This window comes from Terribacillus sp. FSL K6-0262 (assembly GCF_037977385.1).
Taxonomy (GTDB): domain Bacteria; phylum Bacillota; class Bacilli; order Bacillales; family Amphibacillaceae; genus Terribacillus.
Map to the genome: position 1 here is coordinate 634388 of NZ_CP150277.1, position 57671 is coordinate 692058.

49 protein-coding genes and 1 pseudogene (2 of these 50 running past the window's edge) are annotated in these 57671 nt (G+C 46.1%); 11 read left to right on the forward strand and 39 right to left on the reverse strand.

Annotated features, from left to right (window positions below; all coding sequences use genetic code 11):
- The 3 genes and pseudogenes from MHI54_RS03240 to MHI54_RS03250 all read right to left on the reverse strand — a co-directional run.
- Nucleotides 1-509 carry the 5' portion of a cysteine synthase family protein gene (locus MHI54_RS03240; protein WP_340082300.1) on the reverse strand. The gene continues 418 nt to the left of window position 1, outside the view, so 509 of the gene's 927 nt are visible here — the first part of the coding sequence; the start codon lies at nt 507-509; the stop codon falls past the left edge of the window.
- Nucleotides 510-518: 9 nt separating this feature from the next.
- Nucleotides 519-986, reverse strand: coding sequence for an S-ribosylhomocysteine lyase (locus MHI54_RS03245; RefSeq protein WP_340082301.1), 468 nt, complete (start codon nt 984-986; stop codon nt 519-521).
- Nucleotides 955-1639 (reverse strand): annotated as a pseudogene (locus tag MHI54_RS03250) (class I SAM-dependent methyltransferase). Before MHI54_RS03250 ends, MHI54_RS03245 begins: the two are co-directional and overlap by 32 nt.
- A 221-nt stretch (nt 1640-1860) precedes the next feature.
- On the opposite strand from MHI54_RS03250, the gene ltaE reads away from it, so the two are divergent.
- Nucleotides 1861-2892 (forward strand): low-specificity L-threonine aldolase, encoded by a 1032-nt coding sequence (ltaE, locus tag MHI54_RS03255; protein WP_095216465.1) that lies wholly within the window; start codon nt 1861-1863, stop codon nt 2890-2892.
- Nucleotides 2893-2923: 31 nt separating this feature from the next.
- On the opposite strand, the gene MHI54_RS03260 is transcribed toward ltaE, so the two are convergent.
- Entirely contained in the window at nt 2924-3523 is a 600-nt protein-coding gene (locus MHI54_RS03260; protein ID WP_095216464.1) for a YhcN/YlaJ family sporulation lipoprotein, read from the reverse strand.
- Between the two features lie 153 nt (nt 3524-3676).
- Between MHI54_RS03260 and MHI54_RS03265 the strand changes: the two genes are divergently transcribed.
- Entirely contained in the window at nt 3677-3913 is a 237-nt protein-coding gene (locus tag MHI54_RS03265) for a YhdB family protein (protein ID WP_095216463.1), read from the forward strand.
- Between the two features lie 33 nt (nt 3914-3946).
- Here MHI54_RS03265 and MHI54_RS03270 read toward each other — a convergent pair whose 3' ends face one another.
- The 5 genes from MHI54_RS03270 to MHI54_RS03290 all read right to left on the reverse strand — a co-directional run bounded on the left by MHI54_RS03270 (nt 3947) and on the right by MHI54_RS03290 (nt 11638).
- A complete protein-coding gene (locus tag MHI54_RS03270) occupies nt 3947-5509 on the reverse strand; it encodes a bifunctional GNAT family N-acetyltransferase/carbon-nitrogen hydrolase family protein (protein ID WP_095216462.1) in 1563 nt (520 codons plus the stop codon).
- Between the two features lie 94 nt (nt 5510-5603).
- Nucleotides 5604-6860, reverse strand: a complete 1257-nt coding sequence (locus MHI54_RS03275) for an anti-sigma factor domain-containing protein (RefSeq protein ID WP_340082302.1) — start codon at nt 6858-6860, stop codon at nt 5604-5606.
- On the reverse strand, nt 6860-7591 hold the full coding sequence (sigI, locus tag MHI54_RS03280) for an RNA polymerase sigma-I factor (RefSeq protein WP_340082303.1): 732 nt from the start codon (nt 7589-7591) through the stop codon (nt 6860-6862). Before sigI ends, MHI54_RS03275 begins: the two co-directional genes overlap by 1 nt.
- A gap of 265 nt (nt 7592-7856) precedes the next feature.
- Nucleotides 7857-9890, reverse strand: coding sequence for an ABC transporter ATP-binding protein (locus MHI54_RS03285; RefSeq protein ID WP_340082304.1), 2034 nt, complete (start codon nt 9888-9890; stop codon nt 7857-7859).
- Nucleotides 9887-11638: an ABC transporter ATP-binding protein gene (locus MHI54_RS03290; protein ID WP_095216458.1), complete on the reverse strand. Its 1752-nt coding sequence runs from the start codon at nt 11636-11638 to the stop codon at nt 9887-9889. The genes MHI54_RS03285 and MHI54_RS03290 overlap by 4 nt, the downstream gene beginning before the upstream one ends.
- A gap of 506 nt (nt 11639-12144) precedes the next feature.
- On the opposite strand from MHI54_RS03290, the gene MHI54_RS03295 reads away from it, so the two are divergent.
- Nucleotides 12145-12711 carry a carbonic anhydrase gene (locus MHI54_RS03295; RefSeq protein ID WP_095216457.1) on the forward strand — a complete coding sequence of 189 codons (567 nt, stop codon included), beginning with the start codon at nt 12145-12147 and terminating at the stop codon, nt 12709-12711.
- A 7-nt stretch (nt 12712-12718) separates the two neighbouring features.
- Here the strand turns inward: MHI54_RS03295 and MHI54_RS03300 are convergent, their stop codons facing one another.
- The 10 genes from MHI54_RS03300 to MHI54_RS03345 form a co-directional block, all read right to left on the reverse strand.
- Nucleotides 12719-13798 carry an undecaprenyldiphospho-muramoylpentapeptide beta-N-acetylglucosaminyltransferase gene (locus MHI54_RS03300; protein WP_340082305.1) on the reverse strand — a complete coding sequence of 360 codons (1080 nt, stop codon included), beginning with the start codon at nt 13796-13798 and terminating at the stop codon, nt 12719-12721.
- 209 nt (nt 13799-14007) lie between these two features.
- On the reverse strand, nt 14008-15171 hold the full coding sequence (yhbH, locus tag MHI54_RS03305) for a sporulation protein YhbH (protein WP_340082306.1): 1164 nt from the start codon (nt 15169-15171) through the stop codon (nt 14008-14010).
- Between the two features lie 82 nt (nt 15172-15253).
- Nucleotides 15254-16372 carry a Ger(x)C family spore germination protein gene (locus MHI54_RS03310; protein ID WP_340082307.1) on the reverse strand — a complete coding sequence of 373 codons (1119 nt, stop codon included), beginning with the start codon at nt 16370-16372 and terminating at the stop codon, nt 15254-15256.
- A complete protein-coding gene (locus MHI54_RS03315; RefSeq protein WP_340082308.1) occupies nt 16369-17478 on the reverse strand; it encodes an endospore germination permease in 1110 nt (369 codons plus the stop codon). Before MHI54_RS03315 ends, MHI54_RS03310 begins: the two co-directional genes overlap by 4 nt.
- Nucleotides 17465-18961 carry a spore germination protein gene (locus MHI54_RS03320; protein ID WP_340082309.1) on the reverse strand — a complete coding sequence of 499 codons (1497 nt, stop codon included), beginning with the start codon at nt 18959-18961 and terminating at the stop codon, nt 17465-17467. The genes MHI54_RS03315 and MHI54_RS03320 overlap by 14 nt, the downstream gene beginning before the upstream one ends.
- A gap of 207 nt (nt 18962-19168) precedes the next feature.
- Nucleotides 19169-19639 carry an IS200/IS605 family transposase gene (tnpA, locus tag MHI54_RS03325; RefSeq protein ID WP_093727170.1) on the reverse strand — a complete coding sequence of 157 codons (471 nt, stop codon included), beginning with the start codon at nt 19637-19639 and terminating at the stop codon, nt 19169-19171.
- Between the two features lie 176 nt (nt 19640-19815).
- Nucleotides 19816-21075, reverse strand: coding sequence for a 2-oxoglutarate dehydrogenase complex dihydrolipoyllysine-residue succinyltransferase (odhB, locus tag MHI54_RS03330; RefSeq protein ID WP_340082310.1), 1260 nt, complete (start codon nt 21073-21075; stop codon nt 19816-19818).
- The gene (locus tag MHI54_RS03335; RefSeq protein WP_095216451.1) at nt 21072-23960 is read right to left on the reverse strand and encodes a 2-oxoglutarate dehydrogenase E1 component; all 2889 of its coding nucleotides are present in this window, start codon (nt 23958-23960) and stop codon (nt 21072-21074) included. Before MHI54_RS03335 ends, odhB begins: the two co-directional genes overlap by 4 nt.
- A 265-nt stretch (nt 23961-24225) precedes the next feature.
- Entirely contained in the window at nt 24226-30039 is a 5814-nt protein-coding gene (locus MHI54_RS03340; protein ID WP_340082311.1) for a lamin tail domain-containing protein, read from the reverse strand.
- 167 nt (nt 30040-30206) lie between these two features.
- Complete coding sequence (locus tag MHI54_RS03345) at nt 30207-31097, reverse strand: LysR family transcriptional regulator (RefSeq protein ID WP_095216449.1); 891 nt, start codon at nt 31095-31097, stop codon at nt 30207-30209.
- Nucleotides 31098-31194: 97 nt separating this feature from the next.
- Here MHI54_RS03345 and MHI54_RS03350 point away from each other — a divergent pair, with 97 nt between their 5' ends.
- Nucleotides 31195-31965, forward strand: coding sequence for a sulfite exporter TauE/SafE family protein (locus tag MHI54_RS03350; protein ID WP_340082312.1), 771 nt, complete (start codon nt 31195-31197; stop codon nt 31963-31965).
- A 39-nt stretch (nt 31966-32004) separates the two neighbouring features.
- Here MHI54_RS03350 and MHI54_RS03355 read toward each other — a convergent pair whose 3' ends face one another.
- The 5 genes from MHI54_RS03355 to MHI54_RS03375 form a co-directional block, all read right to left on the reverse strand.
- Nucleotides 32005-33900, reverse strand: coding sequence for a PrkA family serine protein kinase (locus tag MHI54_RS03355; protein ID WP_095216524.1), 1896 nt, complete (start codon nt 33898-33900; stop codon nt 32005-32007).
- A gap of 96 nt (nt 33901-33996) precedes the next feature.
- The gene (locus MHI54_RS03360; protein ID WP_340082313.1) at nt 33997-35019 is read right to left on the reverse strand and encodes an HD domain-containing phosphohydrolase; all 1023 of its coding nucleotides are present in this window, start codon (nt 35017-35019) and stop codon (nt 33997-33999) included.
- A gap of 90 nt (nt 35020-35109) precedes the next feature.
- On the reverse strand, nt 35110-35439 hold the full coding sequence (locus MHI54_RS03365) for a helix-turn-helix transcriptional regulator (RefSeq protein WP_095216446.1): 330 nt from the start codon (nt 35437-35439) through the stop codon (nt 35110-35112).
- 155 nt (nt 35440-35594) lie between these two features.
- Nucleotides 35595-36068, reverse strand: coding sequence for a tRNA (cytidine(34)-2'-O)-methyltransferase (locus tag MHI54_RS03370; RefSeq protein ID WP_095217303.1), 474 nt, complete (start codon nt 36066-36068; stop codon nt 35595-35597).
- Nucleotides 36069-36123: 55 nt separating this feature from the next.
- On the reverse strand, nt 36124-36975 hold the full coding sequence (locus MHI54_RS03375) for an amidase domain-containing protein (protein ID WP_095217302.1): 852 nt from the start codon (nt 36973-36975) through the stop codon (nt 36124-36126).
- Between the two features lie 244 nt (nt 36976-37219).
- Here MHI54_RS03375 and nfsA point away from each other — a divergent pair, with 244 nt between their 5' ends.
- A complete protein-coding gene (nfsA, locus tag MHI54_RS03380; protein WP_095217301.1) occupies nt 37220-37969 on the forward strand; it encodes an oxygen-insensitive NADPH nitroreductase in 750 nt (249 codons plus the stop codon).
- A 146-nt stretch (nt 37970-38115) separates the two neighbouring features.
- On the opposite strand, the gene queG is transcribed toward nfsA, so the two are convergent.
- Nucleotides 38116-39264, reverse strand: coding sequence for a tRNA epoxyqueuosine(34) reductase QueG (gene queG, locus MHI54_RS03385; RefSeq protein ID WP_095217300.1), 1149 nt, complete (start codon nt 39262-39264; stop codon nt 38116-38118).
- 276 nt (nt 39265-39540) lie between these two features.
- Here queG and dat point away from each other — a divergent pair, with 276 nt between their 5' ends.
- Nucleotides 39541-40404 (forward strand): D-amino-acid transaminase, encoded by an 864-nt coding sequence (dat, locus tag MHI54_RS03390; RefSeq protein WP_340082314.1) that lies wholly within the window; start codon nt 39541-39543, stop codon nt 40402-40404.
- A 131-nt stretch (nt 40405-40535) separates the two neighbouring features.
- Here the strand turns inward: dat and MHI54_RS03395 are convergent, their stop codons facing one another.
- Nucleotides 40536-41177, reverse strand: coding sequence for a TVP38/TMEM64 family protein (locus MHI54_RS03395; RefSeq protein WP_158221595.1), 642 nt, complete (start codon nt 41175-41177; stop codon nt 40536-40538).
- Nucleotides 41178-41495: 318 nt separating this feature from the next.
- Between MHI54_RS03395 and murA the strand changes: the two genes are divergently transcribed.
- From murA to MHI54_RS03410, 3 genes are all read left to right on the forward strand, one after another.
- Nucleotides 41496-42776 carry a UDP-N-acetylglucosamine 1-carboxyvinyltransferase gene (murA, locus tag MHI54_RS03400; protein WP_095217297.1) on the forward strand — a complete coding sequence of 427 codons (1281 nt, stop codon included), beginning with the start codon at nt 41496-41498 and terminating at the stop codon, nt 42774-42776.
- Between the two features lie 90 nt (nt 42777-42866).
- Nucleotides 42867-43373, forward strand: a complete 507-nt coding sequence (locus tag MHI54_RS03405) for a metallophosphoesterase family protein (protein ID WP_198946074.1) — start codon at nt 42867-42869, stop codon at nt 43371-43373.
- Between the two features lie 6 nt (nt 43374-43379).
- Nucleotides 43380-44120, forward strand: coding sequence for an SDR family oxidoreductase (locus MHI54_RS03410; RefSeq protein ID WP_198946073.1), 741 nt, complete (start codon nt 43380-43382; stop codon nt 44118-44120).
- A 32-nt stretch (nt 44121-44152) separates the two neighbouring features.
- Here MHI54_RS03410 and gdh read toward each other — a convergent pair whose 3' ends face one another.
- Both gdh and MHI54_RS03420 read right to left on the reverse strand, forming a co-directional pair.
- The gene (gdh, locus tag MHI54_RS03415; RefSeq protein ID WP_095216792.1) at nt 44153-44938 is read right to left on the reverse strand and encodes a glucose 1-dehydrogenase; all 786 of its coding nucleotides are present in this window, start codon (nt 44936-44938) and stop codon (nt 44153-44155) included.
- A 16-nt stretch (nt 44939-44954) separates the two neighbouring features.
- On the reverse strand, nt 44955-45815 hold the full coding sequence (locus tag MHI54_RS03420; protein ID WP_095216793.1) for a GRP family sugar transporter: 861 nt from the start codon (nt 45813-45815) through the stop codon (nt 44955-44957).
- Between the two features lie 163 nt (nt 45816-45978).
- Between MHI54_RS03420 and MHI54_RS03425 the strand changes: the two genes are divergently transcribed.
- Entirely contained in the window at nt 45979-46914 is a 936-nt protein-coding gene (locus MHI54_RS03425; protein ID WP_340081424.1) for an IS30 family transposase, read from the forward strand.
- Between the two features lie 45 nt (nt 46915-46959).
- Here MHI54_RS03425 and cydC read toward each other — a convergent pair whose 3' ends face one another.
- From cydC to MHI54_RS03480, 11 genes are all read right to left on the reverse strand, one after another.
- Complete coding sequence (gene cydC, locus MHI54_RS03430) at nt 46960-48693, reverse strand: thiol reductant ABC exporter subunit CydC (protein ID WP_095216794.1); 1734 nt, start codon at nt 48691-48693, stop codon at nt 46960-46962.
- Nucleotides 48680-50401, reverse strand: coding sequence for a thiol reductant ABC exporter subunit CydD (gene cydD, locus MHI54_RS03435; protein WP_095216795.1), 1722 nt, complete (start codon nt 50399-50401; stop codon nt 48680-48682). The genes cydC and cydD overlap by 14 nt, the downstream gene beginning before the upstream one ends.
- Nucleotides 50401-51417 (reverse strand): cytochrome d ubiquinol oxidase subunit II, encoded by a 1017-nt coding sequence (gene cydB, locus MHI54_RS03440; RefSeq protein WP_095216796.1) that lies wholly within the window; start codon nt 51415-51417, stop codon nt 50401-50403. Before cydB ends, cydD begins: the two co-directional genes overlap by 1 nt.
- On the reverse strand, nt 51404-52804 hold the full coding sequence (locus MHI54_RS03445; RefSeq protein WP_095216797.1) for a cytochrome ubiquinol oxidase subunit I: 1401 nt from the start codon (nt 52802-52804) through the stop codon (nt 51404-51406). The genes cydB and MHI54_RS03445 overlap by 14 nt, the downstream gene beginning before the upstream one ends.
- Nucleotides 52805-53014: 210 nt before the next feature.
- Nucleotides 53015-53563: a hypothetical protein gene (locus MHI54_RS03450; protein ID WP_095216798.1), complete on the reverse strand. Its 549-nt coding sequence runs from the start codon at nt 53561-53563 to the stop codon at nt 53015-53017.
- A gap of 23 nt (nt 53564-53586) precedes the next feature.
- Nucleotides 53587-54057 carry a GNAT family N-acetyltransferase gene (locus MHI54_RS03455; RefSeq protein ID WP_095216799.1) on the reverse strand — a complete coding sequence of 157 codons (471 nt, stop codon included), beginning with the start codon at nt 54055-54057 and terminating at the stop codon, nt 53587-53589.
- A gap of 11 nt (nt 54058-54068) precedes the next feature.
- Nucleotides 54069-54251, reverse strand: coding sequence for a DUF4177 domain-containing protein (locus MHI54_RS03460; protein ID WP_095216800.1), 183 nt, complete (start codon nt 54249-54251; stop codon nt 54069-54071).
- A gap of 104 nt (nt 54252-54355) precedes the next feature.
- A complete protein-coding gene (locus MHI54_RS03465; RefSeq protein WP_158221570.1) occupies nt 54356-54526 on the reverse strand; it encodes a hypothetical protein in 171 nt (56 codons plus the stop codon).
- Nucleotides 54527-54597: 71 nt separating this feature from the next.
- The gene (locus MHI54_RS03470; protein ID WP_233135116.1) at nt 54598-55464 is read right to left on the reverse strand and encodes a GAF domain-containing protein; all 867 of its coding nucleotides are present in this window, start codon (nt 55462-55464) and stop codon (nt 54598-54600) included.
- A 129-nt stretch (nt 55465-55593) separates the two neighbouring features.
- Nucleotides 55594-55734 carry a hypothetical protein gene (locus MHI54_RS03475; protein WP_158221571.1) on the reverse strand — a complete coding sequence of 47 codons (141 nt, stop codon included), beginning with the start codon at nt 55732-55734 and terminating at the stop codon, nt 55594-55596.
- A 116-nt stretch (nt 55735-55850) separates the two neighbouring features.
- Nucleotides 55851-56849: an acryloyl-CoA reductase gene (locus tag MHI54_RS03480; protein ID WP_340082315.1), complete on the reverse strand. Its 999-nt coding sequence runs from the start codon at nt 56847-56849 to the stop codon at nt 55851-55853.
- A gap of 237 nt (nt 56850-57086) precedes the next feature.
- On the opposite strand from MHI54_RS03480, the gene MHI54_RS03485 reads away from it, so the two are divergent.
- Nucleotides 57087-57671, forward strand: the 5' portion of a protein-coding gene (locus MHI54_RS03485) for a YitT family protein (RefSeq protein WP_340082915.1). It continues 255 nt past the right edge of the window; the window shows 585 of its 840 coding nt (coding positions 1-585); the start codon lies at nt 57087-57089; the stop codon falls past the right edge of the window.

Consider the following 57671-nt stretch of genomic DNA (forward strand, 5'->3'; position numbering starts at 1 on the left):
ACATCCCCCTCAAGGTCGCGCCATATTTCCGGACCGAGTGTTTTATAATAAGTTTCTGGATTCGCCGGGTTGGCAAATTGCTGCGGGCAATAGCTGCCAGGAATTTCATCCAGCAGCTCTTTGGCCTTTTTGATTGCACCAGTCATCCCATCAGATGTCGGTGTATTGATCACTTTCGCTCCAAGCGCCCTCATCAGCTCTTGTTTTTCCTGGCTGAATTTCTCCGGAACACAAAAGATGACGGAAACATTCCTCTTCAAGGCTGCCAGCGCAATCCCAATACCGGTATTGCCTGCGGTCGGCTCGATGATCGTCCCATTTTCCTTGAGCTTACCTGAACGGAATGCATCATCGATCAAATTGACTCCCAGCCGATCCTTCACACTGCCTCCAGGATTATAAAACTCAAGCTTCGCAAATAAACGAACTCCCTCCGGCAGAGAAAAGTTCGTTATTTGCACAATCGGTGTATTCCCTATCAGTTCATGTACTGCATTATAAACAGCCATTTTCTCCCTCTATTCAGCGAAAACTTGACGCCATTCATCTTTTTTGGAAAGCATTTCCTTGGCAATCTCCTGTGCACCCTCAAGACTGTGGTTAGCTGCCCAGCCGCATTGCACCTCGTTGCATGCCGGTACTTCCTTCGCATCCAGCACATCTTGCAATGTCTTTTCCAAAGCCTCGAGAATCTCATCATAGCTGTCATTATTCAAGATGGATACATAAAATCCCGTCTGACATCCCATCGGACCGATATCAAGGATATTATCGATATGGTTGCGGATATTCTCAGCCATCAAATGCTCCAGGGAATGAAGTCCGGGCATTTCCATATGCTCTTTGTTCGGCTGCTTGAAACGGATATCATATTTGTACACTTTATCGCCATGTATGCCATCTGTGATACCGACTAACCGGACATACGGCGCAGCTACTTTCGTATGATCAAGATTAAAGCTTTCTACATTCATTTTCTTTGTCATGTTTGTTTCTCCCCTTATGCTTTTTCTGCCGTGATCAAGTAGACGAAGCGGTTCATTTGCTTAAATGTAACATGAAATCCTTGTGTTTGGAAAATGTTTCGAAGGACTTCCATCGTCGTATAATATTCGGTTGTCAAGTCGCGGACAAGCCTGTCATAGCCTTTATCCTTCTCTTCCTGGATCAGTCTGCTGCGTCCCTCTGCACTGGAGAAAACTGTATCGGCAAAGATGATTTTCCCTCCATCGGATAAAAGCTTTGCATAGGCGGAGACCGCCTGCTCCTTCTCCTCGTCCGTCAGATGATGGAAAGCCCATGTACTGACGATGGTATCAATCTCATGACCTGGATCCGGGAACGAGAGAAAATCGCCATCCACCAGCTTCAGCTGCGGGAATTTCCGGGATGCATGCTCTCGCATCTCCTTGGACGGTTCGATACCCGTTACATCCAGTCCTTTGGCTAACAGTTTCTCGGAGAGATTACCTGTTCCGACACCGAATTCCAATGTATATCCTTCTGCAGCATCGGCAACCGTCTGCAGGATTTCATTATATTTATCAAATACTTCTTTATATTGCGGATCCTGACCAGTAACCGTATCATCATACGTCTCTGCCCATTCATCGAACATATCGATAAATTCGCGGCCCATATCATCACCTCATGTATAATCCCATCAATATCCTAGTAAACGAATAAGAATTATGGAGTTTATGAATGAAGAATACCATAGTACCCTAGTTTATTCAATGAAAATATCCGATGTCAGTTATATTTTCCTTCATTCATGAATAAGCGGCAGCAGAACTATAAAAATAGTGGAAATGTTATAAATTCATACTATATAATAGGATGGAGAGAGGAGTGTTCGCCATGATCGATCTGCGTAGCGATACGGTCACCAAGCCATCTGAAGCGATGCGAAGGGCTGCTTTTGAAGCAGAAGTCGGAGATGATGTCTATGGAGAGGACCCAGCTGTAAATGAGTTAGAGGAAACGGTTGCCGATTTACTTGGAAAGGAAGCCGCATTATTCGTGCCAAGCGGTACTCAGGGGAATCAAATCGCAGTACTTTCTCATTGCAGCCCCGGTAATGAAATCATCTTGGAGGAAGAATCGCATATCTTCCTTTATGAAGGGGCTGCTACGTCCATTTTTGCTGGCGTGCAGACTCGCACATTGAAGGGAGAACGCGGTGCGATTTGTCCAGAGGATCTGGCCGCTGCCATCCGCAAAGACGATATCCATTTTCCCGAAACAGGCTTGATTTGCCTGGAGAATACGCATAACAAGGCTGGCGGAGCGGTCATCCCGATTGAGAACATGATGGTGATAGCCCAAATAGCCCGTGAACATCGGATTCCGATTCATATGGATGGTGCGCGATTATTCAATGCCTCCGTTGCTACCGGTATCAGTGTAGCGAAATACGCCCAATTGACGGATACCGTCCAGATTTGTCTTTCCAAAGGCTTGGGAGCTCCTGTAGGTTCTGTGCTTGCAGGGTCTGAAGCATTCATCGGCAAGGCACGCAAGTGGAGGAAGCGCCTGGGCGGCGGAATGCGTCAGGCCGGCATATTAGCGGCACCAGGTCTTGTCGCCTTGCGCGAGAATGTGGAACGTCTCGCAGATGACCATGATAACGCCAGGTTATTGGCCGAGGGCCTTGCAGAAATCGACGGAATCGAAATCCTGAACAAAGTGGAAACGAATATTGTATTGGCTGATGTCAGAGGTACCGGCATGACAGCAGATGAGTACGTGCAGCTGCTTAAGGAGCAGCAAGTACTGGCAAATGCATTCGATCCATACAGCGTACGTTTTGTCACACATTATGATGTCGGCAAGGGCGCAATCAAAAAGGCTTTGGCAGTTGCATCCTCACTTGCCAAGCAGCCAAATTGAAAAGAGGCTCCGTTCCAGGAGCCTCTTTTCATTATCTTTCGTTATTCGGGAAGACGCGATTCAGCATATTGCCGAATTCCAGGAAAAAGCCTTTCACTGGCTGTCCTTCATCAATTTTATTATTGTAATCCTCCGCCATTTCCAAGAAATCCGGATCAGCTGATACGTATACATTGTCGATGTCTTCATCGACTGATTTCACCGCTTTTTCCACATCGCGCTTCATCTGGTCTGTCACTTCATTATCATTGTTGTCGCCAGTCGTTGTGTTACCCATGCCATTATTGCCTGTGTTATCATCATCATTTTTCATATCAACCGCTACGAAAGCATTATTATCCGTTGTAAATACATAAGCATTATCAACGCCTTTTACTTCCTCCACTTTTTTCGCTGCATCATCTGCAACCTGATAACGCGGCTGCTGGTCATCGCCATTGTTTTGGCGATCATCTACATCCATCGTATTATCGGTATTGCGGTCCACCAGATTGTTATCGGTATTATTGTACCGTGTCGGTTCTATATTGCCGTCCCTGCCCATGCCAGTATCATTGTCATTGTCGTTTTGACACGCTGTAAGTGTGATGGCAGCAAGGGCAGCCATGCTGATCAATTTCCATTTTTTCATTGGTATTTCCTCCTTTGATTTGCCATTCTGCGCTTAGTATGTACGGTTTTTTCCACCCTATTCAAAACTGATGGAGAAGTGTTTATATCTGCCAGCAATGTTCTTACAGAATGGAGAAATACTAAGCGTACCCTGACAGGAGGGGATACCGCGATGAAAGTACAGGATTATGAAAAAGCATTGTTGTTTACAATCTGGGGCCAGTGGGACGATCTGCTAGTCCTTATGGTACGCACAAAGGATGATTTGCTTTCCAAGCGAATCGAGATTTTCCTGCACGCATTCCACTATCCCTCCGAACAACATGCTGTCGTGAAATCACACGAAGAACTGCTCCAATATATCGATCATGCCCTGGGCCATACAACTTTATATGCCTTGGATGTATAAAAGAAGACTCGAGCACACTGGCTCGAGTCTTCTTCAATGGTCCTCCGGCGTTTCACTTTCCAAATTCTTGAATCTCAATTCGAATAAATCTTTACGGCGATCATGCAGATGGCGAACAGTACCTGTTTTTCGCTGCCGCTGCAATATCTCTAAATCGACATCTCCGACAACGACCGTCTCGATATTCGGCGGGCACTCCCCGACAATGCCATCACGAGCGAATTCAAAATCGGAAGGTGTGAAAATACCGGACTGCGCATATTGAATATCCATATTCTCCACCTGCGTCAAGTTTCCTACCGTTCCTGCTATCACAGTATAAACCTGATTCTCCACAGCTCGGGCCTGTGCACAATACCTGACACGCAAATATCCCTGACGGTCATCTGTGCAGAATGGGACGAAAATGATATTCGCTCCTTGATCCACGGCATGACGGGCCAGCTCCGGGAATTCGATGTCATAACAAATCTGTATTGCAATGCGCCCGCAATCCGTATCGAAAACCTTCACCGTATCACCAGGCTGGATCCCCCACCACTTTTTCTCATTTGGTGTGACATGGATTTTGTATTGCTTCTCGATCGTTCCGTCACGACGGAATAGATAGGCGATATTATAAATATGCTCGTCCTCTTCCACAAAATGCGAACCGCCCACAATGTTGACATTGTAGCGAACGGCCAGATTTGTGAATAATTCGATATACTGCTCTGTGAATTCAGACAATTTCCGAACCGCTTTGGAAGGTACTTTTTCTTCGAGGAAACTCATGAGCTGCGTCGTGAAAATCTCCGGGAATACAGCAAAATCCGATCCGAAATCATAGGCAACGTCCACATAGTACTCCACTTGCCTCGCGAATTCCTCAAACGATTCAATTTGTTTCATCATGTATTGAATGACCGTGATCCGTACAGGATAGGCCGTTTTGAAATGCCGTTTCGACTTCGCATGATATTCGATATTATTCCATTCCATCAAGGTCGCAAAGGTTGCTGATTGCTTATCATCAGGCAAATAATCGCGGTTGATCCGCATGACACGGAAACCGTTCATCATTTGGAATGTCAGCACAGGATCATAGATGTTCTGCGCTTCCACTTCCTCCACATACTGACGCGGCGTTAGTTCATGGCTGTATTTATGATAATTCGGGATTCTTCCGCCGATGATGATGCTTTTCAAATTCATCTCAGCGGCCAATTCCTTCCGCGCTTCGTAAAGGCGCTTCCCGATTTTCATGCCCTGGTATTCCGGATGGACCATGACCTCGATGCCATACAAATTGAAACCCTCCGGATTATGGTTCGTGATATATCCTTCATCTGTAATGTCATCCCAAGTGTGACGATCATCATACTCGTCAAAATTGACAATCAAGCTGGAACAGCTGCCAATGATTTTACCATCCAATTCCACGCAGAACTGTCCCTCAGGAAATATATCGATATGACTTTTCAGGTGACTCTTCTTCCATGGCTCCATGCCAGGAAAACATAATTTCTGCATATCCAGGATTTGATCGATATCCGACTCGGTGATATTCCGTAAAACGACTTTTTTCTCAAACTGCGACAAATCTAATTCAGACATAGCAGCTATCCTCTCTATCGGAAAAGTTCTTTATTGTAATTACCCTTTCCATTGTGCAAGTAGTCCTATTATGAACAAAATCCATCCCGTGATTTCAGTTTTTTTCGGAAGAAGGCTGCTTTCCTTTATGATCTTCATTTTCATTTCTTCTGTCTTGATGTCCCGGAGGCGTGGATTTCTTATTTTTTTCCTGTTTTTCATGGCCGTTTGCTTTCTCTTTTTCTTTGCCGGGAGGTTTATTTCCGTTCCCATTATTTTCTTTTTGCTTCTTCATATTAGCATTATTTTGTTTATTATCTTGTCTTTTCTTTTCAGCAGCCTGTTTATCTTGTCTAACCGCTGAGTTCTCATCCGATTTCCCTTGCTTTTTTTCAGCTTTTCCGGCCTGTTTTTCCGTTTCTTTCGCTTGTTTCTTTTCTTCCTTCAATTGTTTTCTTGCTTCTTTCGACTGATCGGATTCCTTCGGCTCCCCGCCAGGTATATCAGCCAAATGAGCATCCGTATGTTCTCTCTCTTTCACGGATTGCTTCACGACAGCATAGGCAGAATTTGCATCCATCCCATCATCCGACCCTTTGGAAGTCTCATCCTGCTGCTCTGCTCCTTTTTCTTTCACATCTTCTTTATAAAAATCCTTTATAATGGCTGAATCCGATTGTGTAAGAGCTGAATCAGAAGAGGATGTATCTCCCTCCAGAATGGTCTGCGCCATGATTTCATTCATTGATTTATGCTCATCCTGAGCCGTCTGGCGCACTTTATCAGGCACCTGGAACGATGCGATATGTAATGTATTGTTGAATGAATTGACCGATCCCTCCAATATGCTGGTCAATTGCTTATCATCCTGTTTGGTATCTATGTAATTGACACCTATGATAATGCTTTCCGAGTCAGTTAAAAGACCTAAGTCACTCGATTTCCGCAAAATACTGGCTGCAACCTCTTCGACAGGCTCACCTGCCCAATCATCCAGAGAAGCAAGTACCGTTTTTGCCTCTTCATTCAAAGCCGCTGCAGAAATAACATCCATACGGTTATTGACCTTCAATTCAATGCTCGGATTGAAATCAAGGCTGACATAAGCATATGCTTTATTACCGCTGTACCAGGAATAAACCGGGAATAAGGCCAGCACAAAAACAAGCACCAATACGGCCACACGCATGAAATTCTTCATGGACGGTGTCCAATGTCTGATTCTTGTACGACGGACTAGTTCATGGGCACTGAATTCGACTTCTTGTCCGATCTCTGCCTGCTCTTTCACAACGATCTCCAAGAAATTCCCTTCGCTGGTCAGCACGATTGTGCTCCGGCGGCTTTGCTTGACGACGACTCCTCTTTTCACTAACTCACCCCCTTCATATAATCCTTCAGGTAAATATAATCCTCGCTAAGAATGATGAAGATGGCGAGAATATACTTCCTGTTCCTTTCCAATGTTTTCTTGCTCACAGATACCTTTTCGACTAGCTGTTTAATCGGGATTTTCTTCTTTCTATTCACATAATCCCGAAGCTCTCGATCCGCATGGAGAATCTTTGCTGCTTCGATTGCCGATTCCCTGGCATCGCGATGCTTTGGCGCGACTTGGATCAGCTCTTGGAACGACAGCTTATATTCCTTCAGTTTCTTATCATACTCCTCTATCTCAGCACGGCGATACCAAGTTTCTGTTTCCTGGACATAAGCTGTCTGGGCTGCTCGCACTTCACCTGGATTCTCACTTTCATCTTCATACAGCTCGTCCAAGGAAGCAGCAGGCTGGCGGATCCGCTCCCGCCTGATATAATCGATTGTCTTTCGCTTGATCACCAGCTTGGCAAATGAAAGGAAGGAACTCCCTTTATCATCCGCATAAGCAAGCATCGCTTCATTGAAAGCGGATAAACCGATACTGAATTCTTCATCCTTGGAAGGATCGATGAATCGCCGGCATACTTCGGACACGGATTTTGCAATGAAAGGCTGATAACTCTCGATCAGCTCATTTTGCAACTCGGTGTTTCCGGCCTGCACTTGTTTAATCTGTTCTTCTAATTTTCCGCGGTTAGGATCATTAGACTGGCGTAGATACAAGACCTATCACCTCCAGCCTTCTATATTTTTCGTAACATAATTGTAATTTTCGGGTGTAACACACTAAAATCATTTGTAAATTTCGTTTAAAATCAATTGAGATTCTTATATATGACATATGACTTACTCCAATACTTCACCAATATGCCTATCATACAACACCCGGTTTAAAGGCTGCTTCTCAAAATAATTACAAAAAAATTAAATCTCTGCAACAATAAAGCGCATAAAAAAGCCATCCTGTATAATCAGGACGGCTTTTTCACTAACCGGCGGAACGCTTTATACCGCTCTGCTGCATCAAGTACATCTGATAATATTGTCCCTGTTTCTCCAGTAGGGACATGTGATTGCCTTGTTCCAATATCTTCCCGTGATCCAGGACAAAAATCTGATCGGCATGCATGATTGTCGAAAGACGATGGGCGATGACCAATGTTGTCCTGCCCTGTTTGAGTACATCCAAAGCTCGCTGGATGACGGCCTCTGTTTCGGTGTCGATATTGGCAGTCGCTTCATCCAATATCAAAATGGAAGGATTGAAGGCCAATGCTCTCGCGAAGGAAACAAGCTGCCTTTCCCCCATGGAAAGGGTGGCTCCTCCTTCTTTGACTGGCTCATCGTATTGTTTCGGAAGCTTGGAGATGAATGGCTCCGCTCCTACTGCTTTCAGGGCTTCGATGGCCGCTTCGCGCGAAATAGCCGGATTATTCATTGTCACATTCGTCAGGATCGTACCTGTAAAAAGGAATGGATCCTGCAGCACAATCCCCATGCTGCTGCGGACTTGCTGGCGTGACATTTCTTTTGTATCCACACCATCAATCGTTATTCTCCCTTTCTGATGATCATAAAACCGGAATAATAAATTCATGATCGAGCTTTTGCCGGAACCTGTATGCCCGACGAAAGCTGCCGTCTGTCCGCTTTTTATCTGGAAGCTAAGGTCTTTCAGCACATAATCTTTATCATTATAAGCAAAGCTGACATGCTCAAAAGCGATTTCTCCTCGGTTCTTCTCACGCTTGGCCTGGGAATCCACATTTTCCCCTGGTTCTTCAAGCAGCTGGAATACACGAGCTGCAGCAACCCGTGCCTGCTCCAGCAGCGGCAGCTGATTCACTGCATCCGTGACCGGATTGAACAAACGGTTCAAGTAATCGACAAAAGCATAGAGCACTCCCACTGTAACGATGGAACCACCGGTTACAGCAGCACCTCCGAAATAACAGATGAATGCGACGAAAGCCAGGTTACGGAGCACTGTCACTAAGTTATGGGAGGTCAAAGCACTTAATTTCATCAGCTTCCGCTGGTAGGTGAAATTCCGCGTATTCAGCACTTCGAATTCTTCTTTTGTCTTATGTTCCCGGTTGAACGCCTGGATGATCGGCATGCCCTGAATCGATTCATTGATACTGCCGTTAATCTCACTGACCGTTTTTCGGACGACTTTATTGTATTTCGTGCCAAAATACTTATATACCTTCATCCAAGCCCAAAAAATCGGAATCACGAGTAAGCAAATGGCAGCCAGTTTGGCATTCAGCACGAACATCGCGACAAAGATACCACCCATATAAACGAAACTTGTCACAAATGTAGCCAATACCCGCTCATATAAATCACGGATCGCTTCTGTATCGTTGGTGATCCTTGCAACAATCGTCCCTGCCGGCCGGTCCACATAATAATGGATCGGCACACGCTGTGTATGGGCAAAAATTTCATTTCGCATTGTGCGTACGATTTTATTGGAAGCTTGCTGCAGCAAGAAAGTCTTCCAAAATTGAAATATTGCCGCAATGAATAATAGGCCTGCATAAACAATGAGCAAGATGATGATCGGCTGGAATTGCGGCCGGAAAAATTCATATAACTCTGCAGCTGAAAGTCTCGTGCCCGCTGCCTTTTCTTTCCCTTGCGGACCATCGACAGTGATTGTACCATCTGCATAGGATTTGGAACCTTCCAAAGGCAGGGCTCCATCCGCAAAATAAAAATGCCTGCCTATCTGCATGACGGTTGCTTCTCCGACTGCATCTTCCTTCGAGTCGAGCTCATCTGAACGGATATAAGTCTTTCCCGCATAATCGACTGTATGATCCGTCTCATTTTCCACTTCATACCAAGTGGACTCTATTCCAAGGATGTGATGATCGATTATTCGAGCTGCGATCAGCGGGCCTGCCAGCTCGAGCGCGACAGCAATGAGCAGGCAGATGAGACCGATATTGATCGTTTTCTTATTGCTTAATGCGTACTTGAACAATCGCCGTTCCGTCGTTTCTTTCTTCATGAGGAGACACCCCCCTTATCCTCAAGCTGCTGCAAATAAAACTGGCTTGCATACCAGCCGTCCGCTTCAAGCAGCTCTTCATGTGTACCTTGCTCCATGATCCTTCCATCATCCAGCACGATGATCTGTTCGGCATGCTTGACAGCGGAAAGTCGATGAGCTGCGATGATAGTCGTTTTATCCTGGCGCTCTTTCTTCAAATGCTCAATGATATTGGCTTCGGTTTTACCATCGACTGCACTCATGGAATCATCCAGGATCAATATTTCCGGATTCTTGATAAAGGCACGCGCCAGGGCGACACGCTGTTTCTGCCCTCCGGAAAGGGTGACCCCGCTTTCACCCACTTTTGTATCCAGGCCTTCGGGGAGGCTCTTTATATCCGTAAGGAAATGAGCGAGCTCCATGACACGGAAAATTTCCTCGTCGGATGCATCCTGTTTGCCATATCGGATATTTTCCCGGATCGTTTTCGAGAAAAGGATCTGTTCCTGCGGTACATAACCAATCCAGCTGCGCGTCTTCTGCAAGGAAAACTGTTCGATTGGTATACCGCCGAGCAGCAATCGACCTTCCCCTGGCGGATATTGACGGAGCAGCTGTTTGAACAATGTCGATTTGCCGGCACCAGTTTTACCTACAACACCAAGTGTCGTCCCCTGCTTGATCTCGAGGCTGATGTCATGGAGGCGCTCCGTATCATTGCCCGGATAACAGAAGCTTACAGAATCGAAGACAATATCTCCTGGTTTCTGCCGATCCACAGGCTGTTCGGGATCCGTTACATCGGCCGGATAATCAAGCGTCATATTGACACGATCCAAGGATGCATTCCCCCGCTGCAGGACATTGATCAATTCACCTACAGCAAACATCGGCCAAATAAGCATTCCAAGATACATATTGAACGATACTAGATTCCCCAGGGTGATTTCATTTTGGAAGACAAGCAAGGCGCCATAGCCGATTCCGATTGTGTAGGAAAGCCCTACAAGCACTTTCATCGTTGGTTCGAATAATGCATCGATCTTCGCTACCTTGATATTCTTCCGATAAACATCCTCCGTCATATCCTGAAACCGCTGTTCGTCCTGCTGCTCTTGAACGAATGCCCGTGTCACCCGGACTCCGCGGATCGATTCCAGCACTTCATTATTCAAGTTCCCGAAAGCTTCCTGTGCTTCCGTGAAGCGTTCATTGATAGCCTCTCCATATTTATGCATGACAATGGCCATGATGGGCATCGGGATAAGGGCGACCAACGTCAGTTCCCAGCTGATCGAAAATCCCATGATTGCAATGATCATGAGCATAAAAATACTTGAATCCACCAGCGTCAATACCCCGAAACCGCTTGTCATATAGATGGCACGTAAATCATTCGTACCTTGCGCCATCAGGTCCCCCACTTTTTTCTTATCGAAGAATGTAGGTGTCATACGGAAAAAGTGTCCCATCAGCTTGGAACGCATCAATCTCTCCAGAATCGCAGATCCGCTGAACAAGGTATAATCCCACACATAGGAAATGACATAGTGCAGCACGATAAGCAGCAGGAACAGACCGATGACCTGCCAAAGCCTTTCTGAAGTAAGCGAGTTATAATTGATCTCATCAATGGTGAGACCGATCAGCTTCGGCGGAATCAGACCGATCAAGCTGGCTAGTATAAGGGCGATAATCGCAATCGTATATCGCTTCCAATATTTCAGGAAAAACCAATCCAACTTCTTCAAAACATCAAACATACTATCCACCACCTTCTTTCACGAATTTGTCCAAACTGTTCAGCTAACCATCATCATTCCAATCTTCCTCCCATTTTTTTGTCTGTGTGTTCGGCATAGCGCTTCCTCCTTGTTTTCTTGTTATGATAAGAAGCCGGAAAGGAATCCCGGCCTGTATCAGCAAACCGTCATTTATGCATAAAAAAACGCGCACGCCCGCAGGCGTACACGTTGTTGGGAGTATGCAGCAAGCTAATTGCGACTACTCCATCCCGATAAAATCAAACCTCTAAAATACCGAATAAAGGAGGGGCCGCCCACTATGAAATTGGCTGTTAAAAGCTATTTTCCGGTTGTTCATCTTGGGTCCCTCCTTCCAATTGTAATTTTATGCATAATAAGTATATACATACCGGTCGAAAAAGGTCAATGTTATTTTCAAACAATTTAATCAATAAGAAATTGTTAACCATTTGCACTAATATGGTAGACTAGAGATGATAATTAAAAAAGGAGTATCGTAATCCATGTTATTAGATGAGATCTTGGTTCATAACCAAAAATTCGTAGAAAATAAAGAATACGCAAAATATGAAACAGATAAGTTCCCATCCAGGAAAGCTGTCATTCTAACTTGTATGGATGCCCGCTTGCTTGAACTGCTTCCAAAAGCGCTCAACCTCAAAAATGGCGATGCAAAAATGATCCAAAACGCAGGTGCGATGCTCGTCGACACTTCCGATAGTGCGATGAAAAGTATCTTAGTGGCGATCCACGCCTTGAAAGGTGAAGAAGTATTCGTAATCGGTCACAAAGACTGTGGCATGCATCATCTGCATGGTTCCGATATGCTGAAACAAATCGGCCAGCAAGGCGGGGATGTCGAAACATATCTGCGTCAATCATCCAGTGAGGATATTGCCAATACATGGTTTGATGGATTCAACAGTGTAGAGGAATCAGTGGAAAACAGTGCATCGCTGATCGCGAATCATCCTTTGCTGCCAAAACAAGTACCCGTCCATGCCCTTGTAATCGATCCGGCAACTGGTGAATTGACTGTCGTTCGTAACGGATACGAAAAAACCAACTGACAGATTGTCAGTTGGTTTTTTTTGCGTGTTCTTTTATGATTTCAATTACTCGTTGTTTCGCTTCTTGGCTCTCATAATGACTCATGCTGCGCAATATTTCGTTTTTATGCTCCTTGAGATCCTGTAAATGCTGAATCAAGGAAGCACTTGTCAAATCCTCTTCTTCCAAAACATCGGCATAGCCTTGTTTCTTGAAGGAGCTTGCATTAAGCAGCTGATCTCCCCGGCTTGCTTTCCGGGATAATGGCACCAAAAGCATCGGCTTACGGAGTGCCAAAAATTCAAAGATAGCATTCGAACCCGCACGTGACAAGACGAAATCAGAGGCTGCGAACAAATCGTTCAAACCTTCGTTCACATATTCAAATTGCACATAGCCATCTCTCTTGATTGTTTCATCCAGTTGATTCTTTCCGCAGATGTGGATAATCTGGAATTCCTGCAGCAGTGTGTCCAAGCTGGAGCGGACCGCCTCATTGATCACTTGGGATCCTCCGCTGCCTCCCATGATCAACAAAACAGCCTTATCAGGTGAAAAGCCGAGATTCTCCAAACCCACTCTCCGATTACCTTGAATCAATTCATCCCGGACGACTGCTCCGACCCATTCCGCTTTTTTGGCAGAGACATGGGATACTGTTTCAGCAAATGTCGTCACGATTTTCTTCGCGAATGGCATCGCAAGCTTATTCGCCAATCCAGGTGTAATATCCGATTCATGAATGACAGCCGGAATATGACGCAGCCAGGACGCAAATAATACCGGAACCGAAACGAATCCGCCTTTGGAGAAAATGACATCCGGTTTCACTTTTCCCATGATTCGATATGCCTGCAGTGTTCCTTTCATCACTTTGAAAGGATCCTTGAAGTTCTCCTTGGACATATAACGTCTTAATTTCCCGGTGGAAATGCTGTGATATGTCACGCCTTCTATCGACTCAATCAGGTCACGCTCTATTCCATTCTTTGAACCAATGTAATCGATTTTCCACCCTTCCTGTCTGAATACAGGAATCAGGGCCACGTTCACGATTACATGGCCGGCCGTGCCGCCCCCCGTAAATAGAATCCGTTTTTCCTTCATGTTGTAAATCCTTCCCTTTCCCATTAAAAGCACTTCTCTATTTAATATATCTGTAATTTATTTGTAATATAAACGAAACATTGTATCGCCTTCTCTATCCTAAAGGATATCTTAGAAAAAAGAAAGGGCTTTTTGGCATATGACCAATATATGCTTTTTCAAGAGGGATTTCAAGAAACCCAAAGAAACAGCAGTGGAATCACTGCTGTTCAGACTGAAACTTCTGTTTCCTCGTTCGAAAAGAAGCGCTGCATGGCATAGAATACATCTGTTTTCTTACGCAGGACATAATATCTGAATTTGGGATGGTCCATCTTCCGGAATATTTGCATCAATGTGGAATGGCGATTATATTGATTCACTTCCCCATATCCGAACATACTTGATTTTTCAAGCAGCTGATTGATGAGACCGACGCAGCGGCTATTATCGGAAGTGAGATTATCCCCGTCCGAAAAATGGAAAGGGTATATATTATATGCCGATGGCGGGTACTTTTCATCTATCAACTGCAATGCTTTCTTATAAGCTGAGGAGCAGATGGTCCCGCCGCTTTCCCCTTTCGAGAAGAAGGACTCCTCGTCAACGACATTAGCCTCGGTATGATGGGCTATGAACTCAATATCCACCGTTTCATATTTGGTCCGGAGGAAACGTGTCATCCAAAAGAAGAAGCTTCTTGCCACGTATTTTTCCCAATTCCCCATGCTGCCGCTCGTATCAAGCATAGCGAGGACGACAGCCTTCGAATCAGGCTTTTCAATCGTGTCCCAAGTCTTATAGCGGACATCTTCCGGATAAATCGGAGCAAATGAAGCACTCCCGCTTAGCGCATTGCGCTTGAATGCTTCCAGCATCGTCCTTTTTTTGTCGATATTACCGATAAGACCTGTCTTGCGGATGTCGTGAAAGGCAATATCCGTCACGATCATCTGCTGTTCATCTTTTTGTTCCAGATTCGGCAGCTCCAGCTGGCTGTAAAAATTCTCTTCCAATTCCTCAAAAGATACTTCCGCTTCATAATAATCCTGACCAGGCTGATCTCCTGCTTCACCTGGTCCCTTGCCAGGTTCCTTTTGCTGACCGCCGGCACGTCCCAGCACATCTCCTACTTTACTGTCGCCTTTTCCTTGACCGGCATGTTTGTTCTTGTCTTGGCTATAACGGATTTTGTATTCATCCAATGACCTGATCGGTATTTTGATCAGATCCTTCCCATTTGACATGATAATATTTTCTTCTGTGATCAAATCGGGCAATTTGTTCTTCAATACTTCCTGGACCTTCTCCTGATGCCGCTTTTGATCATCATATCCTTTTCGATGGAGGGACCAGTCTTCTTCCGACACTGCAAAATGATTGGAATCACTCATTCGCCAGCCTCCCTTAAGATAATTAGTCTATCTTATGCGGGAAGACGGACATTGATTAAACAAACTCCGGAAAAGTGATTCATTATCTGAAAATTCCGCGCGATCGTACATTCACATTGATATGCGGTACAATTTTTATATTTTTGAAATCACGGTCCCAGTCAAGCTTGCTCCAATAGTCAGGATGATGGCCATAGATGCTGCGGCCGATTCCAAATACATCGCTATTCGCCTCTTGAATGATGCTGATCGTTTCCTTGGCCTGGTCAGTCAATGCCTGCTCCAGATTCTCTTTGACCTCCGGCAATTTATCCAGGCTTAGATGATCCTGCGGGTATTCTTGGATCATTACCGTTAAATCCAATGTGATATCTGTCCGGACTTTATGCTGTTTATCTGGTTTCGACTTGATTTCACTCGAATAATCCTCGATATTTATCGTCGTATAGTCATCGATGGCTTGTTTCTCCCCATCAAAGATCTTAAGCGTGATTCGGGCTATTTTTCCCTTAATCCGCTTCATCAGCAGAAAAAGAGTCGTATGATCGAAAGGGATATCCTTACCGCTATAACTTGATTCATGGAATAATGCCATTCCTTCATAAGAAACTGTCTTTCCGCCATCCCCGACTTTCAGAAGCGGCAAGGTAAAATCTTCCCCTTCTTCAAAAAGCTCCGAACCTATCGCTTGCAGACTGGTTTCGACCGCATTGGTGGTTTCCACTTCCGATTCGACTATACCTTCTATATATTCGCTCGGACGAATCTCGGATTCAGGGACCACTTTCAGCGCCTGCTGTGCATTCCCCTTCACCACCACCGGTACGACATCGAGATGCATCCTCGCATCCCGGTAATAAGGATCGACGTATGGATAAATATCCTGACGGGCAAGGTTTTCTCCCAAAAGTAAAACATCAAGCTGGGCTGGACTGTAAGTGGAGGATAATCGTCTGTCGATATTCGTTCTTGCCTCGGAAGATGTACTTCCGGTTGCGGTAAGGAACTGCGTGGATTCTTCTCCAGGCCCCTGTGAACTATTTTGGACATTCGGTATCAGGATGGTATTTGTATAAACTCCATCATCCGACAGATCATAAGCTGCCGTTATCCCAAGCTTCACTTCTTTGAACTCCCTCGTATCCCAGCATCCTGACAAAAGCAGCGTACAGCTCAGCAAGATGATACACAGCTTTTTCATTGTGCAGCCCCCTTTTGCTTATCTTTTCTGCGCAGGAAGGATAGCAGGAATAACAAAATCGGGATGTACATGGTGAAATAATCGGTTATCTGATCCTGAAAATCGATAATATGCCCAAGATTCTTTTCATTTAGCCCGCCCCAATAGGAAACCGCTATCACAATGAAGGAAGCAGCATAGACAATCAGCATTTTCTTCTTCGATTTTGGTATATTGTCAAAAGCCCTTTCTGCAGCATAAAGATACGAAGCGAAAGCTGTCATGGCAAATACGGTCCACATCGCAAGTACAAATATATCGATTCTGGTGATGATGACAGAATCGGCTGTCCTCAGCATATAAAGAACCGGCTGCGAGATGTGTTCAATCTGATCCGACCCGAAATGAGCGAAGGATACGATCACCGTATATAAATAGAAAAAGATGACAATCAGGTTCGCTCCCAGTACTGTCCTTATTTTTTGCTTATGAGATCCCTTTGTATAAGGGAGGAACAATAATAATAATACATAGCTGCTCAAGGAATAGATGGTGACTCTGATCCCTTCGATATAAGCAGAAAAAGGTGCCTGTCCTATTGGCAGTAAATAAATGAATTTTGCATCCACGAAACCGAATAAGAACAGCGCTGACAGCAAGAAAAGGATGACAGAGAAAAAGGTAAAAACTTTGGCGATAAGCGTGAGACCGCCCGATATAGTGTAAAGCGCACTGATGACCAGTAACGCATACAGCACAATGATCGGCGTCTCAGGCAGAAGCCATTGATTGATCAGTTCCCCATAAGAAGTTAAAAGGTAAATTGCCACAACCAAAAAATAAACATAATAGCCGATTTGCGCTGCGCGTCCCAACACATTGCCGAAGCTGCTTTTCAGAATCTCGAATAGACCTTCACCTGGATAGCATTTACTAATATGCATCATCATCAACACAAAAATGATGGAAATGAAACCGCCAATAAGCAATGGAATCCAGCCATCGGGCCCGGCCGCTTTATGCAGGACAGTGGATAAATTCAGGATATCGACGCCAATTTGACTCTGGATATAGATATACCCAAGCTGGGATAAAGTAATTTTTTGTTTTGCATCACTTTTCTCCATGATCATCACCCAGTTCATTGGACTTATATGGCCGCGGTGACTCCACCTGATCTGGACGGCGCTTCATCAAAAATTGCGGAACACGTATTACCGTATCTTTTAGATCCCGGAATTGTATCGGCGTAAAGTAGCTAAGCCCCAATGATTCCATCCGGCAAAGGTGAATCAGCACCATCAGCAAACCGAAAGCGATACCGATAAATCCGAGAATGGAACTAAGGATGATCAGCGGGAACGTCAACACCCTAAGCGAATCACTCATTTCATTCGAAGGCACTAAAAACGAGGCCAGGGATGTGAGGGCAATGACGATCACCATCAAATTGGATACCAAACCTGCCGTCACAATCGCATCCCCGATAACCAGACCACCTACAATACCAATGGTCGAACCAATGGGAGACGGCAGCCGAATACCCGATTCCCTGATAAGCTCAATGACGATCACCATTAATATAGCCTCGACTATGGGCGGGTACGCAATGTCCCTGATAGCCCCCAATACTGGCGATATCAATTCTTCCGGAATGACTTCATAATGGAAGCCGACAACGGCAATATAAAAGGATGGCAGCGTAATGGCCAGAATGAAACTGAAAAGGCGAATCAAACGAATATATGTTGCTACAATCCAGCGGGTATTATAATCATCCGGCGATTGATAAAAAGCATAAAATGTAACCGGTGCAATCAGGCAAGTAGGATTGTTCGCAAATAAAATGGCAATTCTCCCCTCCATAAGCTGCGCAACAGTCTTATCCGGTCTTTCCGTACTTAAGAATTGCGGAAAGATACTATAACTGCGATCCTCGATGTATTCACTGAATGCCCCCGCACTCAGGAGCGCATCGATTTTGATGCTTTTCACCCTTTTTTCCAGCTCTTCCACCACCTCCGGATTCGCTATTCCATCCACATAGATCAGGGCGATTTCTGATTCGGTATAGTCGCCAACCGTCTGTTTTTTTATCGTTAGACTGCGATGCTGGATGCGGCGCCGAATCAGATTGATATTCTGCTTGATATCTTCATTGAATCCATCATGCGAACCCTTGATGACCTTTTCGTTCATCGGCTCATTGATTGCCCTGACTACATTCTGCTGGACATTGAAAAAATACAAAGCAGAGTCTCCCTCCACCAAATAGACAGCCTTGCCCTCCAGGAGCGCAGTTATTGCTTTATTTAGGTCGTCGCTTTCTTCCCGGTCTTTGACCTTCGCTATATTGCCATCCGTCTTCAATAGCGGCTCGAATATATAACGCTGCATTTTATCCGAATCCGTAATGTCATCTATGTAAACCAATGCCTGCTTATTTCCCGGCAGCAAGCGTATTTTCAGATCAGTTGAATTCCGCAATTCATTCTGCAAGTATTGAATATTTTTTTCCAGTGACGCTGTGGATCGATGCGGCGGCATCTTATCTTCCCGTATGACTTTCTCTTGTACCGGCTGGTTCTTCCTTTGCTTAAAAAAACCCATGACGACGCCCCCCTCCTGTAATTGGATATCTGTAGTTTGCACAGCGCCACTAAAGATATGTGGAAAAAAGACCACAATCAAAACCACCAGTGTGAACTGGTGGTTTGTTCTGCGGCTAAAAGCCTTTGTTACCGGCCTAGGCCTCAAAGGCCCGCTGAATGGGTTCCCTCTTGCACCACATCTACTCACCAATTCTAAAGAATTTCTTTATTTCTTCCGATTTTTTTCTCCTGTAAATGGATCGTACTCTTCGAATAATGTCAATTGATCGCCCATATAGTCCTCTTTTAGCTGATTCCTAATATATTCTTGTATTTGTTTCTTATTTCTCCCGACTGTATCAACATAGAATCCTCGACACCAAAATTTTCGATTTCCATATCTATATTTTAAATTGGCATGACGATCGAATATCATTAAACTACTTTTCCCTTTTAAGTATCCCATAAATTGTGACACACTTAATTTCGGCGGGATACTTATCAACATATGAATGTGATCCGGACAAGCATTTGCTTCATGGATAATCACACCTTTCCGTTCACATAAATCCCTAATAATTTGTCCGATACTCTTTTTGTATTTTCCGTAAATAACCTGCCTTCTGTACTTTGGCGCAAATACTACGTGATACTTACAATTCCATGTTGTATGTGCTAAACTGTTCATGTCCTTCATAGGGCACTCCTCCTTCTATGGCGAGATAAAGTGGTCGGGAAACCAACTTTATCCTACCATGAAGTGAGGTTTTTTTATTACCACGCTTGAAGCTTTCTGGAACCCCCGGCATAGCCAGGGGTTTTCTAATACATATAAAAAAACCACCCTCCATCTTGAGGGTGGTTCCAATCAATTCAGCCTTCCAAAAGAAGATCATATGGATCTTCAAGCAATTGCTTGATGCGTACAAGGAACTGGACTGCATCCTTTCCATCGACGATACGATGATCGTAAGACAAGGCAAGATACATCATCGGACGAATCTGAATCGTATCATCCGGCATTGCTATCGGGCGTTTCTGGATAGCATGCATTCCCAGGATACCGACTTGCGGTGTATTCAGGATCGGTGTGGAAACAAGCGATCCAAAAATACCGCCGTTTGTGATGGTGAAGGAACCTCCGTTCAATTCATCCAGGCTGAGCTCTTTATTGCGGGCTTTTTTGCCTAAACGGGCTATCTCGCTTTCAATTCCGGCAAAGTCCAGCCGATCAGCATCCCGGACGACTGGTACGACCAGGCCATCATCAGTTGATACCGCTATACCAACATCGTAGAATTTCTTCAATACGATCTCATTACCCTGAATTTCTGCATTGATGTATGGGAATTCCTTCAGTGCACCGACGACTGCTTTTGTGAAGAAGGACATAAACCCAAGCTTCACGTCATGTTTTTCAAGGAATTTATCTTTCCGTTCACTGCGCAGCTGCATGACAGCTGTCATATCCACTTCATTGAATGTGGTCAGCATGGCGGATGTATGCTGTGCTTCGACCAGCCGGTTAGCTATCGTCTGGCGGCGGCGCGTCATTTTCACACGCTCGATTGGTTTATCAAACTCCGTTTTTTCCTGCTGCTTCTGTTTTTCGGCTTTTGCTTGTTTGGCAGGTTTCTCTTTCGGCTTAGCTGCCTCTTCGACATCCTCAGGGCGAATCCGTCCAAATGGATCACGTGATGAAATCTCATCCAGGCTGATTCCCAGCTCACGGGCACGTTTGCGGGCAGCAGGAGTAGCCAGTGTGTTTTTGTTGGACGCGGCCGGCTCAGCGGCTTCGCCTTTCGTTTCGTCCTTCTTCTCTTCAGCCGGGGCCGGAGCCTCTGCTACAGCAGCAGCTTCTGCTTTTGTCTCTTCGGCAGCAGAACCTGCCGCCGCGCCATTTTCATCAACTGTTGCGATGATATCGCCAACTTCGACATCATCGCCAGCTTCCTTCAGCAATTCCTTGACCACACCGCTGTACTCGGCATTGACTTCCACATTTACCTTATCTGTCTCCAGCTCAAGGACAGGGTCCCCTTTTTCGACATGATCGCCCGGATTGACCAGCCATTCTGAAATTGTTCCTTCTGTAATTGATTCTGCCAGCTCTGGTACTTTTAGTTCCTTCATACGCTAACTCCTCCCTTGGACAGCTTTAAGGCTTGGTTGATGATCTGCTTTTGCTCTGTTTTATGGATGGCAGGCTTACCCACTGCCGGTGATGCCCGATCCGGGCGGCCGATGTATTCAAGTGTCTGATCCTCTGACAGAATCGCTTCGATCCTGTCGCGGACAAATGTCCATGCTCCCATATTACGCGGTTCTTCCTGTACCCATCTCACTTCGCTGATAGACGGATAGTCCTTGAAGATCTGTTTGATTTTCTGGGCAGGGAATGGATAAAGCTGTTCCAGACGGACGATATGGAGTTCTTCAAATGAACCAGTTTCTTTCTCCATCGCTTCTTCCAGATCCACCATCACTTTTCCGCTGCCTAATACGAGAGTTCTCGCCGTTTCGGATGTTGCCTCATTGTTAGGCTGAACTCGCAAGGAAGAAAAGCTTCCTTCCGTAAATTCCTCCAGCTTGCTTGCCAACCGGGCACTTCGCATCAAGCTTTTCGGCGTCATGAGCACGAGCGGTCTTGCCTCTTCCCTTCCGCCCAGTTTCGCCTGTCTGCGGAGTAGATGGAAGAGCTGGGCGGAACTCGTCACATTCGCGATGATCAAGTTATTCTCAGCTGCAAGCTGCAGGAATCTTTCCACGCGGCCGCTGGAATGCTCCGGTCCCTGGCCTTCGTAGCCATGCGGCAGCAAAATTGCCATATTGGATTTCTCGCCCCATTTGGCACGCCCTGCTGCAATGAACTGATCGAAAAGCACCTGCCCTGTATTGGCGAAGTCACCGAATTGCGCCTCCCAAATGACAAAAGCATCCGGATTGTGCACGCTGTAGCCATATTCAAAGCCGATGACCCCGGCTTCCGATAATGGACTGTTATGAAGGGCAAATGATTTCGCTTCATCCAGGCCATGCAGCGGAGAGTAAGTCGCATCTGTCTCGATATCATGCAATACCGCATGTCTGTGGGCGAATGTTCCACGCTCTGAATCCTGACCTGTCAGTCTGATTGGAGTGCCTTCCTGTAAAATGCTCGCATATGCAAGAATTTCGCCGACAGCCCAATCCGCTTTTCCCTCTTCTTCAAATGCCTGATGCCGCTTGGAAAGGATTTTGATCAGCTTTTTAAAGACTTGGAATCCTTCCGGCCGTTTCTGAAGCTGCCGATTGAGGGAGAACAATGTATCCGCAGGGACACTGGTTTTTATCTCCGGCAGATCGCATTTCAATGCTTCCGGCTCCGGTTTCGGCATTTTTTCTTTCGCCTCTTCTTCCTTCATATTCTGGAAGATATCCCTCAGATATTCACCGACTTGTTCACTCAGCACTTCATAGCCTTCCTGTCCTGTGATGACTTTCTCTTTTTCAAGCTTCCCGGAAAAGATTTTGGCTACGGTATCATGCGCATCGATGTCCTGATAAAGGATCGGCTGTGTCGAACGCGGTTCATCCATTTCATTGTGACCATATCTGCGGTACCCGACCAGGTCGATCAAGAAGTCTTTATGGAAACGCTGGCGGTATCGGAAAGCAAGCATTGCCGCTGCAACGCAGGCCAGCGGATCATCTGCATTCACGTGCACGATGGGAATCTCGAAGCCTTTCGCCAAATCACTTGCATATCGGGTGGAACGTCCATCACGGCGATTCGTCGTGAAGCCAACCTGATTGTTTGCGATGATATGAACCGATCCAGCTGTGCTGTACCCTGGCAGATCTCCGAGGTTAAGCGTCTCAGCTACAATCCCTTCCCCGATGAATGCCGCATCGCCATGAATGAGGATACTAAGTGCTTTTGAAGGATCCTGTTCCGGATAACCCGGCTTTGAGGTATTATCCTGAGCCGCTCTCGTAAAGCCTTCTACAACCGGATTCACGAACTCCAAATGGGAAGGATTGTTTGCCAGTGTAATTCTCGTGTGCTTCTCTTGTCCTTCATGATGTTCCGCCACAGCGCCGAAATGATACTTTACATCCCCTGTCCAGCCGCCATGCAGCCCTTTAGATCCCTCGGAAGGCAGCAGTTCTTTTTCACCGGTATGATTGAACTCGGAAAAGATGAGATCGAAGGGTTTGCCTAAAACATGCGCAAGAACGGAAAGTCTCCCCCTGTGCGCCATGCCAAGCATCACTTCATCCGTATCAGCAAGACATGCTTCTTTGATGATGGCATCAAGCATCGGCACCATCGATTCAAGACCCTCGATGGAGAAGCGTTTCTGGCCGACGAACGTACGTGAGAGGAAGGATTCAAATCCTTCTACATCTGTAAGGCGCTTCAAAATTTCCTTTTTGTCAGCTGCACTCCAAGCAGGAATATAAGAGGCCGTCTCAATTTGTTCCTGGAGCCATTTACGCTCTTCATTATCAGCAACATGATCATACTCGAAGGAAGTCGTCCCTGCATATCTCTCCTTCAATAGCTGCACGGCATCCAATGCCGTATGTACATGATCCGGAGCATCTTCCCACACAAAGCTTGCCGGGATCTCCCGAAGGTCGGATTCACTCAGCTGGAAATCTTCCATTTTGGTGAGCACTGCAGACTCCGCGTGCTCTCCGCCTACCGGATAGATATCCGCTTCGAGATGCCCATGGCGGCGGATGGCTTCCACAAGCTGGATTGCAGCTTTTATTTTTTTGATGGATACTTCGGAAAGTCCTGCAGATGGAGCGTCTTCCCCTTGACGCTGTGTCAGCCGCGGCTCCCCATGTGTATCGAACAATTCTTTCAATGATGCTTCCACTGATTCCGGATCTTGCCTGTATTTGTCGTATTGCTCTTCCACATAACCCATATTCGGTCCATGGAAGTTCTCCCAGAATCTTTCACTAGATTCCTTTTGTCCCACGACTGTTCCCCCCAATAGAAGTAACTTTTTTAAATTGCTCATGGCTTAGTAATTGGAAATTAAATAAAGTGGCTTGATTCGTTTTCACACTCCCAATATACCGTAACAAGACAAAACTTACAACTAAAACAAGAAAATTTTTAAAACGCTTTCTTTGTTGATATATAAGGATTTATCCAAATGCATTTCATAAATATCATCATTTTGAAAGCGTTTTTACATTTTTGTTTCAAGAAGAAAAAATCTTTGCTTTTTTTAATTAAAAAAGAGGATAATTGGAAATATAATTTCCAATTATCCTCCATGTTCATTTGTTGGCTGTCCTTCTTTTATTGAACCAGTATAATGCCGCACCTATAGCCAGAAGTACAGCTCCGGCCAAGATATAGTTGTACAGCTGACTGGCCGTATCAGGCAGGATTCCGCCGAATGGTGTCGTTTTTTTGGAATCCGAAGGCACATTGACTGCATTGCCTGCAGTAGGTGCAGTCTGATTCACAGGTGCAACAGTTTTATCATCCTGTCCATTGTCACCCTTCCCATTACTGCCCTTATCCGCCGGTGGGTCCTCTGCGTTATCGATAGACGGATTCTCCTCATCATCTCCAGGAGGGTCATCTCCTCCGTCGACGATTGGATCCTCCTGTCCGTTATCGTCTCCGCCCGTCGGGTTTTCTGCCGGCGGTTCATTGCCATTGTCCCCAGGCGCAGGAGCTCCCCCTCCGGTAGTGAAGGTCCACAGATCGGATTTCATTTTTCCGCCATGTGCATCCTCGGCTACGGCATACCAGGCATATTCATGGTCGGACTTCAGCCCATCCCAAGTCACCGATGCATTCTCTCCACTTTTCACATTTTCGACTTTCCCGATTTCCTTCGTACCAAAGACGTTCACTTCCACATAGTTGGTTGCTACGCGTTTTTTCTGCGCATCCAATTCAAGTCCGATGGAGAATTCGTCTACACCAGGGAATTCATCTTCATCATAATAATTGTAATCATCCATGTATGGAGAATACGTCTTTACTTTGATTTGATCTGTCTCCGCATCGAAAAGCAGGATTCGCATATAACCTTGTCCACCCTCAGGACCCGCCTGATAATCGGCTAGCATTTGGTATACCTTGCGATCAGTCACGCCATCGCCATCATCATCGATTTCATCGACGAGCATATCGGCAGCGTGATAGTGACCGCAAAGCACTGCAAATACATTCGGATTATCCAGGACAAGCTCCTGATAGAGCTGTTCACCTACCGGATGACGGTTTCCGGAAGACAGCAAATATTCGTGGAAATTAAGGATGGCTTTTCGATCCGAGTGTGCTTTCAGCACTGCATCCGCCCATGCAATTCCTTCTTCCTCGATACCCCAGCCAAGATAGACCATGATATAGTCATTCCCATTCGAGGATATCAAATCATAATGTCCCCTGTTATTCTTGTAGGAACCGCCATACCAAGGCTTATCGGCGAAACGGTCCTCACCGAAATATTTGTAGTACTCCGTATAGTCGTTACTCTTTTGTTCCACATCATGGTTGCCGGCAAGGACACCGTAAGGAATGCCTGCGTCATCCAATACCTGCATCGCTTTATCCGCAACTTCCCATTGATATGGCTGATCTGAGAAGTTCACCAAATCACCTGTGTGGATGACATAGTCGATATTGTACTTGTCCTTGTTTTCCGCGATCCAATTCACTTGATCATTGTAGATATGCGGATAGCTTTCAGAATAATACTGTGTATCGGACATCCAGACGAAGGAATAATCATAATCTTCATCCTCGATTGCAATTTCATCCTGAATCAGGACGTTGATCTTGTAATCCTTCACAAAGGCATCGACACTTACGGAACCCTGCAAATCAAAGTCCTCATCCCCCGCTACTTTATAATCGATAAGCTGCCAATCTTCTTCTTGATGGTTCCATGCATACATGGAAACTTTGCGGCCTGGCAGGGAGTTTCCGCTCCAATTGACTTCAACTACATTTTTATCGTCGACATCCTTGGATACAGGAACCTCGAAGCGATGATAAGGGAACTGCGTTTCGCTGTCATTGATCAGATATTTATCATCAATATCTGCAACCTTATCAATATCTTCGCTGCTGAATGCTTCTTCCCCCTCAGGCGCATAATCGGACGGCGGCTCATAATCAGCAGCATTCTTATATGCTTTGATTTCACTATCCTGGCTCACTTTGTATTTATGCCCTTGATAGAAAGTGACGTCCATATCATCACCAGTCGGATCAGTCACTTTCACTTCAAGCTCCGGATTCTTTCCGACATTGCCTGCTTCATCCTCAGGTTTGATCAATTCCGGCGCAGCAGGCTGCTCTTTCGGTGTGGAAAAATTAATTGTGCGAACTTCTTCATTCCCGGCTTTATCAGCAGCACGCAGGATAAGCTTATGATCACCAGCAGATAAAGCCGCAGATGAAGTCTCATATGGGAGCTTGATTTCTTCCCCATCCAATTCTGCCGTAAGACTATCCAGGCCGCTCAGTGCGTCTTCTGCACTTGCCTCGATCGTGAATGGGCCTTTGTATGATTTCCCATCCTCCATCGACGTTTCAATGACAGGTACTGTGTTATCGACAGTCACGGATACTTTGTCTGAAGCTTCTTTACCTCTTGCTTCTATCGTATGCGTACCATCATCCGTTTTTGTCGTATCCCAATCATAGGCGCTAGCTTGGAATTTCTCCGGATCGATGGTGAAAGTGAAATCTTGGACTGGTCGGTAATTTCCGTTATCACCAATATCAATCACTTGATCGGGATCAGCAAAATCCGGATCGTACAAGACAGTGCCATCGCCCAGGACAAGACGGACATTCTTCGCATCGAAGTCATCCCGGTTTTCCGGGGATTCCAGCTGGAATGGGGAAGCTTTGTTTCCGGCATGGATGCTGATTGTGTTTTCCCCAGCCTTCAAGGTATCCGGATCGACCGGCACGGTAATGGTCGTATACGTATCGATCCAATCATCGAATATGTGCAGCACTTCTCCATCCTGTACAACTGCATTTTGGAAATACGTATTGATGCCATTCACATCAAATGCAAAATAAGCTTCCGTTTCCAATGCTTTATCTGTCTGATCGACTTCTTTTCCATCGATCAGCAGTGTCGTTTCCTGCTCCGTGTCGGAGGTCGCTTTCAGCTTGTAGGTTCCAGATAGAAGCTGTCCCTCCTCCACATTCAATCGCGGACTCGTTTCCTTTTGATCACGCTCTATACTGACTCGTTTTGTGTCCGTCTTTGTTTCATTGAAACCATCCGTTGCCGTCACATAATATTCCACATAGTCCTTTGCTATCAGCTCTGGCGTATAAACCGTGTGATGATAATAGCCGGTCTGCTCATTTTTGATGAGGTCGACTTGCTTGAAATCACCGTTTTCATCCGTTCGGTAATATACCGTAACACGTTTTACATCTTTATCATCAGAAGCTTCGACCGTAAGCTGTAAATCTTCTGTTTGGTTGATGGTGTCTATTTCCGTCAGATCCTTCACTTCCGGTGCTGCAGTGTCTTCTTCAACCTGTATAGGCTCACCTGGCACTTGATCCGGAGTAACACTTCCCGGAGTACCAAAAACGGAACCGGCGTTCAGCTTCAGCATATTCGTCGATCCATCAAGCGGATACTTGTAGTTGATTCCCATATTGGCAGCAGTATCCTTCACGTCAGCAACTTCGTTATATGTTGCCATGGCAATCGTATTGCCTGCCTTTGTGGCAACACCAACCCCGCGCTGGCTGCCATTCGCCATCCCGGCTGACTGAACTTTGAACAGGTTTTCACCCAGCGTGAGATTCGTGCCGTAATTCGCGTTAAAATCATCTGCCGTCAAATCATTATTGGAGCCGTTGATAATCCAGAATACAGCTGTTTCACCAGGCTGGATGACTGGACTTTCATCGGGTCTCCAAGCAGTCACTCTCGTATCCGGATACACATACGCCAACTCATAGTCCTGCATATCGACCGGTGCTGTCGTGTTGTTATAGACTTCGATGAATTCATAACCATCTGCACCATTCACATTCGAGGAATCCGGGACCAGTTCTGTCACCAATAAGGAAGGAAGAGTGGTATAATCCGTATCCGGCTTCTTCACTTCCACCTTGAACGTATCTGTTTTGGAGCTATTGAAACCATCGGATGTTTCGATGTAATATTCCAGCGTCCCTGCTTCCAGTTCAGCTGTCGGAATCTCTGCTTGGTAGGAGTCCCCGGTTTTCTGCATGCTGAATTGCTCAAAATCACTTGCGCCTTCTTTCTTGACGTAAAGTGTGACATGCTGAATGAAATTCTCTTCGGTTATTTCCGCTTCGATGTGAAGCGGTGCAGGAATGGAAACTGTTTTCACAGGCTCGTGTTTGATTTCCGGCGGAGTTTCATCCTTTTCAACCTTCACCGTTTCCGACGGAACCTGTCCATCGATCAAACTGCCCGGAGAGGCTTCCAGCTGAAGCCCCACCTTTGTCATTTGTGCTGTACCCGAAGCTTTGTAAGTGATGCCTTGATTCGGATATGTGTCATCGATTCCTTCTGCGTCATTGTAACTCGCTGCAGCGAGCTGCGCTCCGCTGTCCGCCTGGAATGCAATCGTTCGGGCTGAGCCATTTGCCATCCCATCATTATGGATTTCGATAAGTTGATTTTCCGTCAGATCAGTCTGATAATGACTGTTGAAATCAGCCAGGCCAAGCGATTGATTGGCCTCATTCTTGATCCAGATCACCGCTGTGCCTTCTGGCTCCAACATGACAGAGCGATCGATATCCCAATCTGTCTGCCTGCCATCAGGATACTGATAGGATAGCTTGTAGTCCTTGAGATCCATAGGCTGATCCGAGTTGTTATACACTTCGATAAACTCATACGCATCCGAACCACTGATATTATCACTATCAGGAACCATTTCCGTGATGAGGACCGGCGGCTGTATCTGCGTATCGGCTTCAACGGTCGCTATTTCCATTTGCTGCAAACCACTTTCAGGAAAACGCAGAGGAGTACCTTCGCTGACCGCATCGATACTGTATTGGAAGGAAGGACTCCAAAGCTCTTCTTTAGGAATGACCGCTTCCCAAGTTCCATCGCCTTTATCCGTCATATCCACTTTCTGTTCTGCCATGCCCGGAGCAGTAATATAAGTCAGGACGGCGGAATCTGCATCGCCATTCTCAATGGAAGCGCGGATTATAAGGTCGCTGCTTCCATCGGCGCTGGTGATAGCTTCATGGATCAAGGAAGGCCGTTCCTCTTGCTGCTCTTCATCCTGTTCATCTGCTTGCCCTCCATCACTTTCCGTGGTTTGCTCTTTTGCCAATCGTTCTTCTTTTTCCTCGACTGGCTTCTGTTCATCTGCTGCCTCGGCTTGCTTGTCCTGCTTTTGATCAGCCGTCTCCTGATCAGCCTCTTCTTCCTTATCTGCAGGTGCTTCCTTCACATCCTCCCCCGAGGCATCCGGCTGCGGACTGCCCGCTGTATCTTCCTGTTCATCTTCTTTCTGATCTTGCTCTATCTTTTCGGATCCTGGTGATGGCGCTGCAAGTATGGTTGGTGTTTTCTGATCATCAACGAAATGGATGCTTTCTGCCTGTCCCACATCCTGAAAGTGGAATACAGAAACAGAAGTTTGCTCGGCTGCGCTATCGGTGATGGACAGCTGCTGCTCTTCATCCTGGAATATGTAAGGCTCTGTTACATTAGTGAATGCAGACTCAGTCAGCTCAGTTCCAAAATGACCATTGAAAGCTTCGACTGTCGTCTCATTATCCAAAGCGAGTACTGCATAGCCTCCGGCCGGGATTTGTTCATTCGGTTCTTGGAATTCGAGCTTTTGATCCTGGTCCGTTGTGTATGTAAGCTCCAGATCCTTCCAGGATTTTGCTTCTTCCGTTCCATTATGTACTTCGATAAAAGAGAAACCTTCGGCACCTTGTTTATCGCTTCCATACACTTCCGTGATTGAAACCTTGTTCTCTTGGAGTTTCTCCTCTGCCTTTGCGACTGGAATGGATGCGGGCACAACTGTCTGCATCAGCAGCAAACATGCACTGAGACCGGCAGCCACTCGATATGAACGCTTCATACAGCTCCCCCTATCTTTTATTGGAATCGTTCTCCCGCATTCATTCTAGAGTTTATGTATTAAGGATTTATAAAGAAGCTGTAAATTGTTGTCATAATACTTCGACAAAAATCGCTAAATGGTTAACCAGAAAAAAATAAAGCGACAATATGCCGCTTGTTTATTTCCTAAAACCGTGTCGAATAAGTAAGAAGCTGTTCAATAAAGTGTTCGCTAGCCGGTGAACGTACACTGCCTTCCCGCCAGGCCACGCCGATTTGCCTTTCGGTAGGTTCAATCAGAGGAATGCTTTTTACATGATGCATATGAAGGCTTTCCAGTGATGGAAGCAAGGCAATACCCTGTCCGGCAGCGACAAGGCCTAGTATGGTCATCATATCTTCACTTTCAAATGCGATTTTCGGCTCCAAACCATACTTTTCCACTATCTGTTCAAACATCACCCTGGCACTGTAGCCGGGACGGATGAGCAGGAAGGGCTCCTTTTCTATTTGCTTGAGTGCCAGCTGCTTTTCTTCTGCGAGCGGATGTGTATCGGAGACGAATACATAGAGCTGGTCTGTCCATAATTTCCTCCAGGACAAACCTTCCGCCCCCTGATCCATATTACAAATACACAAATCAAGCTTCCCTTCCTTCAACTGATCGATAAGTTCTTGTGTCGAGCCTTGATACAGGGAAATTTCCACTGATGGATAACATTCTTTAAAATGCTTTAACAGCCGCGGGATATGCTGGAGTCCCTGCGATCTCATGAATCCAAGTGTAATCTCCCCATATTGCGGATCCTTCATTTTACGTATGTGCCGCTCGGCCTTCTCCATTTCCTCCAGTATTTTGACTGCATGTGCATAGAAGGCTTCCCCATAGCGGCTCCGCACAATGCCTCTTCCTCTTTTCTCAAAAAGCTGGACGCCCAGTTGCTCCTCCAGCTTCTGGATCGACCTGCTCAATGCCGGCTGGGATATTGCCAATGCTTTTGCCGCCTGAAGATAATGCTCACGCTCCGCCACTTCCTTAAAATAAACGAGCTGCTGCCATTCCATCGAACCACCCATAACCTTTCTGCATTGATTGTATGATTTTTATGCATTATACAATAGCATTTTACTATGGTTAAATATAATTACAACTAGAAATGAGGGAAGTATTAGTATGGCTATTGAAATTATTTTAATCATGATTGCAGCCGGTCTTATCATCGGCTTTGTCGGAGCTGGCGGATCGGGATTCATCATCAGCATCTTGACGGTGCTATTCGGTTTTCCGATTCATGTTGCCCTGGGAACAGCGCTTGCATCCATGTTGTTCTCTTCATTCTCAGGTGCAGTGAGTCACTACCGGGAGGGGAATGTGACATTGCGCGCAGGCGTCATCATCGGTATCTTCGGTGCATTGGGTGCATTCATCAGCTCCCATTTTTCCGGACTCATCCCAGAGGATATCTTGAACTATCTTACAGCCGGCATGCTCGTCCTATCCGGTGCGGTGCTTTGCATTCGCCTTCTGCTCATGGGCAAATCCACTGACAAAGGAACTACGGTGAGTACATTCATTTACAAGAACAACATTGTTTACTTCATTGCAGCTGCGCTGCTTGGTATTCTAACCGGGGCACTCTCCGGATTATTCGGGATTGGTTCCGCACCATTCATTCAAATCGGTCTGCTGATCCTGCTCGGCCTATCCGCCCGGCAATCTGCCGGTACAACCATGATGATCATCATCCCGATTGCTTTAGCTGGCGGCGTTGGTTATGCTCAGCTTGGTTTCCTTGATATCAAATTACTTGTGGAAGTAGTGGCCGGGACCATGATCGGCTCCTATATAGGGGCCAAATTCACAAAACGTGTCCGTCCTGTCTATTTAAAGACAGCAATGGTACTGCTCCCTATTTTTGCAGGATTTCTGCTTTTAACCGCATAAGCACGCAAACAAACCGCCGGGATTACCCGGCGGTTTGTTTTATCTGTTCAGCAGACTTCCTACATAACGGAGAAGGTCGTTGGCCGACGTGGAATTATAACCATATTCATCGATCAATGTAGCGACTACTTCATTCATCTTCTTCAATTGCTGTTCATCAGGAGTTTTGGTGGACGTCGTAATTTTGACTACATCCTTCAAATCGGCAAACAGCTTTTTCTGGATTGCTTCCCGCAGCCGCTCATGGGATTGATAATCGAATTTCTTTCCTTTTCGGGCGTAAGCTGAGATTCGGATGAGAATTTCTTCACGGAAAGCCTTTTTGGCATTTTCGGAAATTCCGATTTGTTCCTCTATCGAGCGCATCAATTTTTCATCAGAAGGAATTTCGTCCCCAGTCAGCGGATCGTGCAGCTTTGTTTTATTGCAATAAGCTTCGACATTATCCAAATAATTATCCATCAATGTCTTGGCAGATTCTTCATAAGAATAGACAAATGCTTTTTGCACTTCCTTCTTCGCTATCTCATCGTATTCCTTGCGCGCCACTGCAATGTAGTTCAAGTAGCGTTCCCGATCTTCTTTCGAGATGGATGCATGGCTGCTGAGGCCATCCTTCAAGGAGCGGAGTACATCCAATGCATTGATGGAACGCATTTCTTTTTTGATGATCGTACTCGAAATACGGTTGATCACATACCGTGGGTCGATTCCGCTCATACCTTCATCACTGTGTTCTTTTTTGAGCTCCTGAATATCCGCATCACTGAAGCCTTCCAGCATCTTTCCGTTATACAGATGCATTTTCTTCAGCAGGCTGATACCACCTTGATTCGATTCCTTCAGTCTAGTAAGAATCGTGAACATTGCAGCAATCTTCAGTGTATGCGGGGCGATATGGACATCCTTGATATCACTCTCGGAAATCATCTTCTGATAGATTTTCTCTTCTTCATCCACTTTGAGATTATAAGGAACCGGCATGACGATCATCCGGGAATGCAAGGCCTCGTTCTTCTTATTGGAAATGAAGGAACGATACTCAGATTCATTTGTATGAGCCACGATGAGTTCATCCGCACTGATCAAAGCGAAACGGCCAGCCTTGAAGTTGCCTTCCTGCGTCAGCGAAAGCAGATGCCAAAGGAACTTCTCATCACATTTGAGCATCTCCTGGAATTCCATCAATCCGCGGTTGGCTTTATTCAGCTCTCCATCGAAACGATAAGCCCTCGGATCTGATTCCGATCCATATTCCGCAATGGTGGAGAAGTCAATGGAACCCGTCAAATCCGCAATATCCTGCGATTTCGGATCAGAAGGGCTGAACGTCCCGATTCCAGTTCGTTTATCTTCGGAAAAGAAAATACGTTCGACGAGGACATCTTCGATTCTGCCATCATATTCTTCTTCCAGCCGCATCAGATTCAGAGGTGATAGATTTCCTTCTATACGAATACCATACTCTTCCTCGAAATCCTTGCGCAGATGGACCGGGATCAAATGAAGCGGATCTTCATGCATCGGGCAGCCCTTGATTGCATAGACGGCTCCTTCATCTGTCAGTGTATATTCTTCCAGCCCTCGTTTGAGCAAGCTGACAAGTGTGGATTTCCCTCCACTCACAGGACCCATGAGCAACAGGATCCGTTTCCGTACGTCCAGTCGCCGAGCTGCCGGGTGGAAGTATTCTTCCACCAGCTTCTCAAGCGGCTCCTCCAAACCGAACAATGCGTCCTTGAAGAAGCTGTAGCTTTTTACCCCATCTTCCTCTTCAATGCCTTTATGCTTGATCATATTATATACACGGGAATGTGCAGATTGAGCAAGATAAGGACGGTCCTTCAACAAACGCAGATAATCGGCGAGCGTTCCTTCCCAATGAAGCTTCTCTTGTTCCTGGCGATACTGCTGTACCTTATCCAATATATTCATCATTCATTAACCTCCCAGGCATTGTTAGACAAAAGGCGATTACCTTAATGTATGCCTGGGATTCAGCTATCATGCCAGCAATTCCATAAACGGCGCTTACGGCTTCTGCTTCCATCCTATTTCCATATGCGCTTCATTCGTATACTTATCGATCATGACATCATCCAGCCGGATTGCATTCATATCGCTTGGGAATATATGCATAAGCTGCGCCAGTTTTTTAACGATTTTTTTCGGGTATGCTTCCGACATCTCCAGCATCAGCTGAATGGCTTCCGTAGCTGGCAGCACCTCCCGATAAGTCCGGGATAGCGTAAGGGCTGAGAAAGTATCGACTACCGCCAATATTTGCAGATCCACTCCCAATTCCGGCAAGTATGCACCATCAGGATAGCCCTTGCGATTCAGCCGTTCATGATGGCTTCTGGCATAGCGACCAAGCAGAGATTCCCCCGCCTGGCTCAGCAGCGCCTCTCCTTTGACCGTATGAGTCTGAACGATTTCGTATTCCTCTTTCGTCAGTGTCGATGATTTATCCAAGATCTCGCGGGGAATTTCCAGCTTTCCGATATCATGGAATAAATACCCTGTTGCACAAAGATCCAATTGGACGACATTCATATGATAAGCAAGCATCGTACCGATGACGAAAACATCCAAGGAATGGATGAAAGCATATGGATCCCGCTGCTCAAGAAGATGCCAGAGACTGCTGCGCCCCATCGTCTTCAAGCTTTTCACATAAAGATCCTTCAAGAAGCGGATGCTCTCTTCTTCATAGAGCAATTTCCCGTAGCGATACTCGAATGCTATATACGATAGATTCGTATAGAAATGCTTCTCCATGCTCCGCTTATAAGTGGCTTGGTGATCGGTTTCTTTCCCTTGCAGTTTCTGGATCATCTGCTGAAGGCGATCCGACTTGCTGAACAGATCAGCAGCAGCTTCCTCTTCGGTCTCGACGATGACAGAGGGAACCTTGTTCTGTTTCAGCTGATCGAGCAACGCGGCTGTAATGACTGTCCCCTTATTCACGCTTGTCTTATCCGCCAGAATGATATCACTGCCCATGATGTCACCAATCAGTATGTCTTGGATGCGTTTTCTTTTTAAAATCAATTCCATTCTCCTTTAAAAAACTGCCCTATCTAACAGCCTGAAATTTCTTTTTTGCCACTGACTGCCTCACCATGGCACTTCTTTAGCCCCTCAGGTTTTGCGAAACTGCCTTTCAACAGTGCTGTCATATATGTATGTAATGGTTTCCTGGCTGTGCCTAGCTTCCAAATCCAGCAGCTTATTATATTCCTCTTTTGTAGGTAATAATTCTGTCATCTCCACATTCAGTGCTATCGCCAATTTACTGATGCCTATAAAAGATATATTCCGCTTTCCGTTTTCGATATCGGAATAGTACGATCGATTAAAACCCGCCATGCCAGCCAACTCTTCCTGTGTCAGCATCTGTTTTTTCCTCAGATAACGCAGTTTATCCCCAAATGCCCGAAGCAATAACGTGTAATCTTTCACATTATTCATGCACTCCATTATACCTCGTCATATCAGTAAATCCACCGGATATAAGTGACATTAGTATATTGCTACCAAATAAAACCGGTAAAAGTACTACATTATCCCTAATCCGACCATGCCTAAACAACTAGAAAAAAATAAACTGCACACTAGTGTGCAGTTTAGGATAACCCATCAAAGCCTTGCTGGCGAAGAGCTTCATAAATGATGATTGCAGCAGTATTGGATAGATTCAGCGAACGGACTTTATCTGTCATGTGGATCCGGAGGCATTGCTCCTCTTTCCCTATGAGCAACTCTTTCGGGATACCGCTCGACTCGCGGCCGAAGACAAATAGAAGGTCTTGGGCGGTATCACTGAAATCATAATCTGTATAATGCTTGGTACCGAAGTTCTCTATATAATAAAAGACACCTTCCGGAAATCGTTCATATAACTCTTCTATACTATCGTAATAATGGATATCCACGTCATGCCAATAGTCCAATCCCGATCTTCTCAGCATTTTGTCATCCGTCGAGAAACCGAGCGGACGGATCAGATGCAAAGTCGTATCCGTTGCAAGGCAGGTACGAGCAATATTTCCTGTATTCGCCGGGATCTCTGGCTGGAATAGTACGATATGTCTGGGCATACACTTTCACCTCTGCTTTTGACTTTCAACCTTACCAGTATAGCATAAGCAGAGATCATACCCCAATCTGGAAAAATTTATAAACCACATTCTCCGTAAAGGCCGGAGAGTCACGGTAGGCCCAATGACGCATCCTGCTATTGGCTGTATGGGCATTGACCAAGGGCTCCCCTTGGGCGTTCCGGGCAACCACAATTGTATTGTGATTGAAATTGCCATCTCCTTCAAAATCATAGCAGATGACATCTCCTGGCCTAAGCAGCCTGGCATCGGCTACTTCCCTACCGCGCAAGCCTTGGGTGGAGCCGCTCAAGTACCATCGCAAGGCATTTGCCACAGTGAAACTATAGCTCCAGCTTTCCCCGTTATACCACCATCCTGAATTCCGATCCGGCTCCCCTCTCATCGGAGCCCCGCCTGCCCGCAGACATTGAGAAACATAATTCGTACAATCAACTTCGAATTTCTTATAGGCAGGATTATAATCATTCCACCAGCGTTCGGCATACTGTACAGCTGCCCGTCTGTCATAGTTGAACTGACGGTCAAAATCCTCATCATTGGTTTCATAGACGACAAGCCCCGGGACATGCGGCTGAACTGCTTCCTCGACACGTTCATCCTGAATGATCTGCCCTTCACGCAAACGCGCTACATGCGTATGCACTTCTTCTTCATGATACGTCGCGTGCTGCTTATGGACGAGGAATGTTGCACACAGCCGATAAGTGATGATATCCTCTTCCCCATCATGCTCCTCACTCAAGATCGTTCCTTCCCCGCGAATCTGTGCAACCTTCGCTCCGTCCTTCTCATGCGATGCAATCCGGCTGACGAGCCAATTCCCGGCTTTCTTCCCTTCGACTTCCTGCATCCAATATTCCGCCAGCTTTTCACCCTTCCCCATCTTCATCCCTCCTGTTCTTTCTCCGATATGACATGGCATATCCACGCAGAAGGAGCAAGCCTCCAACGACAAATACAGATAATACGGTCATGAATGTATCCATGCTCCACCTCACTTGTATGTATGTAGAATCATGGCAGTATATGCTTCATGAGCTTGACTGATTCCCCGGATGAAAGCGCAAACATTTTTAGTTACAAATGTGACAAATTTGTGTATCCTTATAAAAAAGGGGGAGAATACGATGTCTGATGTCTTGCAAACCATCTTGAATCACAAATCAGTCAGATCCTTTACGTCCGAGCAACTTTCAGAGGAGCAGATCAGGGAACTCGTCTCCGCTGCACAGGCAGCATCCACGTCGAGCTTCCTCCAAGCTTACTCGATCATCGGGGTGAGCGATCCTTTAGTGAAAAAGGAACTCAGCACCTATGCCGGCAGTCAGGAATATGTCGTTAAAAATGGCCACTTTTTCGTTTTTTGCGCTGATTTCTACCGTCATAAGGAAATGGCCAGCAATCTGCGGGCAGATATTTCCGAAACGATCCAAGGCACGGAAGCATTGCTGATCGGTACGATCGATGCCTCACTGGCAGCTCAAAACCTTGCCATTGCAGCGGAATCGATGGGCTTGGGTATTTGTTATATCGGAGGTCTCCGAAATAATCTGGCCGGTGTTTCTGCCAGCCTTGGGGTGCCTGTACATGTATTGCCGCTGTTTGGAATCGCTGTCGGATATCCTGAAAAAGTGAACGAAAAAAAACCGCGGCTGCCATTTGAAAACGTCTATCACAAAAATAGATACAACGTGGATAAAGGCATGCTCAATGCCCAGCTGGAAGAATATGATCGTGCCATCCAAGCTTATTATGCCGATCGCTCCGCAAACAGCCGGACAACAACTTGGACAGAGCAGACCACAGATAAATTGCGAATACCGAAGCGGGTATATATGAAGGATTTCATTACGCAAAAGGGCTGGGCAAAACATTAGGAAGGCTGCTGCTTGCAGCCTTCCTTCTTACAGATCTTATTGCCCAAAAGATGGAGGCCTGGCTTGCTTTCTGGAAGCATCGGAATCCAATAAGCAATGCTCCAGGATCTCGCTGAGAATAAATGAAAAAGGAGCGAAATGCTCCTTTAATGCGTTTGTGCATATTGCTGCTCGAATTGCAGCCCTTTTTCCATTTCTTCGCGGACTTGTTCATCCTGCTCCTTTTCCATCGCATTTCTGATTGCCTCGAAACCTTCCGGCAATCCGATTTTGCCGATTGCCCAAGCAGCAGTTCCGCGAATGACAGGCCTCGGATCTCGTTCCATAAGCTCTATCAGATCAGGCACAGCCGATGAACTCTTATAATGCGCAATCGCCAGGATGGCATTTCGCTGGATAGGTTTCTTACCGCGCCATGATCCGGAAATCAAACCGAATTTTGCTTTGAATTCTTTATTGGACATTTTGAGCAATGGCTTCAGGAGCGGTTTCACTATTTCTGGATCCGGCTCCATCTCTTCATGTAAATGAAAGTCCATTCCCTTGTTCTTCGGACAGACAAGCTGACAAGTATCACAGCCATAGATACGATTTCCGATCTTGGAACGGAACTCATCCGGCAGGAAGTCTTTTGTCTGGGTCAGGTAAGCAATACAGCGCTGGGCGTTCAGCTGACCGCCTTGTACAAGTGCCCCTGTCGGACAGGAATCGATACACTTCGTGCATGTACCGCAGCTATCCTCGACCGGCTCATCCGGCAGGAATGGAATATTGGTGATCATTTCACCAAGGTATACATAAGAGCCGAATTCCGGTGTGATGACAAAGCTGTTTTTGGCACTGAAACCAATACCAGCCCGCTCTGCCACGGCCCGATCGGACAGTTCACCGGTATCGACCATGGAACGATAGGAGAAGCCCTCCACCCTTTCGGCAAGAAAAGCAGCCAATTTATTCAGCCTATCCCGCAGCACTTCATGATAATCCATTCCCCAGGAGGCACGGCAGAATAGCCCGCGCGGTTCTTCTCTCGTACTTTTCGGTGCATTCGGCAATCTGGAAGGGTACGCCATCGCTATTGCGATAATGGACTGAGCGGAAGGCATGAGCTTCTTCGGTTCGGTCCGCTCTTCTATCGTTCCTTTTTCAAAGCCCGACTGATAATTTTTTTCCTGCTGCTGCTTCAGTCTTTCCTTCAATTCCTGAAAGACATCCGCGGTCGTGAACCTGATTTTATCCACACCGATTGTCTTGCTATAGGCAATCAGCTCCTGTTTCAGCTTTTCTGCATCCATTAGCCGGCCTCCTTCCTTTTATCATTATTTCCATCATATACATAGTAAAAACGCAATGCCTCGTTACGTTTAAAACGAGACACTGCGTTGGCTCAGGGGTAGTAAACAAGTGCATGAAGAGCGAAATTGAATACCCCGGGTTTATAAATAGTATGTTAAGTAGTATAACAAGGTTTTTACATGCGTGCAACATTCTATACAAAATTCGACAAATTTCTTTTTCCGCCACTGTTTGCAGCTCTGCTATACTGGATGTTAATAAAGGGAGGTATGGATATGAGCTTATATGATTATGTGTTGACACAGGATGGCATGATTACAAAAGAAGCACTTTTATATCCTTTCGAGGAAAGAGGGCTGCAATTCGGTGACGGCGTATACGAGGTCATCCGAATTTACCAAGGAACTTTCGATCTGCTGGAAGAACATATCGATCGACTGTTTCGTTCGGCAGAAGCTATCCGCCTGGAGGTGCCATTTACAAAAAATGAATTGATTGCATCGCTCCAAGAATTAGCAGTCCGAAACGACGTACAGACGGATGCCAAATTGTATCTGCAAATCACTCGCGGTTCAGCTCCGCGTGAACATAGCTTCCCTGATGTCCCTGCTAATTTCTATGCCTATATCGAACAAAGCAAAAGACCAGTCCCCCTGCTTCAGCAAGGCGTACGTGCCGTACTGGCGGATGATATCAGATGGGATCTTTGCTTCATCAAAAGTCTGAACCTTCTGCCAAATATATTGGCAAAGCAGACGGCTAAGGAAAAAGGGGCATTTGAAGCCATCCTTCATAAACAAGGCATGGTGACCGAAGGTTCGTCATCGAATGTATTCATCATCAAGGATCAAGTTCTTTACACACATCCTGCAGCGGATAATATCCTTCACGGCTGTGTCCGGAGCAGAGTATTGACACTAGCATCGAAAGCTGGACTGCAGGTGGAGGAAACAGCCTTCACGACCGACCAGCTGCTGAAAGCCGATGAAGTATTCATCACCAGCACAACCAGTGAAATCATGCCGGTCATTGAAATCGAGGGGAAACTTATCAGCAGCGGCACCCCAGGCGATAACACTCGTTTTTTGCAGCGCGCCTACGAGAAAGAAAGCGGAATAAAAGTCACGGCATTTGCATGATAAAAAGACCAAAAGGCAGAGGTCAGTCCTTTGTCTTTCGGTCTTTTATCTTTTTGTATATCTTCCTAGATAGCTTGAACTTGACCCATTCAAGCACAAGCTGAAAATAAAAAAAGACAGCCTCGGCTGCCTCAAGTCAATATTTCTTTAATCTTATCCTTTTTCCAGAAACCGATCAAAGCACAAATCAGTATGATCAATAGAATGATAGCGAGATACATATAGTTGAAGGATACGATACTTGACCCAACCAGTGCATAAGTCATCGTCCCCGGGAGCACGCCCAATATACTGGCGGCTAAATATTGCTTGAATTTAACATTTGTCAGACCGGCAACATAACTGACCAGATCATAGTTGAAAACCGGCAGTACACGCATGACCAATACATAGAAGAATCCTTCATCATGCAATTTCTGCTTGATTTTCTCCACCCGCTCACCTAAATCCTTATCCCCGAACCGCTTGGAAAAAAAGTGTGCAAGAAAATATGCGACGATTGCAGCACCAGCGGAACCAATCAAAATGAAGATTGTTCCCTTGATAAAGCCGAAGGCCAGACCCCCGGCAACCGATAATACAGAGGAAGGGAAAAAGATGACGGGTTTAACTGTATACATTCCCATATAGATTAACGGGGAAATGATCCCGAATGAAACTATCCACCCTTGGATTTCTTCAGGTGAGAGTTTAATATGTTCCCGGACAAACCAAAACAGAAAAAGTACAAGCAGCCCGATTCCCGTGCCCTTGAAAATCTTTTTTCCTTTCATGATGAGCCTGCCTTTCCCACGGTATAGTCCAGTCACTTTCATTGTAGCACAAAAGTCTGTTACCGCCAGTATATGAAGCTCTTATCTGTATGGTTCCAAGGTAAAGGTAAAAACTGCATATAGGAATACTTATTCCCTATCTACTTCTTGGCCGATTAATGGTAAAATGAATTTTATGTGCATATGAGAGCAGATAAAAAGCGCTGAATATTGAACAGAAATGCGAGATTGCGGAGAAACCGGTGATATCATCCTTTTCTTCGGGTCTTTTTGCTTCTGGACTTTCAGTGCTGGAAATTAGACAAGGAGCGTAATAGAGTGGACAATGCATGGTTTGAAGTCAGAAAAAGCGGCCCGCTGACCGGGGAAGTCACAATACCTGGTGCGAAGAACAGTGCGCTTGCACTGGTCGCAGCAGGCTGTTTGACAGATGAGACGATAACATTACATGATATCCCTGCGATTCGGGATATTTTATTGATAAAAGACATTGCCGAAGATATCGGTTTAAATATGAAGGAAATAGAAAAAAACACATATGAGCTGACAGGCAGATACATTACATCCGGTAAACTCGATTTAGCCAAAACTTCGGATTTTCGCGCTTCGTATTATTTCGTCGGCGCTTTGCTTCATAAGGTCAAAACCGTCCAAATCGGTTATCCAGGCGGGGATGACTTTGGCTCACGCCCAATCGATCAGCATGTCAAAGCACTTTCCGCACTCGGTGCGACATTTGATTTCAAGCAGCAGTATTATGAGGTTTCTTGCAAGAAGCTGACTGGTGCCGAAATCACGTTCGATGTCATTACATCCGGTGCTACGATCAACGCGATGCTGGCTGCAGTCAAAGCTGAAGGACGGACAACCCTGCACAACGCTGCCAAAGATCCGGAAGTGGTTGACTTAGCCAACCTCCTGAATTTGATGGGAGCAAAAATCAAAGGGGCCGGCACGGAGAAAATCACCATCGATGGAGTGGAATCCCTTCATGGCGGAATCGAGCACACGGTGATCCCGGACCGTTTGATCGCTGGTGCATTTTTGATGGCTGCCGGTGTGACAAATGGCCGCATCACGGTGAAAAATGTCATCCCTGAGCATTTGGCAAGCTGTACAAACAAGTTGATTGAGCTTGGCATGACGATTACAGAGGACGATGACTCGATGACTGCCTCTGGAACTGCACTTCAAGGTACACGCATCCAAACCGGCATGTATCCGGAACTTGCTACCGATCTCCAGCAGCCATTGACTACATTGCTGACATTGGCTGCCGGCCCTAGTACGGTTCTCGATAAAGTGTATCCAAACCGTAACGGACACGTTGGCGAACTGAAGAAACTTGGTGCAGACATCGATGTAGTCGATCATCAGATTGTCATCAATGGCGGCGCCAAACTTAAAGGCGCAACGGTAAAGGCACATGACGTCCGTGCCGGTACCTCCTTGATCCTCGCAGGCCTTGCTGCTGAAGGAATGACCAAAATCACAGACGTGAAGCATATACAGCGCGGGTACGAAGATATCGTCGGGCTGTTCAGGCAGCTGGGTGCCGATATCACCCTGCATCAGCCCGAGCATCAAATACAGCATTGATATCGACCGCTCTCCCCTTTGGGTGAGTGGTTTTTTACGATTGTAAAAACTTGCTTTTGGGTAATATGACATTGTCAGGAGGAAAACCCGATGCGAATCACCATCTTAGCCGATACCCATATGCCGCGCATGGCAAAGATATGGCCGCCCGCACTGCTTCCCTATCTGGAGCGGGCTGACCATATCCTCCATGCAGGAGATATCCAGGACAGCCGCGTTTTGGATTCACTTGCAGCTTATGCTCCCGTGACAGCTGTTTTCGGAAACATGGACAGCTCTGGATTGATGGATAAATTGCCTAAAAAACAGCTGCTGGATTTTCATGGACTCAAAATCGGTCTGACTCATGGGCATGGAAAAGGAAAAACGACTGAACAGCGGGCGAAAGCGGAATTCGAAGGGGAAGCGATCGATCTGCTTATCTATGGGCATTCCCATATTCCCGTCCATAAGGAGGAATCGGGTCTCGTTCTGTTCAATCCAGGATCTCCAACGGATAAACGGCAGCAGGAACAATTCTCATTCGGGGAGCTGATCGTGGAGGAAGATGGTACATGGTCTCTGAAGCATATTTTTTATAAGGATAAGAAAGGATGAATCTAGATGGATTTCACAAATAAAGTAGTGGTTGTAACCGGTGCTGGAAATGGTATCGGAAAGGCAGTTGCTCACGCGTATTCCCAAGCAGGGGCGAAAGTAGCGGCGATTGATTTGGATCGAACTGCTGCTGAACAGACTGTGCAGGAAATGACAGGTGAAGGGCTTGCCCTCCAAGCTGATTTGCGGCTTCACAACGAAGTGACCGACTTCATGAAGAAAGCCTTCGACCATTTTGGACAGATAGATATCCTGATCAATAATGCCGGTATCAGTGAATTCAAAAATATGTTTGAACTGACTGTTGAAGAATGGGACTCGATCATCAATACCAATTTACGCGGCACCTTCCTGGCAAGCAGGGAAGCTGCTGCTTATATGAAGAAGAGCGGAAAAGGCGGATCGATCGTGAATATGGCCTCTACCCGTGCAACGATGTCCGAGCCGGACACCGAGGCTTATGCTGCAACAAAAGGCGGCATCACAGCCCTCACACATGCACTTGCCATGTCCCTGCAAAATGACTATATTACTGTCAACAGCATCAGCCCCGGCTGGATTGAGACCAAGGAATATGACAGCCTCCGCCCTGTCGATCATGATCAGCATCCCTCCAAGCGGGTCGGGGCACCATCCGATATCGCAAGAGCGTGCTTATTCCTTACATCAGCGGAGAATAATTTCATCAACGGCGAAAATCTCGTGGTGGATGGCGGCATGACACGGAAAATGATGTATGAACATTAAAAAGACAATGCCCTCGGGCATTGTCTTCTTTTTTAGCCTCTTCCTGCTTGGAAGCTCGGATATTTGGTCATCCCGCCATCGGCAAACAGTGTAATACCTGTTACATAGCTGGATTCATCGGAAGCGAGCCAGGCTGCCACTGCCGCAATTTCCTCAGGCTTGCCGATATATCCCATTGGGATCATGCTCTCCACGTCGGCTTTCTGTTTTGGATCTGCGAACTTTTCTGCATTGATCGGGGTATTGATGGCACCTGGACCAATATTGTTCACACGGATCTGCCTAGGGGCATATTCAAGCGCCAAGGTTTCCGTCAAAAGCTTCACCCCGCCTTTACTCGCCGCATAATGCGCAAACAATGGCCAAGGAATCACTTCATGGACGCTGGACATATTGATGATATTTCCTTTGACATTATTTTCGACAAAATACTTCAATGCCTCTCTCGATCCCAAGAAAGCGCCTGTCAGGTTCGTCCCGATGACACGATCCCAGTCTTTCAATGACAGTTCATGGGATGGGACAGGATTTTCAACACCCGCATTGTTTATCATGATATCAAGCTTCCCGAAAGAATCGATAGCCGTCTGGACGAGTTTCTTCACATCCTCTTCTTTCATGACATTACCCTGGATGGCTATTGCATCGCTGCCGCCATCTTTGATTTCACGGACAACCTCATCCGCCTTTTCCCCATTATTGTAATAATTCACGACAACCTTTGCGCCTTCCTGGCCGAAACGAAGCGCCATTGACCTTCCCAGACCAGTCGACGCCCCTGTGATGACAACTACTTTCCCTTGCAAACTTGGATACATAAGAAACACTCCTTTTTCATGATTTCGTATAACCTAAGAGGAACCCGGCCACAACGATCAAGACAATCCCGATACTGATACTGATCAGCTGTCCCCTGGTTTTCTTCTCCCCTAAAATGAAAATACCGCCCAATGTGGAAATGACGATGCCCATCTGGGATAATGAAAAGCTTGTCGCAACCCCGACACGCGGCTGCGAAATGAACAGGAACATATTCCCGGTGGCCCAAATCAGGCCAGGAAGTATATTCTTCACTGTGTACATGTCATACGGTCTGTATTTCACGGTGAGTATGATGCCGCCTGCCACCATGCCGACAGCCTGCGGGAATAAGGCAGTCCATCCATCCACCCCGAACAATCTGGCGATGACCACATAGACGAGATAGCCTATTGTCGAGATGGCAAGGAACACCAGCCCTTTGCGGAAAGCTCCCCTGCTCTCCTCGTCCTCTTTCTCTCCCTTGGCGCGTTTGGAAGTAAGGATCGCTCCAACGATGATCAGCACCAGCGCCAGGATTCCAAGAATGACAGAACGGGTCGTGTTCCATTCTCCGAATACGATCACACCAAACAATGATGTGGAAACAAGCTGTGCGCCTGTAGAAATCGGCATTGTCCTTGAAACGCCAATCGCATGGATGCTCTTCAGCTGGAAGGTTTGGCCAAGCGACCAGAACACCCCGGATAAGAATCCAATTAAAAAGATGAATCCCGTCAGTTCCGGACGCACAAAGAAATACAAAACGATGGAAAGCAGCAGGGCCCCGATCGTTGTACCCAGAATCTGGTGATAAGGGCTTCCTCCGAGCTTGACATTGAATAATACGATACTGCCCCAAAACAATGCGGGCAGGACGGCAAGAAAGATATCCATCACGTCACTCCATTTCGATTATGCTTACCCGTAGTATGACGGGCTGACTGGCATTTTATGCGATGAATTGTAATATTAAGTGCGACACCTTTTGAAAATAGAAAAGCCCATGTTTCCTCGTGTAAGATGAAGTTACCATACCTAATCTTAAACGGAGGAAAACATGAGCTATTCCCATCTTACTACAATTGAACGAGGAAAACTAGAAACACTATACAAGCTTGGCTGGTCTGCACGTCGTATCGCAAAGGAGTTAGGGAGACACCATTCGACTATTTCCAGAGAATTGGAGCGTAACAGTGAGGGCAGCTATAAAGCTGACTCTGCTGACAGAATGTATCAAAAACGACGGGAATTTTGTATTCCTAAAGGTAAATGGAAAGAAGAGCTTAGAGTGGTTATTGAGGAGAAATTAAAGCTCACTTGGTCACCTGAACAAATTCAAGGAAGGCTGGGTATCATCAGCTTCAAAACCATCTATCGTTGGATGAATCAAAGACGATTCTCTGTCGATCATCAGGTCTTCCGTCAAAAAGGAAAAAGGCAAAAACCCCGGGAAACGAGAGGTCGATTCAATATTGGTACGTCGATAAAGGAGCGTCCAAAAGATGTGAAGGACCGAAAATCGGCAGGCCATTGGGAACTAGATACAGTAGTATCAAGCCGTGGAAAAAGTAAAGGATGCTTCGGAACGTTTGCCGAACGCAAAACGCGTTTCTTTCTCGCAGTTAAAATGAACGATCGAAGTGCACGCTCTATGAAGGAAGCTATCTCACAAGTGGCAGCTTCTATGCCTAAGGAAATATTTAAGACAGCGACCACAGATCGAGGGAAAGAATTTGCTTGTTATCAAGAAATCGAAAATGAAATGGATATCTCGGTTTACTTTGCCGATCCGTATGCCCCATGGCAGCGAGGAACCAATGAAAACAGTAACGGGCTGCTTCGGGAGTTCTTCCCAAAGAAAACAGACTTAGCCTCTGTTTCAGAAGATGAAATCCACCAAGCACTATACCTAATTAATCATCGCCCGCGAAAAATATTAGGATGGAAAACTCCTTACGAGGCTTTCCAGGAGGAACTGTCGCATTTAGATTGACAAACTATCATGCATAAAAAAAATCCAAAGCGTAATCGCTTTGGATCAAGCACGCTGAAGCACCTCCGGGCGGTCCAGCTCATATAGTCTCCGATAATGCGAGGATTCCTGAAGCAGTCGTGCATGTGTTCCGCGCATTTTTATTTTCCCTTCTTCCAGGAAGATGATTTCATCCATTTGCTCCATCCCCACGAGATGATGTGTCACCCAGATCAAGGATTTACCAGCCAAGCTGGTAAAAATCGTATCCAGCAAGTCCCGTTCGGTAATCGGATCAAGTCCTACAGTCGGCTCATCCAGCATGACAATCGGTGTATCCTGAAGCAGGACACGCGCCAAAGCAATTCGCTGCCGTTCGCCGCCAGAGAAACGCTGACCTGTTTCCTGCATCGATGTCTGATATCCTTCCGGCTGACTGGCGACTAAATCATGGAGCTTGACTTGTTTCATCACTGCTTTCACTTCTGCTTCCGTTGCCGATTCATTTGCCAGCAGCAGATTATTGGCAACACTTGTATAGAAAAGATATGGATTTTGATTCAAAACCGATACAAGCTTTGTCATATCCCTTCGGATTGCAGCTGCTTTGTATCCATTGAGTTGAACAGATCCCGCATCGGGGACAAGCATCCCTTGCAGCAGCTTGAGCAATGTCGATTTACCGGCACCGCTTTTACCGATGATGGCAATCTTTTTACCTTGAGTCAGTTCGAGTGACAGATTTTTGATGACCCTTCCCTGCTGCTCATAACCGAAGCTCACATCATCCATCGTCAGCTGCACATTTTCCAATGAGCCCTCATAGGACTCAGGCTCAGCAGCTGTTTCCTGATCCGCTTCCAGCTTGGTGACGCGGTTCAGGGATTCTTCATAGCGAGGATACTTCTCCACCGCATTGGAAACTGGCAGAATCGCCTCTGACAGCGGTATGACGACAAGGACGAATGCAGCAATGAATACACCCGCAATCCTTCCATCCGCAAAAAGGCTGGCGCCGAAAGCCAGCATCGTGACAAGCATGGCAGCAACGATCACCTGCCCGATGAATTCACGGTAATAAGACCAGTTCTTCGACCGTTTATCAAGCATATCCTGTGTACCCTGACGCTTATAGAACCGGCTGAAGAATTGCTTCTTCTGACCGCTCAGCAGCCAATCATGGATACCGAGGAAACCATCCGTCACATATTGATAGAGCTCATCCTTATCCTTCTTGTATGCCTGGTTCACCGCACGCATATGCAAAAGGGAGAAAATCGGCATCACGACAACCAATACAAAGAAATATATCGCCATTAGCACTGCAAAGCCAGGACTGAAAAACCCGAGTGCACAGATACTGATGACATACAGGAGGACGGCAGATGCAGTCGGAAGAACCGTGCGTAAATAAAGATCCTGCAGACTTTCGATATCCTCGGCCAAAATGCCGAGCACTTCGCCTGTTTTCAACGACTTACTCGTCGCTGCTTTCGGCTCGACCAGATGATACAGACGCGTCCGCATCTTCGCCAGCACACGGAGGATGAAATCATGACTGACCAATCGTTCGGAATAGCGGAATACCGATCGTCCGAGCCCGAATGCCCGGACAAGGACAATCGGCACATACACGAGCAGGATATTCTCCGGCCGAAGCGATGATTTTGAAATCAGATAGCCAGATGTGAACATCAGCGCCGCAGCTGATCCCACAGTCAGCATACTGAGCAGCAGAATGGTCAGCATACGATATTTATAACGTTTGACATATGGCATGATCCAGTCACGATGCTTCATGATTATCCCCCATTTGTGCTTGCAGCAAACGGACATATAAGCCGCGGTTTGCCATCAATTGTTCATGTGTGCCGCTCTCAGCTATTCTGCCGTTTTCCATGACGACGATCACATCCATTTCCTGCATCCAATGCAATCGATGCGATGCGAAGAACAACAATTTATCCGAAGCGAGCTCCTTGATTACTTCCTTCAATTCATATTCCGTTTCGATATCAAGCTGCGCTGTCGGTTCATCCAAGAGGACGATGGGGCGGTCACTCAAAAATGCCCTGGCCAGCACAACACGCTGTGCCTGCCCGCCGCTCAAGGAGCGGGCTCCTTCACCAATCAAGGTATCGGAACCTTCAGGCAGCTTATCTACTACATCACGCAGCCCGGCATGATCAATCGCTTTTTCCACTTGGTCGTCCGAAGCCTCCGGCGCATAGAATCGCACATTATCCTTGATGCTTCCTTGGAAGATGAATGGATGCTGCGGGATGTAGGCCGTTTGTTTCTGCCACGTATCGGCGGTGAAATCCACAGGCTTTCCATCCAGCTCCATCCGACCGGCTGCAGGATCGATAAAACCACTGAGCAAATCAATGAAAGTCGATTTTCCTGCACCGCTCGCTCCAATCAATCCGATTTTCTGATTTCCCTTGATCCTTAACATGATGTCTGACAGAGCAGGACGATCATTGTCATACATAACCGTCACATCCTGTAAGGCAAGTTCACTGTTTTCTTTCCAAATACCTGCTTCTTTCCCTTGGTGCTTTTCATCGGCCAGCTTGATGACAGAAAGCATTTGATCGCCAGCATCCTTGCCATCGAGCGTTGCATGATAATCATTCCCCACCTCGCGAATCGGCAGGAAATACTCTGGCGCCAGCAGTAAAATCATCAATGCCGGTTCGAGCAGGAGCGTCCCATCGATCAATCGAAGCCCCAATGTCACCGCAACGAAAGCAATTGCCAGCTGTGTGAATAGATCCAGTGCAAACGTGGAAAGGAACGCGATCCGCAATGTACCCAAGGTGGATTTGCGATACTGCCCGCTCACCTTCTCGATCGTCTCCCCATGCGCCTTGCTCCGCCCGAGGAATTTCAATGTTTCCAATCCTCGCAGTGAATCCACGAAGTGATTGGATAGCATACGATATGCCTTCCACTGACTGTCCATCTTCTTCTGGGCAGCCAAGCCGAGCAGGATCATGAAAGCAATCAAAATAGGAATGGTGACCAGCAGGATGATCGCTGAAATGTCATCGTGCATCCAAATATAAATCAATACAAGCCATGGCGTGATCATATTGGACACAAGCTTTGGCAGGAACAGCTCCAGATAATCGCGCAATTTTCCTGCTCCCTCCAACAAGAAAGTGACCAGATTCCCGGTACCTTCCTGTCTTGTATAGCGGGGTCCAAGTTTGAATACACTCTCCAGGAATGCCTTTCGCATATCCTCGACAGTTGCCTCTGCAAAGCGGAAACACACTTTCTTGATGATCAGCTGCAATAGCTGTCTAGCAAGAAAGGCTGCTATAAAGCAGCCTATAAGTGGGATTTGAGATTGAAAACTTTCACCATGGAATAGGTGCGTAATGGTCTCCGCAAGCCATTTCGCCTGAAAGATAATGGCCACAGCTTGCGCAAGCGTCAATGCGGAGAGCCCTAGCAGCACCGTTTTTATTCCTTTATAAGCCATTAAATTTCTGCCCATTAGTATTCCATATGCTCCTTATGATCCACTCGTTTACGGAAAACGTAGTAGCTCCAGATTTGATAGCCTAATACGAATGGCAGCAATGCCAAACTGATATAGGTTATGACTTTCAAAGAGTAATCTCCTGAAGACGCTGATTGCACCGTCAAACTATATGCTTCACTGATGGAACTAATCATTACCCGTGGGAACAGACCGATAAACACGGAAGCGATCAGCAGGATCATGATCAAGCCTGACATCAAAAATGCCCAGCCATCTCGTTTGCGTGTGATGAAATAACCCGATGCGATGTAAACGAGAACACCGACCATGAATAGATACTCCAAAATATTGCCATGGACACTGAACATGTCCGTTTTGAAGAATGTCATACCAAGGAATGCCACCAGTAAAATCGCGTTGATGGGCAGCAAGCTCTTCGCTGCTTTGCGGCAGCGTTCACGCAATGTGTCCATCAACCGTAGTGTACCGAAGATAAGGCCATGCCATGCACAAAGCATGGTGAGTGTCACACCGCCAAGAACGGTATAAAAGTTGATGACATCGGATACTCCGGCATGCATTGTCATATTTTCGTCAATCGGCACTCCTTGAATCAAGGCTGTGAACATGATGCCGAAAGTAAGCGGCGGGATGATGCTGCCAAACAGAATCACCCAGTCCCATGTTTTTCGCCAAGTCGGATGCTCCGCTTTGCCGCGGAACTCGAACGCAACACCGCGCCCGATCAATCCGAAGAGAATGAACGCGAAACAGAGATAAAATCCGCTCAGCATGGATGCATACCAATTTGGGAATGCAGCGAACATCGCACCGATCGCTGTGATCAGCCATACTTCATTGGCATCCCAGTATGGACCGATTGAATTGATGAACGCGCGTCTTTCCAAATCATTTTTGGCTACAAACTTACTTGCCATTCCGACTCCGAAGTCGAAGCCTTCCAGGAAGAAGAAGCCAACGAACAAGACAGCAACGAGAATGAACCAGAATTCATTAAGAGAAAGCATGTTGACCCTCCTTCGTGAACGGATCTGCAATCGGGTCTGTCTTCTCGATATCGTGGTCCGGCCCTTTCTTGATTTCACGGACGAACAAAGTGATCATGACCGCAAACAAGATCAGATACAAAACAGAGAAAGTGATGAGGGAGAATAATACTTCTCCTGCAGTCACCCCTGCGCTGACTGCATCCTCTGTTTTCATATAACCGAATACAACCCATGGCTGACGACCAATTTCCGTCATGATCCAGCCTGCCGAACTTCCGATGAATGGGAAGCTGATGGCTATGATCATCAAACGCAGATACCATTTACTATTGATAAGTTTTTTACGTGCATACAAGTACGCTCCCCAGATGGTAAGGGCAGCTATTGCACCGCCAAGTACAGACATGACACGGAAACTCCAGAATGTCGTTTTGACCGGCGGCATGTAATTGCCAGGTCCATATAGATCTTCATAACGTTCCTGAAGTGTATTCATACCTTCGACCGAACCTTTGAATTCCCCATAAGATAAGAAACTCAACAGGTACGGAATTTTTAGCTCGCCCGAATTTTCTTTCGCTTCTGTATCGATATTGGCGAAAACAGTCCATGGAGCCGGATCGGCACTGTCTTCCCAAAGGCCTTCACTGGCAGCCATTTTCATCGGCTGTGTTTCCACAAGATATAGTGCCTGTTCGTGCCCGGACAGCGCAATACCGATACCGCTGATCAAACCGACGATGATCGCCACTTTAAAGGAACCTTTATAGAATTCCACATGCTTCTTACGCAGGAATGCGATGGCACTTATACCGGTGATGAACAAGGCTCCGGTTGCAAATGATCCCAAGATAGTATGCGGGAATTCAACCCAAAGCTGGCCATTTGTCAGGATTGCCAAGAAATCATTCATTTCCAATCTGCCATTTTGCAGTACTTCCCCTACTGGATGCTGCATGAATGAGTTGGCTGACAGGATGAAGAATGCGGAGAAAATCGTACCTAAGGAAACAAGCCAAATACATAGGGCATGCACCCATTTCGGCAGACGATCCCAGCCGAAAATCCACAAACCAAGGAAGGTGGATTCCATGAAGAATGCCAATAATGCTTCTATTGCAAGCGGTGCACCGAAGACATCCCCTACGAAACGGGAATATTCCGACCAGTTCATTCCAAATTGGAATTCCTGCAGTATACCGGTCACGACACCGACTGCAAAGTTGATCAGGAATAAATGTCCCCAGAACTTCGCCATTTTTTTGTACTTATCATCTTTTTTGACAACGTACAGAGTTTCCATGATTGCTATGATGAATGCCAATCCTATACTCAATGGAACGAATAGGAAATGGAACAATGTCGTTGATGCAAACTGGATTCGCGAAAGCTCTACAACATCCATTTTGCCGCCTTCTTTCTTTGTCATATTTTATCGGAAACTATGTGAAATTAGTCACATTGTCCTGTTACGTTTAGTATACTCCCCTATTCCTATTTGTGATTGTGAAATATTGAACAAATTGTGGCGTAATCGTCACAGCTTTGTTAACAAATAAAAAAATCCCTTTGGAAAGGGATTTTCTAGTAGTTCATATAAAATGATCGTAGGTAATTAATTCCTTGATGCATCCGCTAATAAACGGCTGATCGCGAAGTTTGCAGCTTCTGGCAAACCAAGCGTGAGAGCCTGCTTTAAGTATGAAGGATCTGCAAGGCCATTGCTATGAAAATAGTCTTCCATCAAAGCTCGCTTTTTTTCCTTGCCTGGCAATAGCCAATACATCACATACCAAGCTTCCATACTGCCCAGCGGCAGCAAGCCATCCTTTGTTTGTTCCTTGATGGCAGTGAATGGCATTTGGATGACATTGGTTTCATATAGAATTGCAAAGTCAGTCATCAAATCCACCTGCAAACCATCCGACATCCCGAAGGTTATGCAAGCTCTTGTTAAAAAGATACCTTGGGCAGGTTTATCTTCATATGTGACAGCACTTGCCTGAAGCACTTCCTTCGCGCAAGCAAAGCACTCTCTTTCAACTAGTATATCGACATCATTCGGGCATACAGGCAGTCCTTTCAGATACAGGAGGAGCGAACCGCCGATAGCATAGGAGATACCGCGGGCTTCCAGTAATTCCAAAACTGGTTTGAAATGCAATGCATCGTCTTCCTTCCAGTGTATTATAAGTCTTTGATATACCAAACATCACATGCGTAATGCTCCGTTTCACTTAATGGCTTGTCCATACGCCGAAATCCATTCTTCAGATAAAAGCGGTTTGCAGCGGCCATACTGCTTAACGTTTCAAGATAACAGCGACGATAATGCCGGCGGGCAAAGGTAAGGGCTGTCTGCAATAAATCATGGGCTATACCTGTTCCGCGCGTATCTTTGGCCGCATACATCTTTTGAAGCTCACAAACTTCCGGATGTCCGGGAATGGGCCCGATTCCGCAGCCCGCAACGATCTTACCTTCCTGCTCCACCACCCAATATCTCGAGCCTGGCTTCTGATACAGGGAATGGAAACGGCCAAGATCAGGATCACTCCAGGCTGTTCCTGGCTTATCGGCTCCGAATTCTTTCAAGCAAGTCCGAATCAGCTGCTCGACTGGCTGATTATCTCTCTCAGCTATTTCTCTGATGTTCATCTTTCCACCCCTTAAGCTTCCCTTTCAAAGATCAGTTCGATGCTGAGTGCCATCCCATCATAACCCGGAATTGGGTTCATGCTATGTAAACGCCAGCCATCCCGGGCATATTCTTGGACAACTTTCCGATAATCCTTCTTCATCTTCCCGGTTAATGCTTTCATCTCAATTGTTTCAAACGCATATGTCATCATATCTGTTCCCCCTTTTCCTCTATTACGGTTTAGTCTGCCAAAAAGTTTCCTACAGCCTCTTCACCAAATAGGATTGGGTACAGCCGATTGGGTGATCCTCCACCTTACCGAACACTATATAGCCATGCTTCTGATAGAATCCCAAGCCCATTGATTTCCATGCCGCATGGACAAGCTCTGCCTCCTCCGTGTACTTCCAGAAGCGGTGTCATCCACGAATACGTACAGAACCATAAAGCAGCTATCCTCATTTTATGAACGAGCGTTTTCTTCATTTAATTCCCACCTTATTTTACCATCAAAAATGGATACAAAAAAAACCAGACATATCAGTGTGATGTCTGGTTTACAGTGTCTCCCGCTTTTCCAAATGGAGACCTATTTTATGGAGCGCACGCTCCAAATTGGCTTCTATGATGATTTCCTTCAATTCCATCTGCAAAGATAGGGCCTTCAGAGCCAAATCCGGGTGAAAGCCGGTCAAGATCGGTGTCACGCCGGTCAGCTTTAATAAGGTGGCTATCTTCAGTAAGGAATTGCTCACAACATGATCAATCTGCGAAATACCCGACAAATCTATCACAAGGTAATCAAGATTCATCTCTTGACTTTTTTGCAGAGATAGCTGGATTATTTTCTCAGCTCTCTCTTTATTGATGAATCCTATAATCGGAAGCACAGCGACTCCTGACGTAATTGGAACAAATGGCGCTGATAAATTCTGAATCTGCTGATTGGCATTATCAAGCTCCAGTACAAAAGTCAAAAGTGAAGCCATCGTTTCAAAGAGACGGATATGTTCTTCGGTAAACGGAAAGATATGTGTGTCCAGCCCGCAGATGGTCCCATAAATCTCCCCATTTTCAAAATAAATGGGGATTCCGATAAAGCTGCCGCCACCTAAACCCTTTACGACATCAAGCGATTGAGATAGTTCACTTTTGGATAAGTCGGGGATGATCAATATTTCTTTCCCATGATCGACACTCAGCTTGCATAATGTCTCATCAAAAGGCAGTATTTCCCCCTGTTGCAGCAGCTCTTCCTTCTGATTGATGACTGTGATTATTTCATTTTGGACTTTGTCATTTTTGGCGATGAATAGTGTATTGATCTTCACGAATTCGCTGATGATCTCCAGCACCCCTTGTGCTGCTTCCTCGAAATTATCAAAAGCCCTGACATTCTTAGCCATCTCTGTAACTGTTTTCATTTCCCCGTACCTTTCTTCCTAAACATAATTCGAATGGTATTCCTTTACCCTAACCAGGTTATGTTATAACATCCTTCCGAAGAAAAGTCAGAATAAAAAAAGCGTGCTGGCACCAGCACGCTTTCCATATCAATTCGCTTTTTTATATGCTACCGTTTCGGTTTCTGTTCCGTGTGCAAATTGCTGTTCGTCTTTTTTGACCATTTTCATCCAGGCTGTAAAGCAGCCAACAACACAAGCCACTGCGAACACAATCAATAGATAAATCATTTGTGCACCTCACATAATCATTTGATTACGATTATGTCACGGATTTGCACAGAGAGAAAGCATTTGTGATTTTATTCACAAATCTTACAAATTTAGCGGTCACATTCCTGTCACAATCAGCCGCTTATTTTAACCAAATATCTGCCTCTGGCATTGCCTTCCAATAAATTAGGCAATGCTTCCGGTAATTGGTCCAGCGTCAATTCTTCCAGTACGAAACGCTCTAAATCACTAGGCTTGAAAGCAGTAGCCAGCTGCATCCAAATCTTTTCGCGAGTTGGTTTCGGGCAATAAACCGAATCGATGCCAAGCAAATTAATACCGCGCAGGATGAACGGATAGACAGTCGTCGGCACCTTGCCCCCGCCTGTCAAACCGCTCACAGCGGCGGAACCGTTATACTTGAGCTGGCTGAGGACCGATGCGAGCGGTTCCCCGCCTACCGGATCGACTGCAGCTGCCCATCTCTGACTGGCAATCTGCTTGAGATTTCCATCATACACTTCATCCCGGGAGATGATCCGGGCAGCTCCAAGTCCTTTAAGATAGTCCTCTTCCTCCTGTTTACCGGTACTGGCTTCCACCTCGAAACCAAGTTTGTGAAGAATGGCTACAGCAAAGCTGCCTACTCCGCCGGTCGATCCGGTAACGAGCACCGGGCCATTCCCTTTATCAAGCCCGTTTTCCAATAGGCGCTGGACAGAAAGTGCAGCTGTAAAACCGGCAGTACCAATGATCATCGCTTCCCTTGTGGTCATCCCTGCCGGCAGCGGTACGATATAATCTGCTGGCACCTTGGCATACTCGCTATAACCTCCGTGACGGGAAACTCCGATTTCATAGCTTGTCGCAATGACGTGATCCCCCTGCTTGAAGCGCTCGTCTTCAGAAGATACAACTTCCCCAGCCAAATCGATTCCCGGAACGATCGGGTAAGTCTTGACGACATTTCCATTTGGAATCGTCGCAAGACTATCCTTATAGTTGACACCGGAATAATGGACCTTGATCAGTACTTCCCCTTCCGGCAATTGATCGACTGTCAGATCTTTCACCTGTACGGAAAAATCTTCGCCTTGTTTTTCTGCAACCAATGCTTTGAATGACTCTTTCATCTGCAAAACCCTCCTATTTATATATCCCATACTAGTCTTTTTCATATCCAGACACAATTTATGCGCATTCGTTCCTCAATCATTTTCGTATACCCCTTTTACATCCCAAATAAAACCGGAAGATATTCTATCAAAATCTTGTCAAGTGATATGGCAAGTCATGGGCACTGTATGATATAATCTCGTGGTCTATCAGAGAAGAAACTACTACTTGAAGGGGGTTAACAGATGAAACAGATGAAGCAGCATTTCCTTAGAGACCTGGCATTCCTGGCGGCCGGTTCCTTTCTGTTCGCGCTGGCAGTGAACCTCTTTGCCATCCCGAGTGAACTTGGTGAAGGCGGTGTCACAGGTATCACCATCATCTTGTTCTATGCATTGGGATGGGCGCCAAGTATCATGAACCTGATCCTGAATGGACTTTTGCTCATCATAGGCTACCGTTTTCTCGATAAGCAAACCGTCTTCTATACAATCATTGTCATTCTATTGAATTCTTTCTTCCTTCATCTAACCGAGAGCTGGGGGATTGCTTCAGACCAAGTGCTTGTGAATGCCATTTTCGGCGGAGTATTTGCCGGAGTCGGGATCGGGCTTGTCCTCAAAGTCGGGGGAACGACAGCAGGCACCGCAATCCTTGCCCGGCTGGCAAATAAATATCTGGACTGGAATACAAGCTTCGCTTTGCTGTTTTTCGATTTGATTGTCGTGGCAGCCTCCTGGTTCATCATCGGAACGGAAAAACTGCTCATCACGGTAATCATGCTTTATATCGCTACCAAGGTTATGGAATTCGTCATCGAGGGATTGAATCCGAAGAAA

Coding starts and splice junctions, on each gene's coding strand:
- MHI54_RS03365 (WP_095216446.1), bottom strand. CDS start 35,439: ATGAATAATGTGAAAGATTACACGTTATTGCTTCGGGCATTTGGGGAT.
- MHI54_RS03410 (WP_198946073.1), top strand. CDS start 43,380: ATGGATTTCACAAATAAAGTAGTGGTTGTAACCGGTGCTGGAAATGGT.
- MHI54_RS03455 (WP_095216799.1), bottom strand. CDS start 54,057: ATGAACATCAGAGAAATAGCTGAGAGAGATAATCAGCCAGTCGAGCAG.
- odhB (WP_340082310.1), bottom strand. CDS start 21,075: ATGAAGGAACTAAAAGTACCAGAGCTGGCAGAATCAATTACAGAAGGA.
- MHI54_RS03320 (WP_340082309.1), bottom strand. CDS start 18,961: ATGGGTTTTTTTAAGCAAAGGAAGAACCAGCCGGTACAAGAGAAAGTC.
- MHI54_RS03405 (WP_198946074.1), top strand. CDS start 42,867: ATGCGAATCACCATCTTAGCCGATACCCATATGCCGCGCATGGCAAAG.
- MHI54_RS03420 (WP_095216793.1), bottom strand. CDS start 45,815: ATGGATATCTTTCTTGCCGTCCTGCCCGCATTGTTTTGGGGCAGTATC.
- MHI54_RS03460 (WP_095216800.1), bottom strand. CDS start 54,251: ATGATGACATATGCGTTTGAAACAATTGAGATGAAAGCATTAACCGGG.
- MHI54_RS03395 (WP_158221595.1), bottom strand. CDS start 41,177: ATGAAAGGAAAAAAGATTTTCAAGGGCACGGGAATCGGGCTGCTTGTA.
- MHI54_RS03465 (WP_158221570.1), bottom strand. CDS start 54,526: ATGAAGAAAACGCTCGTTCATAAAATGAGGATAGCTGCTTTATGGTTC.
- MHI54_RS03285 (WP_340082304.1), bottom strand. CDS start 9,890: ATGAAGAAAGAAACGACGGAACGGCGATTGTTCAAGTACGCATTAAGC.
- gdh (WP_095216792.1), bottom strand. CDS start 44,938: ATGTATCCAAGTTTGCAAGGGAAAGTAGTTGTCATCACAGGGGCGTCG.
- yhbH (WP_340082306.1), bottom strand. CDS start 15,171: ATGAGTGATTCCAATCATTTTGCAGTGTCGGAAGAAGACTGGTCCCTC.
- MHI54_RS03480 (WP_340082315.1), bottom strand. CDS start 56,849: ATGAAAGAGTCATTCAAAGCATTGGTTGCAGAAAAACAAGGCGAAGAT.
- MHI54_RS03445 (WP_095216797.1), bottom strand. CDS start 52,804: ATGGATGTTGTAGAGCTTTCGCGAATCCAGTTTGCATCAACGACATTG.
- MHI54_RS03315 (WP_340082308.1), bottom strand. CDS start 17,478: ATGGAGAAAAGTGATGCAAAACAAAAAATTACTTTATCCCAGCTTGGG.
- MHI54_RS03245 (WP_340082301.1), bottom strand. CDS start 986: ATGACAAAGAAAATGAATGTAGAAAGCTTTAATCTTGATCATACGAAA.
- MHI54_RS03310 (WP_340082307.1), bottom strand. CDS start 16,372: ATGAAAAAGCTGTGTATCATCTTGCTGAGCTGTACGCTGCTTTTGTCA.
- nfsA (WP_095217301.1), top strand. CDS start 37,220: ATGTCTGATGTCTTGCAAACCATCTTGAATCACAAATCAGTCAGATCC.
- MHI54_RS03355 (WP_095216524.1), bottom strand. CDS start 33,900: ATGAATATATTGGATAAGGTACAGCAGTATCGCCAGGAACAAGAGAAG.
- MHI54_RS03335 (WP_095216451.1), bottom strand. CDS start 23,960: ATGAGCAATTTAAAAAAGTTACTTCTATTGGGGGGAACAGTCGTGGGA.
- MHI54_RS03475 (WP_158221571.1), bottom strand. CDS start 55,734: ATGATTTATCTATTGATTGTGTTCGCAGTGGCTTGTGTTGTTGGCTGC.
- queG (WP_095217300.1), bottom strand. CDS start 39,264: ATGGATGCAGAAAAGCTGAAACAGGAGCTGATTGCCTATAGCAAGACA.
- cydD (WP_095216795.1), bottom strand. CDS start 50,401: ATGGGCAGAAATTTAATGGCTTATAAAGGAATAAAAACGGTGCTGCTA.
- MHI54_RS03470 (WP_233135116.1), bottom strand. CDS start 55,464: ATGAAAACAGTTACAGAGATGGCTAAGAATGTCAGGGCTTTTGATAAT.
- MHI54_RS03265 (WP_095216463.1), top strand. CDS start 3,677: ATGAAAGTACAGGATTATGAAAAAGCATTGTTGTTTACAATCTGGGGC.
- cydC (WP_095216794.1), bottom strand. CDS start 48,693: ATGAAGCATCGTGACTGGATCATGCCATATGTCAAACGTTATAAATAT.
- MHI54_RS03340 (WP_340082311.1), bottom strand. CDS start 30,039: ATGAAGCGTTCATATCGAGTGGCTGCCGGTCTCAGTGCATGTTTGCTG.
- MHI54_RS03270 (WP_095216462.1), bottom strand. CDS start 5,509: ATGTCTGAATTAGATTTGTCGCAGTTTGAGAAAAAAGTCGTTTTACGG.
- MHI54_RS03260 (WP_095216464.1), bottom strand. CDS start 3,523: ATGAAAAAATGGAAATTGATCAGCATGGCTGCCCTTGCTGCCATCACA.
- MHI54_RS03375 (WP_095217302.1), bottom strand. CDS start 36,975: ATGGGGAAGGGTGAAAAGCTGGCGGAATATTGGATGCAGGAAGTCGAA.
- ltaE (WP_095216465.1), top strand. CDS start 1,861: ATGATCGATCTGCGTAGCGATACGGTCACCAAGCCATCTGAAGCGATG.
- MHI54_RS03350 (WP_340082312.1), top strand. CDS start 31,195: ATGGCTATTGAAATTATTTTAATCATGATTGCAGCCGGTCTTATCATC.
- cydB (WP_095216796.1), bottom strand. CDS start 51,417: ATGCTTTCTCTTAATGAATTCTGGTTCATTCTCGTTGCTGTCTTGTTC.
- MHI54_RS03290 (WP_095216458.1), bottom strand. CDS start 11,638: ATGTTTGATGTTTTGAAGAAGTTGGATTGGTTTTTCCTGAAATATTGG.
- MHI54_RS03425 (WP_340081424.1), top strand. CDS start 45,979: ATGAGCTATTCCCATCTTACTACAATTGAACGAGGAAAACTAGAAACA.
- MHI54_RS03345 (WP_095216449.1), bottom strand. CDS start 31,097: ATGGGTGGTTCGATGGAATGGCAGCAGCTCGTTTATTTTAAGGAAGTG.
- MHI54_RS03300 (WP_340082305.1), bottom strand. CDS start 13,798: ATGAAGGAAAAACGGATTCTATTTACGGGGGGCGGCACGGCCGGCCAT.
- MHI54_RS03370 (WP_095217303.1), bottom strand. CDS start 36,068: ATGCCCAGACATATCGTACTATTCCAGCCAGAGATCCCGGCGAATACA.
- tnpA (WP_093727170.1), bottom strand. CDS start 19,639: ATGAAGGACATGAACAGTTTAGCACATACAACATGGAATTGTAAGTAT.
- MHI54_RS03295 (WP_095216457.1), top strand. CDS start 12,145: ATGTTATTAGATGAGATCTTGGTTCATAACCAAAAATTCGTAGAAAAT.
- dat (WP_340082314.1), top strand. CDS start 39,541: ATGAGCTTATATGATTATGTGTTGACACAGGATGGCATGATTACAAAA.